Genomic DNA, 44,533 nt, shown 5'->3' with positions numbered 1-44,533 from the left:
CCTCCCACAGTCCGTTGGTGGCAGCAAGACTTGTGTCTAACGATGAGTGCTCCGCCTGCCCATGCAGCCCTGACGCTTCGCGTCACATTCTGTAGGGGAGGCGCTGTTACAAACGCAACAGCGTTTTCCACGCGCGACCCTGGAACACGGTCAGTGCCTGGTGCACACGGGCGTCCAGCACTTCATCGCTGATGTCCTGATGAGCCAGTTCTTCCAGTTTTCTCAGCTCGCCGTACAGGCGGTCCAGGTCCGGCAAATCCAGTGCGCCGCGTGCCCAGTGCAGCCAGGACTGGATGCGCTCGATGCGTGGCAACTGTTCGGCAAGGTCTTCCGGCTGTTGCTGATAACGGCCCAGCTGCAGCGCAGTGGCTTCATCGGCCAGCAGACGCGGCAGCCAGCTGGCCAGCAGCGCTGCGCCCTGGCGATTGCCACGGTTGTTGCGCTCGGCGGCCCAGTTGCGTTCCAGCAACCAGCGCGAGGTGTTCAGCGAGAACTCGCCCCAGCGGGTGTCTTGCAGTTCTTCAAGGAACTGCTCGTGAGCGGCAGCGCGTACGTCGCCGTCTTCCTGACCGGCCAGCACCAGCGGACGCCAGTCTTCGAGCAAGGCGTCCAGCGCGGTGCGCAGTTGCGCAGTCGACGCACGGGGCGCGGCCTGACCCAAACTGCTGGTCAATGCGCGCAGCTCGGCGAGCAATTCGACCCAATCCTGCAGCAGACGCCAGTGGCCGTTGAAACGGTATTGCTCGGCCAGACGCTGGCTGCTGCCCAACAGGTGCCAGGCCAGCGCCGAGTAAGCGTCGTCCAGCGGCGTTTCAGCCGTAAGTTCAGGTGCCGCCAGGCTCAGCGAGTAGCTGCTCGCGTCGAGCAAGCGATAACCACGCTCCGCCTTGCTGATGTCGCAAGGCATCAATGGCAACGTGGCGGCCAGCTCGGCGGCCAGTTCCAGAAGCGCAGCAGGCTCGCCTTCGCGTAGCTCAAGCTCCAGCTCGCAGATTTCTTCTTTCTGCTTGCCCGCGACCACCTGACCCAGGTCCAGTGCTGCCTCGATCACGACCTTGGCCTTGCCACGGCCCCAGGCGATTTCAGCTTTTTCACGCACGAAATCGGTGGTGAATAACGGCTTGATGGTTTTCTTGTCCAGCTCGGCCAGTTGCTCGGGCCAGCAATCGCCTTCCAGCTTTTTGAGGTCCAGCTTGGCCTTGGGCAGGTCCCAGTTGTACTCGTTACGCTCGGACAGGCCGGCCACGCTCTGACCACGGGTTTTCATGGTCTGGATGATCTGGTCGCCGTCACGGCGGATGCGCAGGGCAACCTTGGCGTGGGCCAGTTCGCGCTCGGGCGTATCGAAATACTGGTTAGACAGCTCAAGGCGCTCCCAGCCACTTTTGTTGCGCTTCTTGAGCAACGGGTGTTCGCGCAGTGCAGCGAGGGTCTCGCGGCTGACGCGGAGTTTGATTTCTGTTTCTTTTTGCATGGCCGGGGGAATCCAAACGCTGATGCTGATATCGGGAGCGCAACCTGTGACGGAACGGCTGCTGAGGGCGGCAGTGTACAGGACATGGCCCGTAACGGTTTATTCCTGGGTCGTTATGACCCTATGATGGGGCGTGTTTCGACCCGATTACAGGAAGCGCCCATGCCCTTGCCGTCCATGAAAGACCAGTTTGCAGCCCTGATCGCTGCGCCTTCGGTGAGTTGCACCCAGCCTTCTCTGGACCAGTCCAATCGCCCGGTCATCGACCTGCTGGCCGGGTGGCTCGGCGATCTGGGTTTTGCCTGCGACATTCAACAAGTGTCGCCCGGCAAGTTCAACCTGCTGGCGACCTTCGGCACCGGCCCTGGTGGCCTGGTACTGGCCGGACACAGCGACACCGTGCCGTTCGACGAAGCCCTCTGGAAAACCGATCCCTTGAAACTCACCGAAGTGGATGGGCGCTGGGTCGGTCTGGGCAGTTGCGACATGAAAGGATTTTTCGCGCTGGTGATCGAAGCGGTGCGCGGCCTGCTGGACCAGCCTTTCAAGCAACCGCTGCTGATCCTCGCCACCTGCGATGAGGAAAGCTCCATGGCCGGCGCACGAGCGCTGGCCGACGCAGGACGCCCTTTGGGACGCGCAGCAGTGATTGGCGAGCCGACCGGGCTCAAGCCGATCCGCATGCACAAAGGCGTGATGATGGAGCGTATCGAGATTCTCGGTCGAAGTGGTCACTCCTCCGATCCAAGCCTTGGCCACAGCGCGCTGGAGGCCATGCATGATGCAATCAGCGAACTCAAGGGGCTGCGCAAGCAATGGCAACTGGAATACAACAATCCTCAGTTCACGGTGCCGCAACCGACGCTTAACCTGGGTTGTATTCATGGCGGCGATAACCCGAACCGGATCTGCGGCCAGTGCTCGCTGGAGTTCGATCTGAGGCCGCTGCCGGGCATGGACCCTGACGTACTGCGCTCGGCCATTCGGCAGAAGCTGCAACCGCTGGCGGAAATGCATCAGGTGCAGATCGGTTACGCGCCACTGTTCCCGGAATGTGCCCCGTTCGAGCAAGCCGCTGACGCTGAACTGGTACGCGTAGCTGAACGACTGACCGGGCATAAGGCGGCAGCGGTAGCATTTGGCACCGAAGCGCCTTATCTTCAGCGCCTTGGCTGCGAAACGCTGGTGCTGGGTCCGGGCGATATCGCCTGTGCGCATCAGCCGGGGGAATACCTCGAAATGTCACGCCTGCAGCCTACAGTGCATCTGTTACGCCAGTTGATCGAACATTATTGTCTGACCCCGCAGTGAGGCGAGTCAGAAAACCTTGAAAAGGAGAGTGCGCGTGTTGCCAAGCCTGTTACGACGATAACCGCCCAGCGTTGTGCGTGTTTCTGCCCTTCGTCCATTTTTTCTACAGGCTCTTGCTGTCATGCCCGAATACGTTAACTGGCTACGCCACGCGTCCCCCTATATCAATGCCCATCGTGACTGCACCTTCGTGGTCATGCTGCCCGGCGACGGCGTCGCACATCCCAACTTCGGCAACATCGTCCACGACCTGGTGCTGCTGCACAGCCTGGGGGTAAGGCTGGTGCTGGTCCACGGCTCGCGTCCGCAGATCGAAAGTCGGCTGGCACAGCGTGGCATCACGCCGCGCTTTCATCGCGACATGCGCATCACCGATACCGAAACCCTGGAATGCGTGATCGACGCTGTCGGTCAGTTGCGCATCGCCATCGAGGCGCGCCTGTCGATGGACATGGCCGCCTCGCCGATGCAGGGCTCGCGTCTGCGCGTCACCAGCGGCAACGTCGTCACCGCGCGTCCGATCGGCGTGCTGGAAGGCGTCGATTACCAGCACACCGGTGAAGTGCGCCGGGTCGACCGCAAAGGTATCAACCGCCTGCTGGACGAGCGCCACATCGTGCTGCTATCGCCTTTGGGCTATTCGCCGACGGGTGAGATCTTCAACCTGGCCTGCGAAGACGTCGCGACCCGCGCCGCCATCGACCTGGCCGCTGACAAGCTACTGCTGTTCGGGGCTGAAACCGGTTTGCTGGACGAGCAGGGCCGCCTGGTGCGTGAGCTGCGCCCTCAGCAGGTGCCCGCGCACTTGCAGCGTTTGGGCAGCAACTATCAGGCGGAACTGCTGGATGCGGCGGCCGAAGCCTGCCGTGGCGGCGTGGGCCGCAGCCACATTGTCAGCTATGCCGAGGATGGCGCGCTGCTGACCGAACTGTTCACCCGCGACGGTGGCGGCACGCTGGTCGCTCAGGAGCAATTCGAGCTGGTTCGCGAGGCCGCGATTGAGGACGTGGGCGGCTTGATGGACCTGATCACGCCGCTGGAAGAGCAGGGCATTCTGGTGCGGCGCTCACGCGAAGTGCTGGAACGCGAGATCACCCAGTTCAGCGTGGTCGAACGTGAAGGCCTGATCATCGCCTGTGCAGCGCTGTACCCGATTTCCGGTTCGCAGGCGGGCGAGCTGGCGTGTCTGGCGGTCAACCCCGAGTACCGTCATGGTGGCCGTGGCGACGAGTTGCTCGAGCGCATCGAAAACCGCGCCCGTGCGCTGGGGATCACAACCCTGTTCGTGCTTACCACCCGCACCGCGCACTGGTTCCGCGAGCGTGGTTTCGAGCCGAGCAGCGTCGACCGCCTGCCCAGCGCCCGTGCGTCGTTATATAACTACCAGCGCAATTCGAAGATTTTCGAGAAAGCGATTTGATCAACGTCTGACGTAAAAACCGTGGGAGGCGGCTTGCCGGCGATAGCGCCAGTTCAGGCGCTGATGTAGCGGCTGAGAAGCCGAATCGCCGGCAAGCCGGCTCCCACGGTGGTTCGTATTCCAGCCCTCAGTTGCTGATCGACAGAATACTCGCCTGATACGACCCGACGAAGGTGTCGAAATCCACCACTTCTTCGGTCGCTTCCAGTTCGGCCTGTTCGGCAATCGAAGTTTTTGCCAGTTCTTCGAAGTGCGCCTGTTCTTCAGGCGTCAGCGGGTGAGTGCGGAAGTATTCGGCGTGGAGCTGGCTCTGGCGCAACGAGAACCCGGTAAAGCCTTCGTTATGCGCCCGCATGCTTTCCAGCACCTGCGCCGAAGGCGTCAGTGATGCATCGGCCACCTTCGCATGTTGCACCGCCATCGATTTCAGGTGCTCGTCACTGCCTTGGGCCTTGTCGAGCAATTGGGCGATCGGCGTGATTTTCTGCAGCAACTCGTTGGCCCAGTCCTTGAGTTTGACCGGGTCGTTGTTACGCAGCAGTTCCAGGTCCGGGCGACGTCCTTCCTTGACCACCGTCAGGAAGTTGGAGCCTGCGTTCGAGCACTCGTGATGAGCCAGTTGCGGGCTCTCTTCGAGGGCGCAATACAACACGAAGGCATCGATGAAGCGCGACTGCTCCAGGCTGATGCCGGTGGGCAGGAACGGGTTGATGTCCAGGCAGCGGACTTCGACGTACTGCACGCCGCGAGAAACGAGCGCCTGGATCGGGCGTTCGCCGCTGTAGGTCACACGCTTGGGGCGGATGTTGGAGTAGTACTCGTTTTCGATCTGCAGCACGTTGGTGTTGAGCTGCACCCATTCACCGTTCGCGTCGTGAGTGCCGGTTTCGACGTAAGGCGCATACGGCGTGGCAACAGCCTTGCGCAGGCTGTCGGTGTAGCTGACCAGATCGTTGTAGCACGGCGTCAGGTCAGCCTGGGCGTTGCTCTGGTAACCCAGATCGCTCATGCGCAGGCTGGTTGCATAAGGCAGGTACAGCGTGTCGCCGTCGAACTGCTCAAGCATGTGCGGCTGGCCACGCAGGAAGCCTGCATCCAGTGCTGGCGACGCACCGAACAGGTACATCAGCAGCCAGCTGTAGCGACGGAAGTTACGAATCAGCGCGATGTAGGAGTGCGACTGATAATCGCGCGCGTCACCGGCAAAGTCTTCGGTCTGCTTGAGCAACGCCCAGGCGTCTTCGGGCAGCGAGAAATTGTAATGAATACCGGCAATGCACTGCATGGTCTTGCCATAACGCAACGCCAGACCCTTGCGGTACACATACTTGAGCTTGCCGATGTTCGAAGTGCCGTAATAGGCAATCGGTATATGTTCTTCGTCGGGCAACGGGCAGGGCATGGACGGGCTCCAGAGGAGCTCGCGGTCCAGCTTGCTGTAGGCGAAGCGGTGGATCTTGTCGAGGCTGTCAAGCGTCTGCACCGGGTCTTTGAGCGCCGGTGTGATGAATTCCAGCAGCGACTCCGAATAGTCGGTGGTGATCAGGCTGTTGGTCAATGCCGCGCCCAGAGCGGCCGGATGAGGCGTCTGCGCCAGGTGCGCCTGTTCGGTCACACGCAGGCATTCGCGCTCGATACCGTGCAGGCACTGCTCCAGCAGAGAGAGGTTGTTGCGCTCGCCAAGCAACGCCAGACGACGGTTTAAAAGTTCGCTCAAGGTGGAATCCTTCACGCATCGGTCGCCCCGATATGGGGGTGGACATGACGGTCTACAAGGGTGAAGAAAGGAACTGGCGTTTTCGCCTGGTTGGGGTCTTTTGACGCCTGTTCGCAATCACGGCTCTTCGTCGTACCACCAAATGGACTCGGCACCACGCTAATGGTGCCGAAATTAACCCAAATTGGTCGCGTACAGCTAGGTTCCGTTCGCAGTGATCGCTTTCATCTCACACATCTTGAAGTCTAGATGACCGCAAACGTGCCTTGGGCCTTGGCCACAAGCTTATCGCCCTGAACGACTTGCGCCTCGACAACCAGCGTGCGACGTCCCGCGTGCAGCACGGTGGCGGTGCATACCACCTCGCCTTCGGACACGCCCCGCACGTAGTTGATCTTGCACTCGATGGTCACGCTGCGCTGATCGAAGCCATGGGAGCTGGAACAGGCCAGCCCCATGCTGATGTCGACCAGGCTGAAGATCGCCCCGCCGTGCATTACATTGCCGCGGTTGCGCAAGTGCGCCTCCAGCGGCAGTGCAACTTCGGCGACGCCTTCGTCCAGACGCCGGAGCTCACAGCCCAGCATCTTGAAAAAGGCACTGTGGGTCAGGTCTTCAGGAATATCCATCAGCGTTTCTTCAGCTGCTTGGCGTTGGCGAACAGCGAAGCCATGGCGTTATTGGCGGGTGCAGCACTGGTGGTTTCCTTGCGCGGCGCGCTGTTTTGCTGACGCGGCGACGAGCCTGGACGTGCGCCACGGGCACCGTCGATTTTTTCGCCCGGCGTGTCGCTCATGCGCATCGACAGGCCGACGCGTTTGCGCGGGATGTCGACTTCCATGACCTTCACTTTCACAACGTCGCCAGCCTTGACTGCTTCACGCGGGTCTTTGATGAATTTCTCCGACAGCGCAGAGATATGCACCAGACCGTCCTGATGTACGCCAATGTCGACGAATGCCCCGAAGTTGGTGACGTTGGTGACCACACCTTCGAGGATCATGCCCAGTTGCAGGTCCTTGAGGTCTTCGACGCCCTCCTGGAATTCAGCGGTCTTGAACTCAGGACGCGGGTCGCGGCCTGGCTTCTCAAGCTCCTGCAAAATGTCGGTCACGGTAGGCAGGCCGAAGGTTTCGTCGGTGAATTTCTTCGGGTCCAGACGCTTGAGGAAACCGGCATCGCCGATCAGCGAGCGGATGTCACGGTCGGTTTCCGCCGCGATGCGCTGCACCAGTGGATAAGCTTCCGGGTGGACGGCCGAAGAGTCCAGCGGGTTGTCGCCGCTCATGACACGCAGGAAGCCTGCGGCCTGCTCGAAGGTTTTCTCGCCCAGACGACTGACTTTCTTCAATGCAGCTCGGGTCTTGAAGGCACCGTTTTCGTCGCGGTGAGCGACGATGTTCTGCGCCAGCGTGGTGTTCAGCCCCGAGATACGCGCCAGCAGCGCGACGGAAGCGGTGTTCACGTCCACACCTACGGCGTTCACACAGTCTTCCACCACAGCGTCCAGCCCGCGCGCCAGTTTCAGTTGTGAAACGTCATGCTGGTACTGGCCGACACCGATGGATTTCGGATCGATTTTCACCAGTTCTGCCAGCGGATCCTGCAGGCGACGGGCGATGGACACCGCGCCACGGATCGACACGTCCAGCTCCGGGAATTCCTTGGCCGCCAGTTCTGACGCCGAGTAAACGGATGCGCCCGCTTCGGAGACCATGACCTTGGTCATTTTCAGACCTGGGTATTTTTTGATCAGGTCGGCCGCCAGTTTGTCGGTTTCGCGGCTGGCAGTGCCGTTGCCGATGGCGATCAGATCCACCGAGTGCTTGGCGCACAACGCCGCCAGCACCGCGATGGTCTGGTCCCACTGATTCTTGGGAACATGCGGGTACACGGTCGCGTAGTCGAGCAGCTTGCCGGTGGCGTCCACCACGGCCACCTTGCAGCCGGTGCGCAGGCCAGGGTCCAGGCCCAGCGTGGCGCGTTGACCGGCAGGCGCGGCCAGCAGCAGGTCGTGCAGGTTGTGGGCGAATACGTTGATCGCTTCGGTCTCGGCGGCGTCACGCAGTTCGCCCAGCAGGTCGGTTTCCAGATGGCTATAGAGCTTGACCTTCCAGGTCCAGCGCACGACTTCGGCCAGCCATTTGTCAGCCGGACGGCTCTGATTCTGAATGCCGAAACGCTCGCCGATCATCAGCTCGCACGGGTGCATGGTGCCCGGCAATTCTTCGCCGACTTTCAGCGCGGAGCTGAGGAAACCTTCGTTGCGGCCACGGAAAATCGCCAGGGCGCGGTGCGATGGCATGCTCTTGAGCGGCTCGTCGTGTTCGAAGTAGTCACGGAACTTGGCGCCTTCTTCTTCTTTGCCCGGTACGACACGCGCACTGATGACGGCTTCCTGCTTGAGGAAGCTGCGCAGTTTGTCGAGCAGGGACGCGTCTTCGGCGAAGCGCTCCATCAGAATGTACTTGGCGCCTTCCAGCGCGGCTTTAACATCAGCCACGCCTTTTTCGGCGTCGACGAAGCGGGCGGCTTCGGTTTCCGGGGCCAGGCCCGGGTCGTTGAACAGGCCATCGGCCAGCTCGCCCAGACCGGCTTCAAGGGCAATCTGGCCCTTGGTGCGGCGTTTCTGCTTGTACGGCAGGTACAAGTCTTCAAGCCGGGTCTTGGTGTCGGCCAGTTTAATGTCGCGGGCCAGTTCCGGGGTCAGCTTGCCTTGCTCTTCGATGCTGGCAAGGATGCTGACACGCCGGTCGTCCAGCTCGCGCAGGTAGCGCAGGCGCTCTTCCAGATGACGCAGTTGCGTGTCATCGAGGCTGCCGGTCACTTCCTTGCGGTAGCGGGAAATGAAGGGCACTGTCGAGCCTTCATCCAGTAGTGCTACGGCCGCTGCGACCTGTTGTGGGCGTACGCCGAGTTCTTCGGCGATGCGGCTGTTGATGCTGTCCATAAGACCACCTGGAGTTGTGAGCAAAAAACTGGGCTGTGTACGGTCCGGCGTGTCAGATTCCGCGTCGCGGACGGTTTATTTTCCTGACTGGCGAACTGCCATAAGTCTGGTGTTGCCTGACTTTGAGGGCGGCGCATTATACCCAGCGACGCCGGATTAGGGGATTGGCCGACGAGCGAGCTGTTTTTGCGCCCTCAAAACACTCATCAGTGTGGCCCCCAGTAAAATCTGCTAACAATGCACACGGTGCGCATCACCGCAGCTACGCCATAATGCGCCCCGAGATCAAAGGAGCATCCGATGAGCAGCACCGCACAAAATGCTGAAGGCGAAAAAATCCTGATCGTTGATGACGATCCGGGGTTGAGCAGTCTTCTGGAACGTTTCTTCACCAGCAAGGGCTATCGTGCCCGGGCGGTGGCGAACGTGGAGCAAATGGACCGACTGTTGTCCCGTGAGGTCTTCAACCTCGTGGTTCTGGATTTGATGCTGCCTGGGGAAGATGGCCTGTCGGCCTGCCGTCGTCTGCGCGCCGCGAACAATCAGGTGCCGATCATCATGCTCACCGCCAAGGGCGATGAGTTGAGCCGCATCAAGGGGCTCGAACTGGGGGCTGACGATTACCTGGCCAAGCCTTTCAACCCGGACGAGCTGATGGCTCGCGTCAAGGCGGTCCTGCGTCGTCAGGCTGCGCCGGTACCCGGTGCGCCCGGCAGCGAAGACGAATCGGTCAGTTTCGGCGACTACGTACTGTCGCTCGCCACCCGCGAACTCAAGCGTGGCGACGAAGTACACATGCTGACGACCGGCGAATTCGCGGTCCTCAAGGCGCTGGTCATGCACGCCCGTGAGCCGCTGACCCGTGACAAACTGATGAACCTGGCACGTGGCCGGGAATGGGATGCGCTGGAACGCTCCATCGACGTACAGATTTCCCGTCTGCGTCGTCTGATCGAGCCAGATCCTTCCAAACCCCGTTATATCCAGACAGTCTGGGGCGTAGGTTATGTATTCGTTCCCGATGGTGCCGGAAATCGCTGACAGACCCTTTGTCAGTACAGAACACCGAAGTTCCTGCCAGCCACGTCGATAACCGTTTACCGGTTATCGACGGGCTGGTTTTTTGCGTTCGTACCTCGGGTCTGGCCCGCGTCCGGCAAACTTGCGAGCCCAGGCTCGCCCTGCAAAGTGTGTAGCTGCAGTTATGAAGACTCCGCTCTGGTTCCCGCAAAGTTTTTTCTCCCGCACCCTGTGGCTGGTGCTCATCGTCGTGCTGTTTTCCAAGGCGCTGACGCTGGTCTACCTGCTGATGAACGAGGACGTGCTGGTCGACAGGCAATACAGCCACGGCGTGGCTTTGACGCTGCGTGCTTACTGGGCGGCGGATGAAAACGACCGGGAAGCGATTGCCGAGGCGGCGGGTCTGATTCGTGTGGTGGGCGGCGGTGTGCCGGAAGGCGAGCAGCACTGGCCGTACAGCGAGATCTATCAGCGGCAGATGCAGGCCGAGCTGGGTGAGGACACCGAAGTGCGATTACGTGTTCATGCACCGCCTGCGCTCTGGGTGCGCGCACCGAGCCTGGGCGATGGCTGGCTGAAGGTGCCGCTGTACCCGCATCCGCTGCGCGGTCAGAAAATCTGGAGCGTTCTGGGTTGGTTCCTCGCTATCGGTCTTTTGTCCACGGCGTCTGCCTGGATATTCGTGCGGCAGCTCAATCAGCCGCTGAAGCGCTTGGTCTTCGCGGCTCGCCAACTGGGGCAGGGCCGCAGCGTGCGCCTGCCGATCAGCGATACACCGAGCGAGATGGCCGAGGTGTATCGAGCTTTCAACCAGATGGCCGAGGATGTCGAGCAGGCGGGGCAGGAGCGCGAGTTGATGCTGGCGGGTGTGTCCCATGACTTGCGTACACCGCTGACCCGGCTGCGGCTGTCACTTGAATTGATGAGCGACAACGAATTCACCGAAGGCATGGTGCGTGACATCGAGGACATGGATGCGATTCTCGACCAGTTCCTGGCCTTCATTCGTGATGGCCGTGACGAGGAAATCGAGGAAGTCGATCTGGGCGATCTGGTGCGCGACGTGGTCGAGCCGTTCAACGGTGCCGAGGAGAGTATCCGTCTGTGTCTGGAGCCGATTCCGCCTTTCCCGCTGCGCCGTGTCTCTATGAAGCGTCTGCTCACCAACCTGATCGGCAATGCCAAGCACCATGCGGGCAATGGCATTGAAGTGGCGGCTTATGTGTCAGGCGATCGCAATGCGCCGTACGTGGTGCTGAGCGTGCTGGACCGTGGTGCAGGTATCGATCCATCGGAACTGGACACCATCTTCAACCCCTTCATCCGTGGCGACCGCGCGCGCAGCGGTAAAGGCACGGGGCTTGGGCTGGCCATCGTCAAGCGCATCGCCGCCATGCATGGCGGCAATGTAGAGCTGAGGAACCGTTCAGGAGGCGGCCTGGAAGCGCGAGTGCGCCTGCCGCTGGGGCTGATGTTGCCCAGGGATGCGGTTTAGAGCGGCCGCTTGATCGTTCCGCGCGCCGCGTGGAAACACCTCTCAGGATGCTCCGCATTCCAACGCGGAGCATTTGCATGATCACGCCTTTTCTTTAAGCGTTATCCCTTCCCTTTGGTGCGCGTCATGTGCGGGCCGCTGTTCTTTTCCAGGTACTCGATGATCATCCCGGCAACGTCTTTGCTGGTGGTCACTTCGATACCCTCAAGCCCCGGCGAGGAATTGACTTCCATCACCAGCGGACCGTGATTGGACCGCAGAATATCCACGCCTGCGACGCTCAAACCCATCACCTTGGCCGCACGCAGGGCTGTCATGCGTTCTTCCGGGGTGATCTTGATCAGGCTGGCGCTGCCGCCACGGTGCAGGTTGGAGCGGAACTCCCCAGGCTTGGCCTGACGCTTCATCGAGGCAATGACCTTGTCACCGACCACGAAACAGCGAATATCCGCGCCACCGGCTTCCTTGATGTACTCCTGAACCATGATGTCCTGCTTGAGGCCCATGAACGCCTCGATCACCGATTCTGCTGCTGTCGCCGTTTCGCACAGCACCACGCCGATTCCTTGCGTGCCTTCCAGCACCTTGATCACCAGCGGCGCACCGTTGACCATCTGGATCAGGTCGGGGATGTCGTCTGGGGAATGCGCGAAGCCCGTCACCGGCAGACCGATTCCGCGTCGTGAGAGCAATTGCAGGGAACGCAGCTTGTCCCGTGAGCGGGCAATGGCCACGGATTCGTTAAGTGGAAAAACCCCCATCATTTCGAACTGGCGCAACACTGCGCAGCCATAGAACGTCACTGAAGCACCGATACGCGGGATGACGGCATCGAAGCCTTCGAGCGGCTTGCCGCGGTAGTGGATCTGCGGCTTATGACTGGCGATGTTCATATAGGCGCGCAGGGTATCGATCACCACCATCTCGTGGCCACGCTCAATACCAGCTTCGACCAGACGACGTGTGGAATACAGACGCGGGTTACGCGAAAGCACAGCGATCTTCATGCAGCACCTGAGGAAGTAGAGGCCGGGAACACCGGCTTGTCTTGTACATAAGTGATGCCCGGATTGACGACCAGTTGACCGTCGATCAAGGCGTTTGAACCCAACAGCAGCCGATAACGCATCGACTTGCGGCAGGCCAGGGTAAATTCCACCGGCCAGATGCGATCACCCAGGGCCAGCGTCGTGCGAATCACATAACGCACCTGCGCCTGACCGTTGGAGCTTTTGATAGTCTTCATGGCGACCAGTTGTGCCTCGCATCGACGATGCCGCAATTGAACCACTGTGCCCAGGTGAGCGTTGAAACGAACCCATTTCTGGCCGTCCCGTTCGAACGGCTCGATTTCAGTCGCGTGCAGACTCGACGTGCTTGCACCGGTATCGATTTTTGCCCGAAGGCCCGCCACCCCCAAGTCGGGAAGCGCCACCCACTCGCGCAGGCCGATGACTGTCAGATGATCGAATGTTTTCAATGCGATTCCGTATTTCTCAAGACTTCTGCCAGGCGTCGGGACTGATCCGCGCCAGCGCTTTGAATGCCGGCCTGGCGAACCAGTAGCCCTGCATCAGGAAAATGCCACAATCAGCGAGGAAATCACGTTCATCCGCGCTTTCTATGCCCTCTGCGATGACTTTAATCCCCAACTCCGAACACATTGTGACAACCCCACGAACGATAGCCTGACGCGCGCGACTGCGGTGAATATCGCGGATCAGATTCATGTCGAGTTTTATCAGGTCGGGTTGAAAATCAGCCAGCAGGGTCAGGCCGGAATGGCCCGCGCCAAAGTCGTCGATGGCGGTCATGAAGCCGAATTCGCGGTATTCACGAAGAATATTGCTCAAGTGACTGTGATCGCCCATGTGCTCGCTTTCGATCGTTTCGAAAATCAGGCGGTCGATGGGGAAGTTGTGTGTCTTGGCGGCTTCCAGTGTGCTGCGAATGCACAGTTCTGGACGATACACGGCATTGGGCAAAAAGTTGATCGATAAACGTTCGTTCATGCCCAGCCGCGCGGCACCGGCGATGGCGGTGGTCCGGCAGCTCTGGTCGAAGCGGTAGCGATTCTGGTCTGTGACCTGACTGAGCACGGTGTGTGCGCCTTCGCCATTGGGGCCACGTACCAGTGCTTCGTGGGCGAAAATGGAGTTGTCGCTCAGGTCTACTATGGGCTGATAGGCGTAGTCGAACGAAAAATTCAGTTCTGGACTGTTGGTACAGCCTTCACATCCCTTCTTGGGAGCAGTCAATGAAGCTGGAAAGTCGGTCACGTCGCACTCCCTACGGGATAAAGGCTATGAGATTGAAGCAGACTGTTTTTGACAAGCAAGGATCGGTTACTTCATGTTCGTGGCGTGATGAGGGCCTGCAGAAATGAGTGATCAAGGATCGCCACTGTTTCAACGTGCCTGGTAAACGTTCTGACTGTTATAAAGATGAGGAATTCATATGGCACAAAAGCCAGAGGAAGACGACAAAATTCGTTTGGACAAATGGCTTTGGGCTGCGCGTTTCTTCAAGACCCGAGCCCTGGCCAAGGCGGCTATCGAAAGCGGCAAGGTGCACTGCCGTGGCGAGCGCTGCAAACCTGGCAAGGAGCCCCGCGTGGGCGACGAGTTTCAGATTCGCATGGGGTTCGATGAGCGTACGGTCGTGGTCGAGGCGCTGTCCATAGTGCGTCGTGGCGCTCCAGAAGCGCAGACACTTTACCGTGAAACGCCGGAAAGCATCACCCGTCGCGAACACGCAGCCGAGCAACGCAAGGCTGGCAACCTGGGCATGACCACCGACGGACGACCGACCAAGAAGCAGCGGAGGCAGCTTTTTGATTTCCGTGGCAGCCAGCAGGGCGACTGATCCTGGCCCTCGAAAGCGCTCGGCATCCGGCCCAAAACTGCATCTGGCTTGGAACAGCGCAGGATAGCTCCTAAAATGCCAGCCAAACGGCATGAAGCAGCGTGTGTTGAATAACGCTGCCCGGCGCATTTTTTCGTCGACTGCCCTTACAGATCCTCACTTCAGATACCTTCTTTTATGAACGATACCCCGGACATCGATTTCACCCAGCGCTTCATTTTTGACGAAAGCGACGTTCGCGGGGAGCTGGTCGCCCTGGAGCGCAGTTACGCCGAAGTGCTCGCCAAGCACCCGTACCCCGAGCCTGTCGCGCAATTGCTCGGTGAGCTGATGGCCGCTGCTGCCTTGCTGGTCGGCACGCTCAAGTTCGACGGTCTGCTTATCCTTCAGGCACGCTCCAGCGGCGCTGTGCCTTTGCTGATGGTCGAGTGCTCCAGCGAGCGCGAGCTGCGCGGCATTGCCCGCTACGACGAAGCACTGATCACCCCGGGCGCAAGCCTGCAGGATCTGATGCCGGACGGCTCGCTGGCCCTGACCATCGATCCGCGCAGGGGCAAGCGCTATCAGGGCATTGTCGCGCTGGACGGCGTGGACCTTTCCGAAAGTCTCTCCAGCTACTTCGTGATGTCCGAGCAGTTGGGTACACGTTTCTGGCTCAAGGCTGACGGTCATCGCGCTCGCGGCCTGCTGCTGCAACAGCTGCCTGTGGCACAGATACCCGACCCCGAAGAGCGTGATGCCAGCTGGGAGCACGTGCTGACCCTGGCCAATACGCTGACGGCCGAAGAGATGCTGAGCCTGGATAACGAGACCATCCTGCATCGCCTGTACCACGAAGACCCGCTGCGTCTGTTCGATATCCAGCCAATCTGCTTCCGCTGCAGTTGCTCACGCGAGCGATCTGCCAATGCACTGGTGAGCCTGGGCCTGGAGGATGCGCAGCAGTTGGTTCAGGAGCACAACGGCACCATCGAGATCGACTGCCAGTTCTGCAACGAGCGCTATCTGTTCGATGCCACTGACGTCGCCCAGCTGTTTGCTGGCGGCGGTGTCGATTCGCCATCCGACACGCGCCATTAACCCGTACACGAACAGCCCCAGAATACGACGTGGGCCCCTGTAATCCTGTTCTGACAGGAGGGTTCTACCATTCTTGGGCTTTTCTGGCATAATCCGGCCCACTTTTACGCTGTAGTAGTGGTTGTTTTTTTACTACAAAACCGTTTGGAGCACTCGGCCACTGGCCGACGGGGAATCTCATGACGCAAACCAACAACGCTGTGTACACCGATCTGAGCACCGACGAACTGGTCAAGGAAGCCCTTGCCCGCGCCGAAGGCGAACTTTCCGACACTGGCGCACTGGTTGTGCAGACAGGCCATCGTACTGGCCGTTCGCCGGTCGATCGTTTCATCGTTGAAGAGCCGAGCACTCAGGACGCCATCGCCTGGGGCCCGATCAACCGCAAGTTCCCGGCCGAAAAATTCGACGCCTTGTGGAACCGTGTGGGTGCTTACCTGGCCGAACGCGAGCGCTTCGTTTCCCACGTTCATGTAGGCTCCGATCCAGCCCACTACCTGCCTGTCAAGATGACCACCGAGACCGCGTGGCACAACCTGTTCGGCCGCTGCCTGTTCATCAACCCTGAACAGTACAACCCGGCTGGCAAAGACGAGTGGGAAATCCAGAACGCGCCATGGTTCGTCTGCGAACCTGAGCGTGACGGCACCAACTCTGACGGTACTGTCATCATCAACTTCGCCGCCCGCAAGGTGTTGATTGCAGGCATGCGTTATGCCGGCGAAATGAAGAAAGCCATGTTCTCGGTGCAGAACTTCCTGCTGCCGGCTTCCGACGTTCTGCCGATGCACTGCGCGGCGAACATGGGCGAAGACGGCGACGTGACCCTGTTCTTCGGTCTGTCGGGCACCGGCAAGACCACCCTGTCGGCTGACGAAAGCCGTTACCTGATCGGTGACGACGAGCACGGCTGGGGCGAAGGCGTGGTGTTCAACATCGAAGGCGGTTGCTATGCCAAGTGCATCGACCTGTCCGAGAAGAACGAGCCTGTTATCTGGAAAGCCATTCAGCACGGCGCGGTTCTGGAAAACGTCATCCTCGACGCCAACAAGAAAGCCGACTACGCCGACAGCACCCTGACCCAGAACAGCCGTGCGGCCTACCCGCGCGAGCTGATCGAAAAACGCGCACCGAAAAACCTCGGTGGCGAGCCGAACGCCGTGATCTTCCTGACCTGCGACCTGACCGGCGTACTGCCGCCTGTCTCGATCCTGAGCGAAGAACAGGCTGCCTACCACTTCCTGTCGGGTTACACCGCGCTGGTCGGTTCGACTGAAATGGGTTCGGGCTCGGGCATCAAGTCGACCTTCTCCACCTGCTTCGGTGCACCGTTCTTCCCGCGTCCGGCTGGCGAATACGCAGAGCTGCTGATCAAGCGCATCCGCGGTTTCGGCTCCAAGGTTTACCTGGTCAACACCGGCTGGACCGGCGGCGGTTATGGCGTTGGCAAGCGCTTCAACATCCCGACCACCCGTGGCGTGATTGCAGCGATCCAGAGCGGCGCGCTGATCGGTGCCGAGACCGAGCACCTGGACACCATCAACCTGGACGTGCCGAAGTCGGTACCGGGCGTAGACACCAACCTGCTCAACCCGCGCAACACCTGGGCTGACAAGGCTGCCTACGACGAAGCCGCCAAGGCGCTGGCTGGCCTGTTCGTGGAGAACTTCAAGAAGTTCGACGTGAGCGACGCCATCAAGGCTGCCGGTCCGAAGTTGTAATTAAACATTCCTGATGCCGCGCATGAGCGCGGTGCTCGGAAATGTTCAAGCAAACGCCTCGACTTGTCGGGGCGTTTGCTTGTCCGGGATACTGCTTTCTTGCTGCAAATGATGACAAGGAGCTGTTCAGCGAGGTGGCAAAGGACAACCTGCCTGAACGCTTTCCGCTGATGGCGGTGGACAGCACGTTTTACGTGTTGGCGCTGAGCGACTGACCCTTCTGGCCATTGAGCATATCCATGACCGAACTGTCGCCCGAGGTCAGGTTGGCCACGTAGTCGGCCGGGTATTGCGCCTGTTCTATGGGGGGCAGGTCGTTGTAGTGGGCGATGATCATGAACAGGGTCTGGGTGCTTTTGCCGGTTTCGTTGTATTCGTCGACGTAGCGTTGGTTGATGGCGCGTTTCCAGGCCTGATCCTGCGCATATTCTTCATCGAACGCGGCGCTTCTCTCATTGATGGTGAAGCTGCCGCTCTCGTCGTACATGATCAACCTCAGTTGATCCTGAGGCAGTCCTGCAAACGGATTTCTTCCTGATCCGCGCTCGAACAGGGTTGCCTGCCGTGCCCTTTCGAGAAGTACAGGGTCATCCGTATCAGGTACTTCGGCATCGTGCTGGTCCCGATTGGCGTAATAAGTGGATCCTGCGATTTTGTCGATAATATTTTTTCCCAAAGCGCCCAACTCTTTGGAGCTCAGACTTGCATCACGGGATTGAGCACGCATTGCGCTTTCATTCAGTTGTCTGGCCAGTGCCGAGAAGGAAACACTTTCCGGACTCGTCGGTGTCAATAAGGGCTTACTGAGGGTCGATGCGTTGTTGGCAGGAGCCGCTGACGGGGTAGTTTGAATAGTTACTGGTAAGAGATGCGGGATATTCATGATGTACGCGTCCTCGCGTAGGCAGCCATTCCGTGGCGTTGTATACCGTATCTGTATCGACTGGTCTGGAGCGAGCTTTAGCGTTCGAAAGAGTCAAGCGCGTCGAGATTCGACGCGCTTGTACAGGGATTACTTCATCGTAAACTCTGCCGCCCATGCATAGGTGGAAAGGTTGGTTGCACGTGACGTGGCTGTGCAAACTGCGCCGCCGCCAGGCGTTGCCGTTCTGTTCCACTTGGGTGTCTTGACGCCTCCAGCTCCGGGAAGCTTCATGAACGTGGTAGAAAATACACAGGACTTGGAGCCCATCACGTATCTGACGCTCGCATAGCTTGCGTCTGGCGATAAGGTGCTCTGCACGGTGTAGGCGTCGGATTCGCCAGGTCTGACCACAGACCTGACAGGGCTTTTTGCATTCATCTGCGTAGAGCTTTCATTGCGAGTCACAACAGTGTACTCGGCCTGCTCCGTCCCCAAATTCTTAAACGTCACTGTAACAGGCGGCCCTGCCTGTGCTGTAACGGTTGCACCCAGAGTGGCCAGGGCAAGAAAGCTCAGTGCGATGCAGTGGGTATTCATGGTGATGTCCTTAAGTTAAACGATTAACTTCATGTTATTTGTAATTTATTCGGCAGTAGACGATCGGCGGCAGCAGTTTCCTGAGGCCGAATGGAATAGTCCGGTTTAACAACAGAGAGTGAGCGTCGAGAATTTTCAGGCGAGGTATAACGTCACTGTTGTCCGCTGTCTTGATTTTTAAGCAGTTCCTGACAGGGAAATCAACAGGTGGTGAGGGATATCTAAAATAAACAACGGAGTTACATAATTGTTCTTGTGCAGCACACTTAGTGGCTATTAACTGCGCTGGCGAACCTTGTGCAGGTCGATGTTAGTGCACGCTTAAACGTTATAGCCGCGCCCTTGCGCATGACAGGGCGCGGCTCATTTCTCAGGTCACCGCATAGAACTTGCGCACATACCCTGTGCTGGTCCATTTGCAGGGCGCGTTCTGGGCAACGAACACGGTGTCGCCGGGTTTGACGACGACGGCTTCACCACCTTCGATGCCCAGCGTCACGCTGCCTTCGATGAGGTTCATCAGTTCGTGGATTCTGTGCGGACGCGAGATGCGCTCGTAGGGTGTTGAATCCCAGACGCCGATGCGCAGGGTGCTGGCGGTGTCCTCAAAAATGTTATTGCTGCGGCACTGCGGCAGCGCACTGATCATGATGGCCGGGTCTGGCGGCGAGGACGGTGTGAGCATCGCGAGGCGATCCAGGTGCGTGATGCCGGGCTTGTCCGGTCCGGTGGCCTGTGTGGCGGCGCAGAACGCCCAGAGGCTGTCCGGTTGCGCTTCGATACGTACCTGAGTACCACGACCGATCACTGCGCTTTCGCCGATGCTGATCGTGACGCTGTCGCTGCCGGAACTCAGCGTGACCGCACCACGGTGCACGACCAGCATTTCGGTGTAGGGGTAAGCGTCGACCGACAACGAGCCGCCAGAGTGAACGACACCGGCGGCGATGCCTGCCTCATCGATGAAGGCCGTGCGGCGACCTTCGGCTAATGGGTCGGCGGCGTCGAGCGGGCCGGTTGTAAATTCGGTATCGACAGGGCTGTGATCGGCGCGGGCCAGCAGGAGAACGTTAGGTTGGGGCATGGTTCTGGTCTCGAGAATGGTGTGTGGACTGTTCACAGATGTGGGAGGGGGCTTGCCCGCGATGAGGTCGACGCGGTACTGCAGGAACATCGCGTCATCGTTTCATCGCCGGCAAGCCGCCTCCCACAGTCCGGTATTTGCTGTGCGGCGTCGCTACGTCGTAGAGCACTGCTGTGCTCAACCAATCGCCTGGGTAATCAGCGCAAACTGGCGTACGCCCTGGCTCGGTTGCGGAGCGGCGCCCATGCTCATGCAAGTCACAGCATCGACACGTTTGAGACCGGCTTCTTCCAGCCAGTCCACCAGCCCGCAATCGGTGGGAATGTCGATGCGCACGAAGGCGTAGGGCACCTTGGCCAGCAATTGTTCGATCATGTGTTTTGCCTGCTCTGTGTCCTCGGCAACCACCGGGCCTATGCACAGGCCGCGGCCGAACGGGCGCATCAGCGCGAAGGCCTGCAATTGACCGCCGCGCTCGATGCAGACCGCATGTTCGAGGTTGCCGAGTACATCGCTCAGAACCGTCGAGCGATCCATTCCGGTACCCGCATTGGCCAGTTCAAGGGCGCGCGCATGATCGGCTTCGGTCAGCGGGCGACAATGCTCGCCAGCCTTCAGGTCGGTCGGTGTGGGCAACTGGGCTTGACCCTGATGCTGCTGGATCTCGCCAAAACTCACGAAGCCCATCTTGGCGTAAAGCGGTGCGCCCGCGAGTGTGGCGTTGAGGATGGCGGTGCGCGGTGGAACGCTGCCAACCGCCATGTCCATCAGCTTGCGACCGATGCCCTTGCCTTGATAATCGTCGCTGACGATCACCAGTCCGATGGTTGAGAACTTGCCTTGATGGCAGGCGAAGGCGCTGCCGATCAACCGGCCGTTGTGCAGCGCAACGAAGCCCTGGGCAACACGTTGCAGCATGGCCCAGTCTTCGAGTCGGTGCGGCCATTTCAGGGCAATAGACAGCTCGTGGGCGCTGACCACATCAGCGGCAGTCATCGGGCGGTATTCAAAGTCGAGGCGTTGCTGGGCGAGCATGATGTGTCTCCCTCCAGAAGGATGCACAGGCGATATAAAGGATGCGGCAGACCTGCTGTATCCCACCTGCGGAACGGGGTGACAAGAGGGCGGCAAACATTCGGTAGATTTCACGATTGGCAGCTCGCCAGACCACAGTTACTGCTTAAATCGGCCGAAGGTCCGGCAGCAAATGCTTGTGATTTTTCGGCGCATGGCCTGCCTTATATAGTGGCGTGAACCAGGCTGTTCTGCGCGCCGTACATTGTGCTGAGCAACGGCGGTTGCAAAGGCGCAGTATCTGCGGTGCAAAGCCGCGTGTTTGAGCGCGAGCGCCCTGAAACGGGTCAAAAAAGCACTGAAAACCGGGGTTTGCCCAAGGCTGGAGCGCCCCGCAAAGTCTGCTGAGCGCGCACCTCAAAACGGTGCTTTCTATCAAGCAGCCATCACTTTTAACGCCATATGCTGATTTCACGGTGTTGTAATGAGGGTGTGTTGCAGCGTGCAACGCGGTCCTTGCATCAGGGCCGAAACTGCTCGTCATGCCATGACCCCAACGAACTTTCAGGACCGCACACAATGAGCTTTCTTCGACCAAAATTCATTACGTTCGACTGCTACGGCACGTTGACCAATTTCCACATGGGCACCATGACGCGCGAACTCTTCGCCGACCGTGTTCCGGCCGAGCAGATGGATCAGTTCGTGAAGGATTTCTCGGCGTATCGCCTGGATCAGGTCATGGGTGACTGGATGCCTTACGACGAGATCCTGAAAGTTTCGTTGTCCCGTGTCTGCAAGCGCTGGAATGTTGAATACCGTGGGGAAGGCCAGCTGTATTACGACGCCGTTCCGACCTGGGGTCCGCACGCCGATGTGCCGGCCGGTCTGTCGAAGATTGCCGACAAGATTCCGCTGGTGATTTTCTCCAACGCCAGCGACAGCCAGATCATGTCCAACGTCGAAAAGCTCGGCGCGCCGTTCTACAAAGTGTTCACGGCCGATCAGGCCAAGGTCTACAAGCCGCGCCTGGCAGCGTTCGAGTTCATGCTCGATAACCTCGGCTGCGGTCCTGAAGACGTCCTGCATGTGTCCTCCAGCTTCCGTTACGACCTGTTCTCGGCCCACGACATGAAGATCAAGAACAAGGCGTTTGTGGCGCGTGGTCACGAACAGCCTGCGCACAGCTCGTTCCAGTACCACCAGATTCCGGACATCGGCGGTCTGGCCGGGCTGGTCGGGCTGTAAGCGCGGCACAAGGCAAGACGGCATTTTTCAAGGTGCTCTTCCATGAGTGACAAGGGGAACAAGATGCGCAGTGAGTCCTACTGGCTCGATACGGCTCCAGACTTTACCGGCGCGCAGGCTGGCGCAGTGGAGGGGCAGGCTGACGTGGTGGTGGTCGGTGGTGGTTTCACCGGACTCTCGGCGGCGCGTGCATTGGCCTTGAAAGGTGCCAGCGTGGTAGTGGTGGATGCTGGCCGGGTCATCGGCGAAGCGTCTGGCCGCAATGGCGGGCAGTGCAATACCGGCGTGGCGCAGGACTATGCCTCGTTGAGCGCAACACTGGGCGCGGCTCAGGCCCGGCAGTTTTACCAGGCCTATGAAAGCGCCGTGCAAAGCGTTGTCAGCGTGATCGAGCAGGAAAACATTGCCTGCGACATCAAGCGCAACGGCAAATTGAAACTGGCCGCCAAGCCGGGTCATTACGAAGGCCTGGCACGCACCTGCGAGCTGATTCGTCGCGAGGTCGATGCCGATGTCGAGCTGCTCTCGGCGCAGGATGTGCGATCCGAGATTGGTTCGGACGAGTTTCACGGCGGCCTGTTACAGCGCAATGGTGTGCAGATTCACGTCGGTCGTTTTGGCCTGGGGCTGGCCGAGGCTGCCGTGCGTCATGGCGCTCGGGTTTATCAGGACACGACGGTCAAGGACTGGAAAGCCAACCGCAATGGCTTTGTGGTCAATACCTCCAAAGGCTCGATTCAGGCCCGTCAGGTTTTCCTGGCGACAGGTGCCTGTCAGCACGGCGGGCTGGGCTGGTTTCGCCGTCGCATCGTGCCGGTCGGCAGTTTTGTCATTGTGACGCAAGTGCTGCCGCAAGCCTTGATCGACCAGTTGTTCCCCCACCAGCGTGCGTACGTGACCAGCCGTTTGATCGGCAACTATTTCCGTCTCACCCCGGATAACCGTTTGCTGTTCGGCGGACGGGCACGCTTCGCCATGTCCAATAGCAGCTCCGACGCCAAGAGCGGCAAGGTGCTGCAGGCGGCCATGATCCAGATGTTCCCGCAACTGGCGCATGTGAAAGTCGATTACTGCTGGGGCGGTCTGGTCGACATGACGTCCGATCGTTTGCCGCGTGCAGGCGAGCACGACGGCGTCTTCTACTCGATGGGCTACAGCGGCCATGGTGTGCAGATGTCCGTGCACATGGGGCAAGTCATGGCTGATGTCATGGAAGGCAAGGCGCAAGCCAATCCCTGGAAAGACCTGAACTGGCCGGCCATTCCCGGGCATTTCGGCAAACCGTGGTTTCTGCCTCTGGTCGGTGCTTACTACCGTTACCAGGACAGTCGTCACTGAGTGTTTTGTTTCACCGTCGTCGTGTGTGTGTGAAGGACGCTGCGGACAACCGCCAGCAACTCGGAATTTCCCTTTTTCGACAGGTAGAACTGATATGGCTGACAAGAAAAACGATTCCCCGCTGATCACAGGTGAAGACAGCCTGCGTGTTTTCGAGGGTCTCAATCGCGGCCTTTCGCGTCGTGATGCATTACGGATGCTGGGTGTTGCCGGTGTGGTCGCAGCAGGTTCCACCAGCCTGTTTGGTGCCGCTGGCAAGGTGTTTGCGGACGACGCAGCAGCGCCTGTCAAAGGCAAGCCGGGCGGGCGTATTCGTGTGGCGGGCATGTCCAGTTCTACCGCCGATACGCTGGATCCGGCCAAAGGCGCACTGTCCACCGACTATGTGCGTCACTACATGTTTTACAACGGCCTGACCCGCTTCGACAGCCACCTGGTTCCGCACATGGAGCTGGCCGAGAAGATCGACAACAAGGACGCCACCGTCTGGACCATCACCCTGCGCAAGGACGTGACCTTCCACGATGGCAAGTCGCTGACCGCAGGCGACGTAGTGTTCTCCCTGTCGCGCCACAAGGACCCGGCCACCGGCTCCAAAGTGATGCCGCTGATGGCGCAGTTCTCCGAGATCAAGGCCACCGGCCCGCTGGAAGTGCAGATCACCCTCAGCTCGCCTAACGCCGAGTTGCCTTCGATCCTCGCGGTTTCTCACCTGTTGATCGTGCCCGAGGGCACGACCGATTTCAGCAAGGGCATCGGCACCGGTCCGTTCAAGGTCAAGGAGTTCAACCCTGGCGTGCGTTCGGTCAGCGTGCGCAACCCCAACTACTGGAAGCCGGGCCTGCCGTATCTGGACGAGATCGAATTCATCGCCATTGCCGACGAGCCTTCGCGGGTCAACGCGCTGCTGGCTGGCGATGTGCATATGATCAACGAGGTCAACCCGCGCTCCACCACCCGTATCGCCGCCAGCTCGACACACCGCGTGGTCGATGCGCCGTCGGGCAACTACACGGACCTGATCATTCGTCAGGACCAGATGCCCGGCAAGAGCCCGGAATTCACCGAGGCCATGAAGTACCTGCTGGACCGTGAACAGGTCAAATCCGCCGTGTTCCGTGGTTATGCCCGTGTTGGCAACGACCACCCGATTGCACCCGGTTCGCGTTACTTCAATGCCGACCTGCCGCAGCGCGCCTATGACCCTGAAAAGGCGAAGTTCCTGCTCAAAAAGGCAGGCATGGAAAAGATCACCATGGCCGTTGCCGCTTCGCCTGCCGCGACCGGTTCGGTCGACATCGCCGTGCTGCTGCAGCAATCGGCCAAACAGGCCGGGCTGACGCTCAATGTCAACCGCCTGCCAAGCGACGGCTACTGGTCCAACCACTGGATGAAGCACCCGTTGAGCTTCGGCAACATCAACCCGCGCCCGAATGCCGACGTGATCTTCTCGCAGTTCTTCCAGTCTTCGGCGCCGTGGAACGAATCGGGCTGGAAGAACGATCAGTTCGACCAGTTGCTGATGCTGGCCCGCGGTGAAACCGACGACGAGAAGCGCGCCAAAATGTACGGCGACATGCAGGCGCTGGTCAGCCAGAACTGCGGCATCGGCATCCCGGTATTCATCAGCAACATCGACGGCGTGGACAAGCGTATCCAGGGCTATTCCAGCAATCCGCTGGGCGGTTTCATGGGCTACATGTTCAGCGAGCAGGTCTGGCTGGACGCGTAAACGCAGCCGTAACCGAGCGGGAGGATGCAGATGAATAGCAACACACTCTGGTTGATCCTGCAGCGCTTCGGCGCTGCGATCGTGACGCTGTTGATCGTCTCCATGGTGGTTTTCGCCATTACGGCGGTGCTGCCGGGAGACGCGGCGCAACAGGCACTGGGGCAATTCGCGACGCCTGAACAGGTCGCGGCATTGCGTACAAAACTGGGCCTGGATCAACCGGGTGTGGTGCGTTACCTGCATTGGTTGATGAACCTGCTGGGCGGCAATCTGGGCGAGTCGGTGTCCAACGCGATGCCGGTGTCCGATCTGATTGCCGGCCGTTTCCCCAAGACGCTGATGCTGGCTGCGACCACTGCGATGGTGTCCGTACCGGTTGCCCTGACACTGGGCATCGGCGCGGCAATGGGCCGTGGCGGGCGTATCGACAGCGCACTGAACTTCATCACGCTGGCGCTGGTGGCCGTGCCGGAGTTTCTGGTGGCGACCCTTGCAGTGCTGGTGTTTGCCGTCAATCTGGGCTGGCTGTCGGCCTTGTCCTATGGCGGTGACGTCACGTCACCGCTGCAGTTCATCCGCACCTATGCCTTGCCGGTCATGACTCTGTGCTGCGTGATCGTCGCGCAGATGGCGCGCATGACACGTGCCGCCGTCATTGACCAGCTCGACAGTCCTTACGTGGAAATGGCGCGCCTCAAGGGCGTCAGTCCCGTGCGTATCGTGTTGCGGCACGCCTTGCCCAACGCCATCGGCCCTATCGTCAACGCCATTGCGTTGAGTCTTTCGTACCTGCTGGGCGGTGTGGTCATCGTCGAGACCATTTTCAACTACCCAGGGATTGCCAGCCTGATGGTCGATGCCGTGACCAACCGCGACATGGCCCTCGTTCAAGGCTGCACCATGCTGTTCTGCGCCGCCTACCTGGGATTGGTGCTGATGGCCGACCTGTGTGCAATTCTTTCCAACCCGAGGCTGAGAAACCAATGAATCCGATCATTGAGACATCGACGCCCGCCGCTGCCGTCGTGGCGCCGCGCAAGATCGCCTGGCTGGGACTGGCAGGCGCTTCGGTCTGCTTCCTGTGGCTGATGATTGCGCTGTTCGGACCCTGGCTTGCGCCACACGCCGTGGGCGAAGTGGTGTCCGACAACGTGTTTGAAAACATGAGTGCAGCGTACCCGTTCGGCACCGATTACCTGGGCCGCGACATGCTCAGCCGGGTCATCATCGGCGCACGCTTCACCGTTGGCCTGGCCTTGATATCGGCGGTTCTGGCCAGCGGCATCGGCACGATCTGCGCGCTGTTATCGGTGGTCGCGCCCAGGTGGCTGGATGAAATCATCAGCCGCCTCATGGACGCCTTCATTTCGATCCCGAGCAAAATGCTCGCGCTGATCATGGTGTCTGCGTTCGGCTCTTCCGAAATCCTGTTGGTGTGTACTGCCGTGCTGAGTTACACACCGGGGGCTTTCCGCATCGCCCGCAGCATGGCGGTGAACATTGAAGCGCTGGAATACGTGCAAGTGGCGCGCACCCGTGGCGAAGGCCGCCTGTATGTGGCCTGTCGAGAAATCCTGCCGAACATGCTCAACCCGGTGCTGACTGACCTGGGCTTGCGTTTCGGCTTCATCGTGTTGCTGCTCAGCGGCATGAGCTTTCTGGGCCTGGGCGTGCAACCGCCGGATGCCGACCTGGGCTCGCTGGTGCGCGAGAACATCGGCGGCCTCAATCAGGGCGCGCCGGCTATCGTGATTCCGGCGCTGGCCATTGGCTCGCTGACCATTGGCGTGAACCTGTTTATCGACCGGCTTTCGTCCCGTCGCAGCCGACGCTCGGGAGGGCACTGAGATGAGTCAATTGATTCGGGTGCAAGACCTGCGCGTCGTGGCGGACACCGAAAAAGGTGAGCTGGAGATCGTCAAAGGCGTGAGCTTCGCGCTGGAGAAAGGCGAAGTGCTGGCGCTGATCGGTGAGTCAGGCTCCGGCAAGACCACCATTGCCCTGGCGCTGCTGGGCTATGCGCGGCGCGGCTGCAAGCTGGCCGGTGGCGTGGTTCAGGTCGGTGAGCACGACATGCTCAGCCTGCCTGAAAGCCAGTTGCAAAGCCTGCGCGGCAATCGGGTTTCCTACATCGCGCAAAGCGCTGCAGCGGCTTTCAACCCTGCGAAAAAGCTGATCGACCAAGTGATCGAAGGCGCGTTGATTCATGGTCTGGGCAGTCGCTCGGACCTCCAGCGAAAAGCCGTCGATCTGTTCCGCGACCTGGCGTTGCCAAACCCGGAAACCATTGGCCAGCGCTATCCGCACCAAGTGTCGGGCGGGCAGTTGCAGCGGGTCATGGCAGCCATGGCGCTGATCAGTGATCCGCTGTTGGTCATCCTCGACGAGCCGACCACCGCGCTGGACGTCACCACCCAGATCGACGTGCTGCGTGCGTTCAAGCGTGTGGTGCGTGATCGCGGCGCGACGGCGGTCTATGTCTCTCATGACCTGGCGGTCGTGGCGCAGATGGCTGACCAGATTGTCGTGCTCAATGGCGGGAAGATTATCGAGCAAGGCAGCACCACCGCCTTGCTCAAGGGGCCGGCAGACCCCTACACCCGCAGCCTGCTCGACGCTGCCCGGCCCGACGCAAAGCTGTCGCCGGCCAGCGACATGGTCAAGGACAGCACCCTGCTGACGATCAAGGGCCTGACGGCAGGCTACGGCAAGAAGAACCTGCAAGGCATGCCGATGATCCGGGTGCTGGAAGACATCGATCTGACCATTCGTCGCGGCCAGGCGATTGGCGTGATCGGCGAATCCGGCTCGGGTAAGTCGACCCTGGCCCGCGTGGTCGCCGGCCTGCTCGACCCAGCCCACGGCAGCCTGACGTTTGACGGTGCAGCGCTGTCCGGCACGCTGGCAGGAAGAACCAAAGACCAGTTTCGGCGTATTCAGATGGTGTTCCAGAACGCCGACACGGCGCTCAATCCGATGCACAGCGTCAGCGCGATTCTGGCCAGGCCACTGAAGATGTACTTCAACCTCAAGGGCAAGGCGCTGCGTGACCGCATCCATGAGCTGATGGACCTGGTGCGTCTGCCGCGCGAGCTGGCCGACCGTCGTCCCGGCGAACTGTCTGGCGGTCAGAAGCAGCGCGTCAATCTGGCCCGCGCGCTGGCGGCCAAGCCGGATTTGATTCTGTGCGACGAAGTCACCTCGGCGCTGGACACCGTGGTCGGTGCTTGCATCCTCGAACTGCTCGGCGACCTGCGGCGCAAGCTGGGGGTGTCCTATCTGTTCATCAGCCACGACATCTCGACGGTGCGGGCGCTGTGCGATGACATCGTGGTGATGTACAGCGGCCACAAGGTCGAGGAAGGCAGCCGCGATGCGTTCAGTCAGACGCCGTTCCATCCGTACACCGACCTGTTGGTGCATTCGGTGCCTGAGCTGCGCCAGGGCTGGCTGGAAAGCTGCGGCGTGACCAGCGGCAAGTTGCCACCGATCAGCGCGCCGTCGAGCACCCCCGACCTGTGCACGTTCCTCAATCGCTGCCCGGTCCGTGTCGAAGGCCTGTGCAACAAGACGGCACCGGGGCGTCGCGTGATAGCCGGTGGCAGCGAGATTCTTTGCCACCGCGACAGCGACGAGCTGCACGCGCGTCAGGACAACCTGAATCCGGAAATCATTGGAGCCTACGCATGAACAGCCGTTTTGTAAGACTGGGCGAGCGTGATCGGCCTGTAATCAGCCTGACGGTCGATGGCGCACCCATCGAAGCGTTGCAGGGCGATACCTTGATGGTGGCGCTGCTGACCAACGGTGCGGCCCTGCGCCAGTCCGAGTTCGACTCGGGGCGTCGGGCGGGCTTCTGCCTGATGGGTGCCTGCCAGGATTGCTGGGTCTGGACGCGCAGCGGCGAGCGCCTGCGCGCCTGCTCCAACGAAGTCCGCGACGGGCTCGACATCGTCACCACACAACCGGAGGCGAAATGGCCACTTCTCCACGGCTGAATGTCAGCCACACGGGCAGCCCCCGTGTGGTCATCGTCGGTGCCGGTCCTGCCGGAACCCGCTGCGCAGAAACCCTGCTGGCCGCAGGCATCAAGCCGATCCTGATCGATGAAAACCGTCGTGACGGCGGGCAGATCTACCGTCGCCAGCCTGAGGGTTTCAAGCGGGATTATTCGGCGCTGTACGGCACCGAATCGGCCAAGGCGCGCGACCTGCACGAAAGCTTTGATCGCCTGCGCAGCCAGATCGATTACCGGCCCGACACCCTGGCCTGGAACCTCACGGCTGGCCAGCTGTGCTGCGTCAGCAAGGGCCTGCACACGGTTGTGGAATACGACGCGCTGATGCTGTGCGCGGGGGCAACCGACCGCCTGATGCCGATCAAGGGTTGGCAACTGGCAGGCACTTACAGCCTGGGCGGGTCGCAGGTTGCGCTCAAGTCGCAGTCGGTTTCCATCGGTCGCCAGGTCGTTTTCATGGGCAGCGGCCCTTTGCTGTACCTGGTCGCCAGTCAGTACGTCAAAGCCGGTGCCGACGTGGCAGCGGTGCTCGACACCTCGCCGTTCAGCAAGCGCATCGGCGCGATGCCCAAGTTGCTGGCGCGTCCGGGGCTGCTGTTCAACGGCATGAAATTGCTGGCTCAGTTGTATCGCGCCAGGGTGCCGGTGCACCTTGGGATCAAGCCCGAAGAAATTCTGGGTGACGAACAGGGCGGTGTGACCGGCGTGCGCGTGCGGCTCGCCAATGGCAATGCCCTGACGTTGGATTGCGACGCGCTGGCGCTGGGTTATCACCTGCGACCTGAAACCCAGCTGGCTGACCTGGCCGGTTGTGGCCTGCGTTTCGACGAAGCGTCCGGGCAATGGGTGCTGGCCGTCGATGATGACGGACGTACGTCAGTGGCGGGTGTCTACGCCGCAGGCGATGGCGCAAAAATCAGAGGCGCTGACGCCGCCGAACAGGCCGGGCGACTGGCCGCGCTGACCTTGCTGGCCGACCTTGGCAAGCCTGTGGATAACCAGCGTGTGGATAACTTGCGGCAGAACCTGGACGTCATGGATCGTTTCCGTGTCGGCCTGATGGAAGCGTTTCCCTGGCCGGCTGCACAGGCAAAGGCGCTGCCCGACGAGGCCATTGTCTGTCGTTGCGAGATGATCAGCGCGGGCGAACTGCGCGGCGTGGTGCGCGAAAAGGGCGCCTGCGAAGTCAATCGCGCCAAGGCATTCAGCCGGGTCGGGATGGGCCGCTGCCAGGGGCGTTACTGCTCCCAGGCCGGGGCCGAGGTGATCGCTGCCGAATCCGGCGTACCGGTCGAACAGGTCGGCCGCCAGCGCGGTCAGGCCCCGGTCAAACCGTTGTCGATGATGACAGACGAGGTGGTGTCATGAAGCAGCCCAAGGTCGATGTACTGATTGTCGGCGGCGGCGTGATGGGCGCGGCGTCTTCGTTTTTCCTGCGTCAGCGCGGCAAGTCGGTGACACTGCTTGAGCGCGATGTGATCGGCCAGTACGCCAGCGGCGTGAACTTCGGCAACGTGCGTCGTCAGGGCCGTCATCTGGACCAACTTGAACTGGCCAATCGTTCCTGGGCGCTGTGGAAGCGGCTGCCGCAGTTGATTGGCGAGGACCTGGAGTTTCTGCCCAGCGGCCATATGCGCGTGTGCTACCGCGAGGATGAAATCGAAGAACTCGACGCCTACGCGGCCGCACCGCAGGCGCGAGAACTGGACCTGAAGGTCTATCGTGGCAAGGAACTGCACGAACGTTTTCCGTTTCTGGGGCCGGACGTGAAAGGCGGCTCCTACGCGCCCCACGACGGCCACGCCAACCCGCGTCTGGCTGCGCCTGCCTGGGCCCGGGCTGCGATTCGCGCGGGCGCACGTATCGAAGAACGCACCGAAGTGCTGCATGTCGAAAAGGTCGGCAAGGAATTTCAGGTCACCACCGTCGATGGTCGCATCTTCACCGCTGATCAATTATTGATCACTGCTGGGGCCTGGGGCGAAAAGCTTTCGTCGCAGTTCGGCGAGCCCGTTCCGCTGGAAACCTTTGGTCCGCAGATGTCGGTCACTGAGCCGGTGCCATACGCGCTGCCAACGGTGATTGGCGTCTTCACCAAAATCCCGCATGAGGTGGTGTACTACCGCCAGATCGCACGCGGCAATATCGTGATCGGCGGCGGCATCCGCACCAAGCCGGACATGGTCAACCGCCGTGCGTATTTCGACCCCAACAGCCTCATCAATCACATGCAGCAGATGCGTCGTCTATTGCCCGGCGTCGGCAACCTGAACATCATCCGGGTCTGGAGCGGCATCGAAAGCTACACGCCGGATTCGCTGCCGATCATGGGGCCCAGCGGCAAGGTCGATGGGTTGTATTACGCGTTCGGCTTCTGCGGGCACGGCTTCCAGCTCGGCCCGGGCGTGGGCGATGTCATGGCTGAACTGATCAGCACCGGCAGCACCAGCACCCTGATCAGCCCGTTCGATATCCGCCGTTTTGCTGCCTTCTCAGAACTTGCGAGTAAAGCCTCATGACACCGCGTGCGCTGGACATCTTCAAACGTCTTATTGCCTTCGAAACGGTCTCGTCCGAATCGAACATGGCGCTGATCGACTACGTTCGTGACCTGCTGGCGACCCAAGGCATCGAGTCGCTGATCGTCAAGGACGAGACCGGCAAGAAGGCTAACCTGTTCGCCAGCACCGGGCCGCGAGAGCAGCCCGGCGTTTTGCTCTCGGGACACACCGACGTGGTCCCCGCTGCCGGTCAGGCGTGGACCGTGCCGCCTTTCCAGGCGACGCTGCGGGACGGGCGCATTTACGGGCGCGGCACCTGTGACATGAAAGGCTTTATCGCGCTGGCCATCGACGCCATGCTCGATGCGGCGGGCATGAACCTGACGCGTCCGCTGCAACTGGCCTTGTCCCACGACGAGGAAATCGGCTGTGTCGGCGTGCGGCGCTTGCTGGACGTTCTGCATCTCGCGCCCGTGCGGCCGTTTCTGTGTGTGGTCGGCGAGCCGACGTTGATGCAGTTTGCCGTTGGCCATAAGGGCAAGAGTTCGTATCGCACCTATTGCCGGGGTCAGGAAGCACACTCTTCGCTGGCACCGCGAGCGGTCAACGCGATCCATCTGGCCAGCGATTTCATTGCCGAACTGCGCAAGAGCCAGAAGCAGGTCGAGCAGCAGGGCGTGCGCGACGAAGGCTATGACATTCCGTACAGCACCGTGCACATCGGCCGCATTGATGGCGGCAAGGCGCTGAACATTGTGCCTAACCTTTGCACGCTGGAGTTCGAGTACCGCAACCTGCCGGGTGATGATCCCGACCAGTTGCTGGAGCAATTGCGCGAGCGCGCCGAGGTGCTGGTCCGAGAAGCCCGACAGCTGTCCAGCGTGGCGGCCATCGACATTGAAATCATGAACGAATACCCGGCGCTGGAGACCCATCCCACGGTTGAAGCGGTGCGCATGCTGCACGCGTTTGCCGAGCCTGGCACGCAGCACATCAAGGTCTCGTACGGCACTGAAGGCGGCCTGTTCGCCGGGCGGCTCAACGTGCCGGTGGTGGTCTGCGGACCGGGCTCGATCGAGCAGGCGCACAAGCCTGACGAGTTTATCGAAGAGAGCCAGATGAACGCCGGCGAGCGTTTTCTGCAAAGTCTGCTGGGTTCGCTGAAGCAGTAGAGGCTGCCGTGCGGGCGCGAAATTCAGCATCGTTTGCCGCCCGCATTCCCCGCTTTCAGCATCCTGGACTGTGATGGCTGCTTAGACTGGCAGTCATCCCGGAACAGGACTCGATCATGCTCAAGACTCAACTGAAAGACCCCAGCCTGCTGGTGGAACGCGCCTACGTCGATGGGCAGTGGATCGTGGCCGACGATGGCGCGACGCTGGACATTACCGACCCGGCTACGGGCGATGTCATCGCTCAGGTCCCGGCGCTGCAAGGCGCTGAAACCCGTCGCGCCATCGAAGCCGCTGATCGCGCATGGCCTGCCTGGCGCGCCCGTCCTGCCGCCGAGCGTGCAGGTCTGCTGGAGCGCTGGCATCAGGCGATGCTGGAGAACGTTGAAGACCTGGCCTTGATCATGACCTTTGAGCAGGGCAAGCCGCTGAACGAGTCGCGGAGCGAAATCCGCTACGGTGCCAGCTTCGTCAAATGGTTCGCCGAGGAAGCCCGTCGTTCGTACGGTGAGACCATTCCTGCGCCAAGTGCAGACCGTCGCCTGATGACGCTCAAACAGCCGGTCGGTGTCTGTGCCGCCATCACGCCGTGGAATTTCCCGAACGCGATGATCACCCGCAAGTGCGCACCCGCCCTGGCCGCAGGCTGTCCGATCATCGTCAAACCCTCGGACCTCACTCCGCTGTCGGCATTGGCGCTGGCGGTGCTGGCCGAGCGCGTGGGCATTCCGGCTGGGGTGTTCAACGTCATCACCGGCATGCCGACCGGCATCGGCGAAGAGCTGACCAGCAACCCGGTGGTACGCAAAATTTCGTTCACCGGCTCCACTCCGGTCGGGCGTCTGCTGATGCGCCAGAGCGCCGAGCACATCAAACGCCTGAGCCTTGAGCTGGGCGGCAATGCACCCTTTATCGTGTTCGACGACGCCGATCTGGAGCAGGCCGTTACCGGCATCATGCTCAGCAAGTTTCGCAACGCCGGACAGACCTGCGTATGCGCCAACCGCATTCTGGTGCAGAACGGCATTTACGACCGGTTTGCCGCCCGCCTGGTGGAAGAGGTCGCCAAGCTCAAGGTCGGCAACGGTATGGAAGAGGGCGTGACCATTGGCCCGTTGATCAATCCGGCGGCGGTCAGCAAAGTGGCCCGGCACATTGACGACGCTCTGAGCCAGGGCGCGAAACTGTTGTGTGGCGGCCTGCCGGACGGCGAAAGCCAGTTCGTCCAGCCCACTGTGCTGGGCGAGGCTCACGCAGGCATGCTGCTGGCCAACGAAGAAACCTTCGGCCCGGTCGCACCGCTGATGCGGTTTACCGACGAAGCCGAGGCGCTGGCACTGGCCAACGCCACGCCTTACGGGCTTGGCGCGTATTACTTCACCCAGGACCTGCGCCGCTCATGGCGTTTTGGCGAGGCGCTGGAGTTCGGCATGGTGGGGCTCAATACCGGCATCATTTCGATGGAAGTCGCGCCGTTTGGCGGGGTCAAACAGTCCGGTCTGGGCCGTGAAGGCTCCAGCTACGGCCTGGATGAGTACCTTGAAGTGAAGGCGTTCCACGTCGGCGGGTTGTGAGGGCTGGTCTGAGAAGACGCCTCTGACACCACGAAAAACGCCGCAGGCTCAACGAGCCTGCGGCGTTTTTTGTTGCTCAGCCTGAATCAGACCGTGTGCAGGTACCAGTTGTACTCGAGGTCGGAGATGGAGTGTTCGAATTCCTCCAGCTCGCTCTCTTTACAGGCCACGAAGATATCGATGTATTTCGGGTCGATGTACTTGGCCATGACCGCACTGTCATCCAGCTCGCGCAGGGCATCGCGCAGGTTGTTCGGCAGGCTTTGCTCATGCTGCTCGTAGGAGTTGCCTTCTACGGGCGCGCCGGGCTCGATCTTGTTGACCAGGCCGTGGTGCACGCCTGCCAGCACTGAAGCCATGAGCAGATAAGGGTTGGCATCGGCACCGGCAACGCGGTGTTCGATACGTACAGCGTCGGCAGAGCCGGTCGGAACCCGGATCGCAACCGTGCGGTTATCCAGGCCCCAGGTCGGCGAGTTGGGTACGTAAAACTGAGCACCGAACCGGCGGTACGAGTTGACGTTCGGGCACAGGAACGCCATCTGCGCCGGTAGGGTCTCGAGCACACCGCCGATCGCATGACGTAATGCGGCGTTCTGCTCGGGATCCTCGCTGGTGAAGATGTTCTTGCCATCGCGATCCAGGATCGAGATGTGGACGTGCAGACCATTACCTGCCTGACCCGGATAGGGCTTGGCCATGAAGGTCGTGTCCATTTCGTGGTCGTAGGCGATGTTCTTGATCAGACGCTTGAGCAGCACGGCGTAATCGCACGCCTTGATAGGGTCGGCCACGTGGTGCAGGTTCACTTCGAACTGCGCCGGGGCACTTTCCTTGACAATGGCGTCGGCCGGAATGCCTTGCTCTTTCGCACCTTCCAGAATGTCCTGGAGGCAGTCGACGTATTCGTCGAGGTCGTCGATCAGGTAGACCTGTGTCGAATGCGGGCGTTTGCCGGAGATCGGCGAGCGCGGAGGTTGTGGGCGGCCGTTCACGTTCTCCTGATCAATCAGGTAGAACTCAAGCTCGAACGCTGCGCAGATGGTCAGGCCCATTTCATCGAACTTGGCCACGACCTGGCGCAGAACTTCACGCGGGTCGGCGAAGAACGGATCGCCTTCCAGTTCATGCATGGTCATCAGCAATTGCGCAGTAGGGCGCTTTTGCCAAGGTTCATTGCACAGGGTGTCGGGAATTGGATAGCAGATTCGGTCAGCATCACCGATGTCCAGGCCCAGGCCGGTGCTTTCCACCGTGGAACCATTGATATCCAGAGCAAATAAAGAGGCCGGCAGGTTAATGCCTTTCTCGTAAACCTTATGGAGGCTGGTGCGTTCGATGCGTTTGCCACGCACCACACCATTCATATCTGCAATCAGAAGGTCAACGTAAAGAACCTCAGGATGTTCCTTAAGGAACGCGTTCGCTTCGTTAAGCTGAACGGCACGCGGGGGTACCGACATGATGCAACACCTTTGTTGTTAAAAATATCAATCATCAATGGTTACGGGTCTCAGTCAATCCGAAAGCCATGATGAAGTCAATAGCGCTTTAATCTGCCCTGAAACGGCGCAAAACAGTCTTTTTTGCTGCCATTTGGGGCGTTTTATTCAAGCTGAAGCCGTTGTTAAATTGGAGCTAGAGCGGCCTGTCTTTTATTTTTAACGGGTTGTTGTATAAAAAAATGAACACGGCTAAGCTCGATTGCAACCCATAAATCAATAATACCGGGGGTTCAATGTTTCGCCTTCCCTTGACCGGCACGAGGATGTTCGACCTGCACAACGGTCATCATGCCTGTGGTACCTGTGCTCATGCTGCACTGGCAGAGGTTGCGAAGCCACCCGTATTGCCATTGGGCGTCACTCATTCCACTTTTAATGCTCGACACTATCACTATAGCGGCCCCGCCAGTGTGACGGCGGCTGTGTGGAAATATGTTAGTGCAGGTGTCACCTTACGCCTTCTTGGCTCCTTAAACGAGTTGTACACCATGACGCCGATGCGTCTGAAAAACGCCTGATCACGATCAGGACACCAAAACCCTGAGGTATTTATGAGTACCAACCTCGACCAGCTCACCGATTGGTTGAAAGAACACAAGATCACCGAAGTCGAATGCATGATGTCCGACCTCACCGGAATCACGCGCGGCAAGATCTCACCGACCAACAAATTTATCGCTGAAAAAGGCATGCGCCTGCCTGAAAGCGTGTTGTTGCAGACGGTGACCGGCGACTACGTAGAAGACGAGATCTACTACGAGTTGCTGGACCCTGCCGACATCGACATGATCTGCCGTCCCGACCAGAACGCGGTGTATCTGGTGCCTTGGGCCATCGAGCCGACCGCGCAGGTCATTCACGATACCTACGACAAACAAGGCAACCCCATCGAGCTGTCGCCGCGCAACGTGCTCAAGAAAGTGCTCAAACTCTATGCCGACCAAGGCTGGCAGCCTATCGTGGCGCCGGAGATGGAGTTCTACCTGACCAAGCGCAGCGACGACCCCGACTACCCGCTGCAGCCTCCGGTCGGCCGCTCGGGGCGTCCGGAAACCGGTCGCCAGTCGTTCTCCATAGAAGCGGCGAACGAGTTCGATCCCCTGTTCGAAGACGTCTACGACTGGTGCGAACTGCAGAACCTGGACCTGGACACGCTGATCCACGAAGACGGCACTGCGCAGATGGAAATCAACTTCCGTCATGGCGATGCCCTGTCACTGGCCGACCAGATTCTGGTGTTCAAGCGCACCATGCGCGAAGCGGCGCTCAAGCATGATGTGGCGGCCACCTTCATGGCCAAGCCCATGACCGGCGAGCCCGGCAGCGCCATGCACCTGCACCAGAGCATCATCGACATCGAGACCGGCAAGAACATCTTCTCCAATGAAGACGGCACGATGAGCGAGCTGTTTCTCAACCACGTCGGTGGCCTACAGAAATTCATTCCCGAGCTGTTGCCGCTGTTCGCGCCCAATGTGAACTCGTTCCGCCGCTTTCTGCCGGACACTTCTGCGCCCGTGAACGTGGAGTGGGGCGAAGAGAATCGCACTGTCGGTCTGCGCGTGCCGGACGCCGGGCCGCAGAACCGTCGGGTGGAAAACCGCCTGCCAGGTGCCGACGCGAACCCTTACCTGGCCATTGCCGCCAGCCTGCTGTGCGGCTTCATCGGCATGGTCGAGGGCATCAATCCAAGCGCGCCTGTGGTGGGCCGGGGTTACGAGCGCCGCAACCTGCGCCTGCCGCTGACCATCGAGGACGCGCTGGAGCGGATGGAAAACAGCAAGACCATCGAAAAATACCTGGGCAAGAAATTCATCATTGGTTACGTCGCGGTCAAGCGCGCCGAGCATGAGAACTTCAAGCGCGTGATCAGCTCCTGGGAACGCGAGTTCCTGCTCTTCGCTGTTTGACCCGGTAGAGCGCCGCTGTGCGAGGCGGCGTTCGACTTACTGACTTGATTAAGGAAGTGCTGCATGAGTGCCAACCACAACCCGCAAACCCTCGAATGGCAAGCCCTGAGTAGCGAGCATCACCTGGCACCGTTCAGCGATTACAAACAACTGAAAGAGAAAGGCCCGCGCATCATCACCCGTGCCGACGGCGTGTACCTGTGGGACAGCGAAGGCAATCGTATTCTGGATGGCATGTCCGGCCTGTGGTGCGTGGCCATCGGCTATGGCCGCGAAGAGCTGGCCGACGCTGCCAGCAAGCAGATGCGTGAACTGCCTTATTACAACCTGTTCTTCCAGACCGCTCACCCGCCGGTACTGGAGCTGGCCAAGGCGATTTCCGATATCGCGCCCGAGGGCATGAACCACGTGTTTTTCACCGGTTCCGGCTCCGAAGGCAACGACACCATGCTGCGTATGGTTCGTCATTACTGGGCGCTCAAGGGGCAGCCGAACAAGAAGACCATCATCAGCCGCATCAACGGCTACCACGGCTCCACGGTGGCGGGCGCAAGCCTGGGTGGCATGACCTACATGCACGAGCAGGGCGACCTGCCGATTCCCGGTATCGCTCACATCCCGCAGCCGTACTGGTTTGGAGAAGGCGGTGACATGACGCCGGATGAGTTCGGCATCTGGGCGGCGGAGCAACTGGAGAAGAAAATTCTCGAACTGGGCGTGGACAATGTCGGTGCGTTCATCGCCGAGCCGATTCAGGGCGCAGGCGGCGTGATCGTGCCGCCTGACACCTACTGGCCGAAGATCAAGGAGATCCTGTCGCGCTACGACATTCTGTTCGTTGCTGATGAAGTGATCTGTGGTTTCGGCCGCACCAGTGAGTGGTTCGGTAGCGATTTCTATGGCCTCAAGCCCGACATGATGACCATCGCCAAAGGCCTGACCTCAGGCTATGTGCCCATGGGCGGTCTGGTGGTGCGCAATGAAATCGTGGCCGTGCTCAACGAGGGCGGCGATTTCAACCATGGTTTCACGTATTCAGGGCATCCGGTCGCCGCCGCTGTGGCGCTGGAGAACATTCGTATTCTGCGTGAAGAAAAGATCGTCGAGCGGGTCAAGTCGGAAACGGCACCATATTTGCAAAAGCGTTTGCGTGAGTTGAATGATCACCCTCTGGTGGGCGAAGTGCGCGGTGTCGGCCTGTTGGGCGCCATCGAGCTGGTCAGGAACAAGGCGACGCGCGAGCGTTACACCGATAAGGGCGCAGGCATGATCTGTCGAACCTTCTGCTTCGACAATGGCCTGATCATGCGGGCCGTGGGTGACACCATGATCATTGCCCCGCCTCTGGTGATCACGTTTGAGCAGATTGACGAACTGATCGAAAAAGCTCGCAAGTGCCTGGACCTGACGCTGGCGGCACTGGAAGGGTAGGGAGCGTGTGGGGCTGCAAAGGGTGTTTTCAAGCCTGCCAGGGGTTGTTCGACAGGTGTCGGCTTGAAAGCCTGCCCATTAACTTGCCAGACTACTGGCTACAAGCCGCTAATCTAATCGGTCAGTGATAAAAAACATTGGAGCTACGCATGAAAAAATTTGGCAAGACCCTTCTCGCTCTGTCCCTGATGGGCGTCATGGCCAGTGCTGCACAGGCTGATGACAAGGTGCTGCACGTCTATAACTGGTCCGATTACATCGCACCGGACACCATTGCCAAGTTCGAGAAGGAATCGGGCATCAAGGTGGTGTACGACGTTTTCGACAGCAACGAGACGCTCGAAGCCAAATTGCTGGCCGGCAAATCCGGTTACGACATCGTCGTGCCGTCCAACAACTTCCTCGCCAAGCAGATCAAGGCCGGCGTCTATCAGGAACTGGACAAGTCCAAGCTGCCTGACTGGAAGAACCTGAACGAATCGCTGCTCAAGGCCGTGTCGGTCAGCGACCCGGGCAACAAGCACGCCTTCCCGTACATGTGGGGCTCGATCGGTATCGGCATCAACCCGGACAAGGTCAAGGCCGCGCTGGGTGCCGACGCTCCGGTGAACTCCTGGGACCTGCTGTTCAAGCCCGAGAACGCTGCCAAGTTGAAGTCGTGCGGCATCAGCTTCCTCGATTCGCCTACCGAGATGCTGCCGATTGCCCTGCATTACCTGGGCTACCCGACCGACTCGCAGGACAAGAAGCAACTGGCCGAAGCCGAAGCGCTGTTCATGAAGATCCGCCCTTCGATTGGCTACTTCCACTCGTCCAAGTACATCTCGGACCTTGCCAACGGCAACATCTGCGTAGCCGTGGGCTACTCGGGTGACATCTACCAGGCCAAATCCCGTGCTGAAGAAGCGGGCGGCAAGGTCAAGGTCAGCTACAACATTCCGAAAGAAGGCGCTGGCAGCTTCTACGACATGGTCGCCATTCCCAAGGATGCCGAAAACGTCGACGGTGCCTACAAGTTCATGACCTTCCTGATGAAGCCGGAAATCATGGCCGAGATCACCAACGCGGTGCGCTTCCCGAACGGTAACGCAGCCGCCACGCCTCTGGTCGACAAGGCAATCACCAGCGATCCAGGCGTTTACCCGCCTGCTGACGTACAGGCCAAACTGTATGCCATCGCGGATCTGCCCGCCGCGACCCAACGGATCATGACCCGCAGCTGGACCAAGATCAAATCAGGTAAATAAGCCTGTCATGAAACCTGTGGAAGCTGCGTAGCCCTCGGCCGCGCAGCTTCCAACAGACAGGAAAATTGCCGAAAACTTTGCTGGTTGGACTCATAGACGGTAAGTTGCGCGCCGGTTTTGTCGTCCGGATGCCATCCGGCTTTCAGGCCTCTCTGTTAAAAGGATTCATGTTTTGTCTATTTCTAATTTCTCCAAAGCCTTGCTGGTGAGCGCCGGGCTGACACTGGCAGCCAGTGCTCAGGCTGAATCCACCGTGCATATTTATAACTGGTCCGATTACATCGGCAAGACCACGCTGGCGGACTTCGAAGCGGCGACCGGCATCAAGCCGATGTACGACGTGTTCGACTCCAACGAAACCCTGGAAGCCAAGCTGCTGGCCGGACGCACCGGCTACGACGTGGTGGTGCCGTCCAACCACTTCCTGGGCAAGCAGATCAAGGCGGGCGCGTTCCAGAAGCTCGACAAGTCGCTGCTGCCCAACTACAAGAACCTGGACCCGGCGCTGTTCAAGCGCCTGGAGAAGAACGACCCTGGCAACCAGTACGCCGTGCCTTACCTGTGGGGCACCAACGGCATCGGTTACAACGTCGAGAAGGTCAAGGCCGCGCTGGGCGTCGACAAGATCGACTCCTGGTCGGTGCTGTTCGAGCCTGAGAACATCAAGAAGCTGTCCAGCTGTGGCGTGGCGTTTCTGGACTCCGCCGACGAGATGCTGCCGGCCATGCTCAACTACCTCGGGCTTGACCCCAACAGCACCAAGGAAGCTGACTACAAGAAGGCCGAAGCCAAGCTGATGGCGATTCGTCCTTACGTGACCTACTTCCATTCCTCCAAATACATCACTGACCTCGCCAACGGCGACATCTGTGTGGCGGCCGGTTTCTCGGGTGATGTGTTCCAGGCCAAGGCTCGTGCCGAAGAAGCAGGCAAGGGTGTGAAGCTTGCCTACAGCATCCCGAAAGAAGGCGCCAATCTGTGGTTCGACATGCTGGCCATTCCGGCTGACTCGAAGAACATCAAGGCCGCCAGCGCCTTCATCAATTACCTGCTCGATCCAAAAGTGATCGCCCAGGTCAGCGATGAAGTCGGTTATGCCAACCCCAACCCTGCTTCGGGTGAGTTCATGGATCAGACGATCCGCACTGACGCCGCGGTCTATCCGCCTCAGGACGTGCTGGACCGGTTGTTCGTGAATAGCGAGTTGCCACCTAAGGTGCAACGTCTGATGACCCGCAGCTGGACCAAGGTCAAGTCGGGCAAATAACAATCCAGCGCCCGGCCGTCTTGGCCGGGTTGCCTATCATGTTGGGAGTTTCACCCATGGCAGTTGCCTCCGGCGCCTACAAGAAAGCCCTCGAAGGCGGTCAGCAACCCAAACAGGTGCTGGTCAAGATCGATCGCGTCACGAAAAAATTCGACGAGACGATTGCTGTGGACGATGTGTCCCTGCAAATCAACAAGGGCGAAATCTTTGCCCTGCTCGGCGGATCGGGCTCCGGCAAGTCCACGCTACTGCGTATGCTGGCCGGTTTCGAGCGTCCTACCGAGGGCCGTATTTACCTCGATGGCGTCGACATCACCGACATGCCGCCGTATGAGCGTCCGATCAACATGATGTTCCAGTCCTACGCGCTGTTTCCGCACATGACCGTGGCCGACAACATCGCCTTCGGCCTCAAGCAGGACAAGCTGTCCAGATCGGAAATCGACGCCCGCGTGGCCGAAATGCTCAAGCTGGTGCAGATGACCCAGTACGCCAGGCGCAAGCCGCATCAGCTCTCGGGTGGTCAGCGTCAACGTGTGGCGCTGGCTCGCTCGCTGGCCAAGAAGCCCAAGCTGTTGCTGCTCGACGAACCCATGGGCGCGCTGGACAAGAAACTGCGTTCGCAGATGCAGCTGGAGCTGGTGGAAATCATCGAGCGCGTAGGCGTGACCTGCGTCATGGTGACCCACGATCAGGAAGAGGCCATGACCATGGCCGAGCGGATCGCGATCATGCACCTGGGCTGGATCGCCCAGATCGGCAGCCCGATCGACATCTACGAAACCCCGACCAGCCGACTGGTGTGTGAGTTCATCGGCAGCGTCAACCTGTTCGAAGGCGAAGTGATCGAGGACATGGAAGGCCACGCGCTGATCCGCAGTCCCGAGCTTGAGCGCAATATCTATGTCGGCCATGGCGTGAGCACCTCCGTGGAAGACAAGAGCATCACCTACGCACTGCGCCCGGAAAAACTGCTGGTCACCACCGAGCAGCCGTCCTTCGAGTACAACTGGTCGCGCGGCAAGGTTCACGATATCGCCTACCTGGGTGGCCATTCGGTGTTCTACGTCGAACTGCCCGGTGGCAAGCTGGTGCAGTCGTTCGTGGCCAACGCCGAGCGTCAGGGCGCACGGCCGACGTGGGGCGATGAAGTTTACGTGTGGTGGGAAGACGACAGCGGCGTGGTACTGCGCTCATGAAAATTCGCAAGATCAAGCGCGCCTTCGAGCGCATCAAGCCCACTGGCCGGCAGATGGTCATTGGCGTGCCGTTCCTCTGGTTGTTCCTGTTCTTTGCCCTGCCGTTCCTGATCGTCATCAAGATCAGCTTCGCCGAGGCCGACGTCGCGATTCCGCCGTACACGGAAATCTTCAGCTACGCCGATGAAAAGCTGCAGTTGGTGCTCAACCTCGCCAACTACACCTTGCTCAGCGGCGATGACCTCTACGTTTCGGCGTATCTGGGCTCGCTGAAAATGGCCTTCATCAGCACGCTGCTGTGCCTGTTGATCGGCTACCCGATGGCCTATGCCATCGCCAATGCGCGCAAGGATATCCAGACCGTTCTGTTGCTGCTGATCATGATGCCGACCTGGACGGCGATCCTGATCCGCGTCTATGCCTGGATGGGCATTCTCAGCAACAACGGCCTGCTCAATGCGTTCCTGATGTGGCTGGGCCTGATCAACGAGCCGTTGCAGATCCTCAACACCAATCTGGCGGTGTACATCGGCGTGGTCTACTCCTACCTGCCGTTCATGATCCTGCCGCTGTATGCCAACCTCGTGAAACACGACACCAGCCTGCTGGAAGCTGCGTCCGACCTGGGTTCGAGCACCTTCAACAGCTTCTGGAAAATCACGGTGCCGCTGTCCAAGAACGGTGTGATCGCCGGCTGCATGCTGGTCTTCATCCCCGTGGTGGGCGAGTTCGTGATTCCCGAGCTGCTGGGCGGTCCGGAAACCCTGATGATCGGCCGCGTGCTGTGGCAGGAATTCTTCAACAACCGTGACTGGCCCGTGGCTTCGGCGCTGGCGGTCATCATGCTGCTGGTGCTCATCGTGCCGATCATCCTGTTCAACCGCAGTCAGGCCAAAGAACTGGAGGGCAAGGCATGAAGAGCTTTCGATTTTCGAACCTGGTGCTGATCCTCGGCCTGTTGTTCATCTACGCGCCGATGGTGATTCTGGTCATCTACTCGTTCAACGCCTCGCAACTGGTGACGGTCTGGGGTGGCTGGTCGGTGAAATGGTACGTCGGCCTGCTGGACAACTCGCAACTGATGGGCTCAGTGATGCGCTCGCTGGAAATCGCCTGCTACACCGCCATTGCGGCAGTGGCGCTGGGGACGATGGCGGCGTTCGTGCTGACCCGTATCACACGCTTCAAGGGTCGGACCTTCTTCGGCGGGCTGGTCACGGCACCGTTGGTGATGCCGGAAGTGATCACGGGTCTGTCGCTGTTGCTGCTGTTCGTGGCAATGGCGCAACTGATCGGCTGGCCGCAGGAACGTGGCATCGTGACCATCTGGATCGCGCACACCACGTTCTGTGCCGCTTATGTGGCGGTGGTGGTATCGGCGCGGCTGCGTGAGCTGGACCTGTCGATCGAAGAGGCCGCGATGGACCTCGGCGCGCGCCCCTGGAAGGTGTTCTTCCTGATCACCATCCCGATGATCGCGCCATCGCTGGCGGCGGGCGGCATGATGTCGTTTGCGCTGTCGCTGGACGATCTGGTGCTGGCGAGCTTCGTTTCCGGACCAGGCTCGACCACCCTGCCGATGGAAGTGTTCTCGGCGGTGCGTCTGGGTGTGAAGCCTGAGATCAACGCCGTGGCGAGTCTGATTCTGCTGGCCGTGTCGATGGCGACCTTTCTGGTCTGGTTCTTCAGCCGTCGTGCCGAAAACAACCGCAAGCGTGCAATCCAGCAAGCCATCGAGGAAAGCGCTGCCGACTCATGGAAACAACCCGACCCACGCC

38 protein-coding genes are annotated in these 44,533 nt (G+C 60.1%); 26 read left to right on the top strand and 12 right to left on the bottom strand.

Annotated features, from left to right (window positions below):
• Window positions 1-106: 106 nt before the first annotated feature.
• Window positions 107-1,474, bottom strand: coding sequence for a CYTH domain-containing protein (locus H8S56_RS23115; protein ID WP_024687273.1), 1,368 nt, complete (start codon window positions 1,472-1,474; stop codon window positions 107-109).
• A 162-nt stretch (window positions 1,475-1,636) separates the two neighbouring features.
• Here H8S56_RS23115 and argE (H8S56_RS23110) point away from each other — a divergent pair, with 162 nt between their 5' ends.
• Window positions 1,637-2,785 (top strand): acetylornithine deacetylase, encoded by a 1,149-nt coding sequence (argE, locus tag H8S56_RS23110; protein ID WP_024687272.1) that lies wholly within the window; start codon window positions 1,637-1,639, stop codon window positions 2,783-2,785.
• Between the two features lie 121 nt (window positions 2,786-2,906).
• The gene (argA, locus tag H8S56_RS23105; RefSeq protein ID WP_024687271.1) at window positions 2,907-4,205 is read left to right on the top strand and encodes an amino-acid N-acetyltransferase; all 1,299 of its coding nucleotides are present in this window, start codon (window positions 2,907-2,909) and stop codon (window positions 4,203-4,205) included.
• Between the two features lie 127 nt (window positions 4,206-4,332).
• Here argA and gshA read toward each other — a convergent pair whose 3' ends face one another.
• The 3 genes from gshA to H8S56_RS23090 form a co-directional block, all read right to left on the bottom strand.
• Window positions 4,333-5,922: a glutamate--cysteine ligase gene (gene gshA, locus H8S56_RS23100; protein ID WP_024687270.1), complete on the bottom strand. Its 1,590-nt coding sequence runs from the start codon at window positions 5,920-5,922 to the stop codon at window positions 4,333-4,335.
• 245 nt (window positions 5,923-6,167) lie between these two features.
• Window positions 6,168-6,551 carry a PaaI family thioesterase gene (locus tag H8S56_RS23095; RefSeq protein WP_187519886.1) on the bottom strand — a complete coding sequence of 128 codons (384 nt, stop codon included), beginning with the start codon at window positions 6,549-6,551 and terminating at the stop codon, window positions 6,168-6,170.
• Entirely contained in the window at window positions 6,551-8,872 is a 2,322-nt protein-coding gene (locus H8S56_RS23090) for a Tex family protein (protein WP_024695183.1), read from the bottom strand. Before H8S56_RS23090 ends, H8S56_RS23095 begins: the two co-directional genes overlap by 1 nt.
• 300 nt (window positions 8,873-9,172) lie before the next feature.
• Between H8S56_RS23090 and ompR the strand changes: the two genes are divergently transcribed.
• Both ompR and H8S56_RS23080 read left to right on the top strand, forming a co-directional pair.
• Window positions 9,173-9,913 (top strand): osmolarity response regulator transcription factor OmpR, encoded by a 741-nt coding sequence (ompR, locus tag H8S56_RS23085; protein WP_004880573.1) that lies wholly within the window; start codon window positions 9,173-9,175, stop codon window positions 9,911-9,913.
• Window positions 9,914-10,076: 163 nt separating this feature from the next.
• On the top strand, window positions 10,077-11,387 hold the full coding sequence (locus tag H8S56_RS23080) for an ATP-binding protein (RefSeq protein ID WP_024687267.1): 1,311 nt from the start codon (window positions 10,077-10,079) through the stop codon (window positions 11,385-11,387).
• Window positions 11,388-11,488: 101 nt separating this feature from the next.
• Here H8S56_RS23080 and rimK read toward each other — a convergent pair whose 3' ends face one another.
• Genes rimK through rimA form a run of 3 tightly spaced genes read right to left on the bottom strand, consistent with a single transcriptional unit; the run spans window position 11,489 to window position 13,666 of the window.
• Window positions 11,489-12,394, bottom strand: coding sequence for a 30S ribosomal protein S6--L-glutamate ligase (gene rimK, locus H8S56_RS23075; protein WP_003318100.1), 906 nt, complete (start codon window positions 12,392-12,394; stop codon window positions 11,489-11,491).
• Window positions 12,391-12,867, bottom strand: coding sequence for a retropepsin-like aspartic endopeptidase RimB (gene rimB / locus H8S56_RS23070; RefSeq protein ID WP_024687266.1), 477 nt, complete (start codon window positions 12,865-12,867; stop codon window positions 12,391-12,393). The genes rimK and rimB overlap by 4 nt, the downstream gene beginning before the upstream one ends.
• Before the next feature lie 16 nt (window positions 12,868-12,883).
• Window positions 12,884-13,666: a S6 modification regulatory phosphodiesterase RimA gene (gene rimA / locus H8S56_RS23065; RefSeq protein WP_024687265.1), complete on the bottom strand. Its 783-nt coding sequence runs from the start codon at window positions 13,664-13,666 to the stop codon at window positions 12,884-12,886.
• A 178-nt stretch (window positions 13,667-13,844) separates the two neighbouring features.
• Here rimA and H8S56_RS23060 point away from each other — a divergent pair, with 178 nt between their 5' ends.
• The 4 genes from H8S56_RS23060 to H8S56_RS23045 all read left to right on the top strand — a co-directional run bounded on the left by H8S56_RS23060 (window position 13,845) and on the right by H8S56_RS23045 (window position 17,268).
• Window positions 13,845-14,252: an RNA-binding S4 domain-containing protein gene (locus tag H8S56_RS23060; RefSeq protein ID WP_024687264.1), complete on the top strand. Its 408-nt coding sequence runs from the start codon at window positions 13,845-13,847 to the stop codon at window positions 14,250-14,252.
• A gap of 177 nt (window positions 14,253-14,429) precedes the next feature.
• Complete coding sequence (gene hslO, locus H8S56_RS23055) at window positions 14,430-15,332, top strand: Hsp33 family molecular chaperone HslO (RefSeq protein ID WP_187519885.1); 903 nt, start codon at window positions 14,430-14,432, stop codon at window positions 15,330-15,332.
• A 179-nt stretch (window positions 15,333-15,511) separates the two neighbouring features.
• Window positions 15,512-17,053: a phosphoenolpyruvate carboxykinase gene (locus tag H8S56_RS23050; RefSeq protein ID WP_187519884.1), complete on the top strand. Its 1,542-nt coding sequence runs from the start codon at window positions 15,512-15,514 to the stop codon at window positions 17,051-17,053.
• A 41-nt stretch (window positions 17,054-17,094) separates the two neighbouring features.
• Window positions 17,095-17,268, top strand: coding sequence for a hypothetical protein (locus H8S56_RS23045; RefSeq protein WP_187519883.1), 174 nt, complete (start codon window positions 17,095-17,097; stop codon window positions 17,266-17,268).
• On the opposite strand, the gene H8S56_RS23040 is transcribed toward H8S56_RS23045, so the two are convergent.
• From H8S56_RS23040 to H8S56_RS23025, 4 genes are all read right to left on the bottom strand, one after another.
• On the bottom strand, window positions 17,244-17,936 hold the full coding sequence (locus H8S56_RS23040) for a hypothetical protein (protein ID WP_032610573.1): 693 nt from the start codon (window positions 17,934-17,936) through the stop codon (window positions 17,244-17,246). The two genes, H8S56_RS23045 and H8S56_RS23040, sit on opposite strands and share 25 nt — an antisense overlap.
• Before the next feature lie 129 nt (window positions 17,937-18,065).
• The gene (locus tag H8S56_RS23035; RefSeq protein ID WP_024687261.1) at window positions 18,066-18,515 is read right to left on the bottom strand and encodes a hypothetical protein; all 450 of its coding nucleotides are present in this window, start codon (window positions 18,513-18,515) and stop codon (window positions 18,066-18,068) included.
• A gap of 370 nt (window positions 18,516-18,885) precedes the next feature.
• Window positions 18,886-19,599, bottom strand: coding sequence for a cupin domain-containing protein (locus H8S56_RS23030; RefSeq protein ID WP_187519882.1), 714 nt, complete (start codon window positions 19,597-19,599; stop codon window positions 18,886-18,888).
• A gap of 177 nt (window positions 19,600-19,776) precedes the next feature.
• A complete protein-coding gene (locus H8S56_RS23025; protein ID WP_187519881.1) occupies window positions 19,777-20,634 on the bottom strand; it encodes a GNAT family N-acetyltransferase in 858 nt (285 codons plus the stop codon).
• Window positions 20,635-21,192: 558 nt separating this feature from the next.
• Here H8S56_RS23025 and H8S56_RS23020 point away from each other — a divergent pair.
• From H8S56_RS23020 to H8S56_RS22970, 11 genes are all read left to right on the top strand, one after another.
• Window positions 21,193-21,861, top strand: a complete 669-nt coding sequence (locus H8S56_RS23020; RefSeq protein ID WP_187519880.1) for a haloacid dehalogenase type II — start codon at window positions 21,193-21,195, stop codon at window positions 21,859-21,861.
• 63 nt (window positions 21,862-21,924) lie between these two features.
• The gene (locus H8S56_RS23015; protein ID WP_187519887.1) at window positions 21,925-23,199 is read left to right on the top strand and encodes an NAD(P)/FAD-dependent oxidoreductase; all 1,275 of its coding nucleotides are present in this window, start codon (window positions 21,925-21,927) and stop codon (window positions 23,197-23,199) included.
• A 94-nt stretch (window positions 23,200-23,293) separates the two neighbouring features.
• On the top strand, window positions 23,294-24,931 hold the full coding sequence (locus H8S56_RS23010; protein WP_024687256.1) for an ABC transporter substrate-binding protein: 1,638 nt from the start codon (window positions 23,294-23,296) through the stop codon (window positions 24,929-24,931).
• A gap of 30 nt (window positions 24,932-24,961) precedes the next feature.
• Window positions 24,962-25,918 carry an ABC transporter permease gene (locus H8S56_RS23005; RefSeq protein ID WP_024687255.1) on the top strand — a complete coding sequence of 319 codons (957 nt, stop codon included), beginning with the start codon at window positions 24,962-24,964 and terminating at the stop codon, window positions 25,916-25,918.
• Window positions 25,915-26,778 carry an ABC transporter permease gene (locus H8S56_RS23000; protein WP_024695185.1) on the top strand — a complete coding sequence of 288 codons (864 nt, stop codon included), beginning with the start codon at window positions 25,915-25,917 and terminating at the stop codon, window positions 26,776-26,778. The genes H8S56_RS23005 and H8S56_RS23000 overlap by 4 nt, the downstream gene beginning before the upstream one ends.
• A gap of 1 nt (window position 26,779) precedes the next feature.
• Window positions 26,780-28,621 carry an ABC transporter ATP-binding protein gene (locus tag H8S56_RS22995; RefSeq protein WP_187519879.1) on the top strand — a complete coding sequence of 614 codons (1,842 nt, stop codon included), beginning with the start codon at window positions 26,780-26,782 and terminating at the stop codon, window positions 28,619-28,621.
• Window positions 28,618-28,929 (top strand): (2Fe-2S)-binding protein, encoded by a 312-nt coding sequence (locus H8S56_RS22990; protein WP_024687252.1) that lies wholly within the window; start codon window positions 28,618-28,620, stop codon window positions 28,927-28,929. The genes H8S56_RS22995 and H8S56_RS22990 overlap by 4 nt, the downstream gene beginning before the upstream one ends.
• Window positions 28,908-30,317, top strand: coding sequence for an FAD/NAD(P)-dependent oxidoreductase (locus H8S56_RS22985; protein WP_187519878.1), 1,410 nt, complete (start codon window positions 28,908-28,910; stop codon window positions 30,315-30,317). The genes H8S56_RS22990 and H8S56_RS22985 overlap by 22 nt, the downstream gene beginning before the upstream one ends.
• The gene (locus H8S56_RS22980) at window positions 30,314-31,468 is read left to right on the top strand and encodes an NAD(P)/FAD-dependent oxidoreductase (RefSeq protein WP_024687250.1); all 1,155 of its coding nucleotides are present in this window, start codon (window positions 30,314-30,316) and stop codon (window positions 31,466-31,468) included. The genes H8S56_RS22985 and H8S56_RS22980 overlap by 4 nt, the downstream gene beginning before the upstream one ends.
• Window positions 31,465-32,622, top strand: a complete 1,158-nt coding sequence (gene argE, locus H8S56_RS22975; protein ID WP_187519877.1) for an acetylornithine deacetylase — start codon at window positions 31,465-31,467, stop codon at window positions 32,620-32,622. Before H8S56_RS22980 ends, argE (H8S56_RS22975) begins: the two co-directional genes overlap by 4 nt.
• A 116-nt stretch (window positions 32,623-32,738) precedes the next feature.
• Entirely contained in the window at window positions 32,739-34,196 is a 1,458-nt protein-coding gene (locus tag H8S56_RS22970; protein WP_187519876.1) for an NAD-dependent succinate-semialdehyde dehydrogenase, read from the top strand.
• 86 nt (window positions 34,197-34,282) lie between these two features.
• Here the strand turns inward: H8S56_RS22970 and H8S56_RS22965 are convergent, their stop codons facing one another.
• Window positions 34,283-35,659, bottom strand: coding sequence for a glutamine synthetase family protein (locus H8S56_RS22965; protein ID WP_024687247.1), 1,377 nt, complete (start codon window positions 35,657-35,659; stop codon window positions 34,283-34,285).
• Window positions 35,660-36,252: 593 nt separating this feature from the next.
• Here H8S56_RS22965 and H8S56_RS22960 point away from each other — a divergent pair.
• The 7 genes from H8S56_RS22960 to H8S56_RS22930 form a co-directional block, all read left to right on the top strand.
• The gene (locus H8S56_RS22960; protein WP_024687246.1) at window positions 36,253-37,611 is read left to right on the top strand and encodes a glutamine synthetase family protein; all 1,359 of its coding nucleotides are present in this window, start codon (window positions 36,253-36,255) and stop codon (window positions 37,609-37,611) included.
• 63 nt (window positions 37,612-37,674) lie between these two features.
• Window positions 37,675-39,042, top strand: a complete 1,368-nt coding sequence (locus H8S56_RS22955; protein WP_024687245.1) for an aspartate aminotransferase family protein — start codon at window positions 37,675-37,677, stop codon at window positions 39,040-39,042.
• Between the two features lie 149 nt (window positions 39,043-39,191).
• Window positions 39,192-40,289 carry a polyamine ABC transporter substrate-binding protein gene (locus H8S56_RS22950; protein WP_187519875.1) on the top strand — a complete coding sequence of 366 codons (1,098 nt, stop codon included), beginning with the start codon at window positions 39,192-39,194 and terminating at the stop codon, window positions 40,287-40,289.
• Between the two features lie 172 nt (window positions 40,290-40,461).
• Window positions 40,462-41,556 carry a polyamine ABC transporter substrate-binding protein gene (locus H8S56_RS22945; protein WP_187519874.1) on the top strand — a complete coding sequence of 365 codons (1,095 nt, stop codon included), beginning with the start codon at window positions 40,462-40,464 and terminating at the stop codon, window positions 41,554-41,556.
• 56 nt (window positions 41,557-41,612) lie between these two features.
• Window positions 41,613-42,755 carry a polyamine ABC transporter ATP-binding protein gene (gene potA, locus H8S56_RS22940; protein WP_024687242.1) on the top strand — a complete coding sequence of 381 codons (1,143 nt, stop codon included), beginning with the start codon at window positions 41,613-41,615 and terminating at the stop codon, window positions 42,753-42,755.
• Window positions 42,752-43,672, top strand: coding sequence for an ABC transporter permease subunit (locus H8S56_RS22935; protein ID WP_024687241.1), 921 nt, complete (start codon window positions 42,752-42,754; stop codon window positions 43,670-43,672). The genes potA and H8S56_RS22935 overlap by 4 nt, the downstream gene beginning before the upstream one ends.
• Window positions 43,669-44,533: ABC transporter permease subunit (locus H8S56_RS22930; protein ID WP_187519873.1), on the top strand; the 865-nt coding region annotated here is incomplete at its 3' end. The genes H8S56_RS22935 and H8S56_RS22930, both read left to right, overlap by 4 nt.

Source organism: Pseudomonas triticifolii (genome assembly GCF_014358015.1).
GTDB classification, from domain to species: Bacteria; Pseudomonadota; Gammaproteobacteria; order Pseudomonadales; family Pseudomonadaceae; genus Aquipseudomonas; species Aquipseudomonas triticifolii.
This window is presented reverse-complemented; position numbering and strand designations above follow the sequence as displayed.

Coding starts and splice junctions, on each gene's coding strand:
- H8S56_RS23115 (WP_024687273.1), bottom strand. CDS start 1,474: ATGCAAAAAGAAACAGAAATCAAACTCCGCGTCAGCCGCGAGACCCTC.
- argE (WP_024687272.1), top strand. CDS start 1,637: ATGCCCTTGCCGTCCATGAAAGACCAGTTTGCAGCCCTGATCGCTGCG.
- argA (WP_024687271.1), top strand. CDS start 2,907: ATGCCCGAATACGTTAACTGGCTACGCCACGCGTCCCCCTATATCAAT.
- H8S56_RS23095 (WP_187519886.1), bottom strand. CDS start 6,551: ATGGATATTCCTGAAGACCTGACCCACAGTGCCTTTTTCAAGATGCTG.
- H8S56_RS23090 (WP_024695183.1), bottom strand. CDS start 8,872: ATGGACAGCATCAACAGCCGCATCGCCGAAGAACTCGGCGTACGCCCA.
- ompR (WP_004880573.1), top strand. CDS start 9,173: ATGAGCAGCACCGCACAAAATGCTGAAGGCGAAAAAATCCTGATCGTT.
- H8S56_RS23080 (WP_024687267.1), top strand. CDS start 10,077: ATGAAGACTCCGCTCTGGTTCCCGCAAAGTTTTTTCTCCCGCACCCTG.
- rimK (WP_003318100.1), bottom strand. CDS start 12,394: ATGAAGATCGCTGTGCTTTCGCGTAACCCGCGTCTGTATTCCACACGT.
- H8S56_RS23060 (WP_024687264.1), top strand. CDS start 13,845: ATGGCACAAAAGCCAGAGGAAGACGACAAAATTCGTTTGGACAAATGG.
- hslO (WP_187519885.1), top strand. CDS start 14,430: ATGAACGATACCCCGGACATCGATTTCACCCAGCGCTTCATTTTTGAC.
- H8S56_RS23050 (WP_187519884.1), top strand. CDS start 15,512: ATGACGCAAACCAACAACGCTGTGTACACCGATCTGAGCACCGACGAA.
- H8S56_RS23045 (WP_187519883.1), top strand. CDS start 17,095: ATGTTCAAGCAAACGCCTCGACTTGTCGGGGCGTTTGCTTGTCCGGGA.
- H8S56_RS23040 (WP_032610573.1), bottom strand. CDS start 17,936: ATGAATATCCCGCATCTCTTACCAGTAACTATTCAAACTACCCCGTCA.
- H8S56_RS23035 (WP_024687261.1), bottom strand. CDS start 18,515: ATGAATACCCACTGCATCGCACTGAGCTTTCTTGCCCTGGCCACTCTG.
- H8S56_RS23030 (WP_187519882.1), bottom strand. CDS start 19,599: ATGCCCCAACCTAACGTTCTCCTGCTGGCCCGCGCCGATCACAGCCCT.
- H8S56_RS23025 (WP_187519881.1), bottom strand. CDS start 20,634: ATGCTCGCCCAGCAACGCCTCGACTTTGAATACCGCCCGATGACTGCC.
- H8S56_RS23020 (WP_187519880.1), top strand. CDS start 21,193: ATGAGCTTTCTTCGACCAAAATTCATTACGTTCGACTGCTACGGCACG.
- H8S56_RS23015 (WP_187519887.1), top strand. CDS start 21,925: ATGCGCAGTGAGTCCTACTGGCTCGATACGGCTCCAGACTTTACCGGC.
- H8S56_RS23010 (WP_024687256.1), top strand. CDS start 23,294: ATGGCTGACAAGAAAAACGATTCCCCGCTGATCACAGGTGAAGACAGC.
- H8S56_RS23005 (WP_024687255.1), top strand. CDS start 24,962: ATGAATAGCAACACACTCTGGTTGATCCTGCAGCGCTTCGGCGCTGCG.
- H8S56_RS23000 (WP_024695185.1), top strand. CDS start 25,915: ATGAATCCGATCATTGAGACATCGACGCCCGCCGCTGCCGTCGTGGCG.
- H8S56_RS22995 (WP_187519879.1), top strand. CDS start 26,780: ATGAGTCAATTGATTCGGGTGCAAGACCTGCGCGTCGTGGCGGACACC.
- H8S56_RS22990 (WP_024687252.1), top strand. CDS start 28,618: ATGAACAGCCGTTTTGTAAGACTGGGCGAGCGTGATCGGCCTGTAATC.
- H8S56_RS22985 (WP_187519878.1), top strand. CDS start 28,908: ATGGCCACTTCTCCACGGCTGAATGTCAGCCACACGGGCAGCCCCCGT.
- H8S56_RS22980 (WP_024687250.1), top strand. CDS start 30,314: ATGAAGCAGCCCAAGGTCGATGTACTGATTGTCGGCGGCGGCGTGATG.
- argE (WP_187519877.1), top strand. CDS start 31,465: ATGACACCGCGTGCGCTGGACATCTTCAAACGTCTTATTGCCTTCGAA.
- H8S56_RS22970 (WP_187519876.1), top strand. CDS start 32,739: ATGCTCAAGACTCAACTGAAAGACCCCAGCCTGCTGGTGGAACGCGCC.
- H8S56_RS22965 (WP_024687247.1), bottom strand. CDS start 35,659: ATGTCGGTACCCCCGCGTGCCGTTCAGCTTAACGAAGCGAACGCGTTC.
- H8S56_RS22960 (WP_024687246.1), top strand. CDS start 36,253: ATGAGTACCAACCTCGACCAGCTCACCGATTGGTTGAAAGAACACAAG.
- H8S56_RS22955 (WP_024687245.1), top strand. CDS start 37,675: ATGAGTGCCAACCACAACCCGCAAACCCTCGAATGGCAAGCCCTGAGT.
- H8S56_RS22950 (WP_187519875.1), top strand. CDS start 39,192: ATGAAAAAATTTGGCAAGACCCTTCTCGCTCTGTCCCTGATGGGCGTC.
- potA (WP_024687242.1), top strand. CDS start 41,613: ATGGCAGTTGCCTCCGGCGCCTACAAGAAAGCCCTCGAAGGCGGTCAG.
- H8S56_RS22935 (WP_024687241.1), top strand. CDS start 42,752: ATGAAAATTCGCAAGATCAAGCGCGCCTTCGAGCGCATCAAGCCCACT.